The organism is Terriglobia bacterium, from assembly GCA_020072815.1.
In the GTDB taxonomy this organism is placed as follows: Bacteria; Acidobacteriota; Terriglobia; order Terriglobales; family Acidobacteriaceae; genus Angelobacter.
The window spans coordinates 1-50,748 of sequence record JAIQGE010000025.1 but is presented as its reverse complement, the minus strand read 5'-3'; the positions used below and the strand labels follow the sequence as shown (position 1 = coordinate 50,748).

45 protein-coding genes are annotated in these 50,748 nt (G+C 56.8%); 17 read left to right on the top strand and 28 right to left on the bottom strand.

Features of this window, described 5'->3' with window-relative positions:
* The first annotated feature begins 1,401 nt into the window (after positions 1–1,401).
* Both LAO20_22535 and LAO20_22530 read left to right on the top strand, forming a co-directional pair.
* Positions 1,402–2,457 carry an RHS repeat-associated core domain-containing protein gene (locus tag LAO20_22535; GenBank protein ID MBZ5534213.1) on the top strand — a complete coding sequence of 352 codons (1,056 nt, stop codon included), beginning with the start codon at positions 1,402–1,404 and terminating at the stop codon, positions 2,455–2,457.
* 1,031 nt (positions 2,458–3,488) lie between these two features.
* Complete coding sequence (locus LAO20_22530) at positions 3,489–3,914, top strand: hypothetical protein (protein ID MBZ5534212.1); 426 nt, start codon at positions 3,489–3,491, stop codon at positions 3,912–3,914.
* A 635-nt stretch (positions 3,915–4,549) separates the two neighbouring features.
* Here the strand turns inward: LAO20_22530 and LAO20_22525 are convergent.
* Positions 4,550–4,957 (bottom strand): hypothetical protein, encoded by a 408-nt coding sequence (locus tag LAO20_22525; GenBank protein MBZ5534211.1) that lies wholly within the window; start codon positions 4,955–4,957, stop codon positions 4,550–4,552.
* A 343-nt stretch (positions 4,958–5,300) separates the two neighbouring features.
* Between LAO20_22525 and LAO20_22520 the strand changes: the two genes are divergently transcribed.
* The 3 genes from LAO20_22520 (at position 5,301) to LAO20_22510 (ending at position 6,636) form a co-directional block, all read left to right on the top strand.
* Positions 5,301–6,056 carry a hypothetical protein gene (locus tag LAO20_22520; GenBank protein ID MBZ5534210.1) on the top strand — a complete coding sequence of 252 codons (756 nt, stop codon included), beginning with the start codon at positions 5,301–5,303 and terminating at the stop codon, positions 6,054–6,056.
* Positions 6,053–6,349, top strand: a complete 297-nt coding sequence (locus LAO20_22515; protein MBZ5534209.1) for a hypothetical protein — start codon at positions 6,053–6,055, stop codon at positions 6,347–6,349. The genes LAO20_22520 and LAO20_22515 overlap by 4 nt, the downstream gene beginning before the upstream one ends.
* A 98-nt stretch (positions 6,350–6,447) precedes the next feature.
* A complete protein-coding gene (locus LAO20_22510) occupies positions 6,448–6,636 on the top strand; it encodes a hypothetical protein (GenBank protein MBZ5534208.1) in 189 nt (62 codons plus the stop codon).
* A gap of 132 nt (positions 6,637–6,768) precedes the next feature.
* Here the strand turns inward: LAO20_22510 and LAO20_22505 are convergent, their stop codons facing one another.
* The 6 genes from LAO20_22505 to LAO20_22480 all read right to left on the bottom strand — a co-directional run bounded on the left by LAO20_22505 (position 6,769) and on the right by LAO20_22480 (position 13,509).
* Positions 6,769–7,365 (bottom strand): hypothetical protein, encoded by a 597-nt coding sequence (locus tag LAO20_22505; GenBank protein ID MBZ5534207.1) that lies wholly within the window; start codon positions 7,363–7,365, stop codon positions 6,769–6,771.
* Between the two features lie 481 nt (positions 7,366–7,846).
* Complete coding sequence (locus tag LAO20_22500; GenBank protein MBZ5534206.1) at positions 7,847–8,944, bottom strand: transposase; 1,098 nt, start codon at positions 8,942–8,944, stop codon at positions 7,847–7,849.
* Positions 8,931–9,821, bottom strand: a complete 891-nt coding sequence (locus tag LAO20_22495) for a hypothetical protein (protein MBZ5534205.1) — start codon at positions 9,819–9,821, stop codon at positions 8,931–8,933. The genes LAO20_22500 and LAO20_22495 overlap by 14 nt, the downstream gene beginning before the upstream one ends.
* 571 nt (positions 9,822–10,392) lie before the next feature.
* Positions 10,393–11,661: a hypothetical protein gene (locus tag LAO20_22490; GenBank protein ID MBZ5534204.1), complete on the bottom strand. Its 1,269-nt coding sequence runs from the start codon at positions 11,659–11,661 to the stop codon at positions 10,393–10,395.
* A gap of 179 nt (positions 11,662–11,840) precedes the next feature.
* Positions 11,841–12,083: a hypothetical protein gene (locus tag LAO20_22485; protein ID MBZ5534203.1), complete on the bottom strand. Its 243-nt coding sequence runs from the start codon at positions 12,081–12,083 to the stop codon at positions 11,841–11,843.
* A gap of 88 nt (positions 12,084–12,171) precedes the next feature.
* Positions 12,172–13,509, bottom strand: coding sequence for a S8 family serine peptidase (locus LAO20_22480; GenBank protein MBZ5534202.1), 1,338 nt, complete (start codon positions 13,507–13,509; stop codon positions 12,172–12,174).
* A gap of 760 nt (positions 13,510–14,269) precedes the next feature.
* Between LAO20_22480 and LAO20_22475 the strand changes: the two genes are divergently transcribed.
* Positions 14,270–15,169, top strand: coding sequence for a right-handed parallel beta-helix repeat-containing protein (locus LAO20_22475; protein ID MBZ5534201.1), 900 nt, complete (start codon positions 14,270–14,272; stop codon positions 15,167–15,169).
* A gap of 100 nt (positions 15,170–15,269) precedes the next feature.
* Here LAO20_22475 and LAO20_22470 read toward each other — a convergent pair whose 3' ends face one another.
* The 5 genes from LAO20_22470 to LAO20_22450 all read right to left on the bottom strand — a co-directional run bounded on the left by LAO20_22470 (position 15,270) and on the right by LAO20_22450 (position 20,230).
* Complete coding sequence (locus tag LAO20_22470) at positions 15,270–15,956, bottom strand: class I SAM-dependent methyltransferase (protein ID MBZ5534200.1); 687 nt, start codon at positions 15,954–15,956, stop codon at positions 15,270–15,272.
* Positions 15,957–16,012: 56 nt separating this feature from the next.
* Complete coding sequence (locus tag LAO20_22465) at positions 16,013–16,948, bottom strand: glycosyltransferase family 2 protein (GenBank protein MBZ5534199.1); 936 nt, start codon at positions 16,946–16,948, stop codon at positions 16,013–16,015.
* On the bottom strand, positions 16,929–17,621 hold the full coding sequence (locus LAO20_22460; GenBank protein ID MBZ5534198.1) for a class I SAM-dependent methyltransferase: 693 nt from the start codon (positions 17,619–17,621) through the stop codon (positions 16,929–16,931). Before LAO20_22460 ends, LAO20_22465 begins: the two co-directional genes overlap by 20 nt.
* Before the next feature lie 69 nt (positions 17,622–17,690).
* On the bottom strand, positions 17,691–19,064 hold the full coding sequence (locus tag LAO20_22455; protein MBZ5534197.1) for an amidase: 1,374 nt from the start codon (positions 19,062–19,064) through the stop codon (positions 17,691–17,693).
* A 191-nt stretch (positions 19,065–19,255) separates the two neighbouring features.
* A complete protein-coding gene (locus tag LAO20_22450) occupies positions 19,256–20,230 on the bottom strand; it encodes a histone deacetylase (GenBank protein MBZ5534196.1) in 975 nt (324 codons plus the stop codon).
* 202 nt (positions 20,231–20,432) lie between these two features.
* Here LAO20_22450 and LAO20_22445 point away from each other — a divergent pair, with 202 nt between their 5' ends.
* Positions 20,433–21,698: an HlyD family efflux transporter periplasmic adaptor subunit gene (locus tag LAO20_22445; GenBank protein MBZ5534195.1), complete on the top strand. Its 1,266-nt coding sequence runs from the start codon at positions 20,433–20,435 to the stop codon at positions 21,696–21,698.
* Positions 21,699–21,739: 41 nt separating this feature from the next.
* Positions 21,740–22,450 (top strand): ABC transporter ATP-binding protein, encoded by a 711-nt coding sequence (locus tag LAO20_22440; GenBank protein ID MBZ5534194.1) that lies wholly within the window; start codon positions 21,740–21,742, stop codon positions 22,448–22,450.
* An 89-nt stretch (positions 22,451–22,539) separates the two neighbouring features.
* Here LAO20_22440 and LAO20_22435 read toward each other — a convergent pair whose 3' ends face one another.
* From LAO20_22435 to LAO20_22415, 5 genes are all read right to left on the bottom strand, one after another.
* Entirely contained in the window at positions 22,540–22,965 is a 426-nt protein-coding gene (locus tag LAO20_22435; protein MBZ5534193.1) for a hypothetical protein, read from the bottom strand.
* A gap of 161 nt (positions 22,966–23,126) precedes the next feature.
* The gene (locus LAO20_22430; protein ID MBZ5534192.1) at positions 23,127–23,435 is read right to left on the bottom strand and encodes a hypothetical protein; all 309 of its coding nucleotides are present in this window, start codon (positions 23,433–23,435) and stop codon (positions 23,127–23,129) included.
* A 222-nt stretch (positions 23,436–23,657) separates the two neighbouring features.
* Positions 23,658–24,086, bottom strand: coding sequence for a hypothetical protein (locus LAO20_22425; protein MBZ5534191.1), 429 nt, complete (start codon positions 24,084–24,086; stop codon positions 23,658–23,660).
* 221 nt (positions 24,087–24,307) lie between these two features.
* Complete coding sequence (locus tag LAO20_22420) at positions 24,308–25,312, bottom strand: DUF4365 domain-containing protein (protein ID MBZ5534190.1); 1,005 nt, start codon at positions 25,310–25,312, stop codon at positions 24,308–24,310.
* Between the two features lie 115 nt (positions 25,313–25,427).
* Positions 25,428–26,816, bottom strand: a complete 1,389-nt coding sequence (locus tag LAO20_22415) for a GNAT family N-acetyltransferase (GenBank protein MBZ5534189.1) — start codon at positions 26,814–26,816, stop codon at positions 25,428–25,430.
* 988 nt (positions 26,817–27,804) lie between these two features.
* Here LAO20_22415 and LAO20_22410 point away from each other — a divergent pair.
* Positions 27,805–29,448, top strand: coding sequence for a tetratricopeptide repeat protein (locus tag LAO20_22410; protein ID MBZ5534188.1), 1,644 nt, complete (start codon positions 27,805–27,807; stop codon positions 29,446–29,448).
* Between the two features lie 84 nt (positions 29,449–29,532).
* On the opposite strand, the gene LAO20_22405 is transcribed toward LAO20_22410, so the two are convergent.
* Genes LAO20_22405 through LAO20_22395 form a run of 3 tightly spaced genes read right to left on the bottom strand, consistent with a single transcriptional unit; the run spans position 29,533 to position 31,748 of the window.
* The gene (locus LAO20_22405; protein MBZ5534187.1) at positions 29,533–30,141 is read right to left on the bottom strand and encodes a LemA family protein; all 609 of its coding nucleotides are present in this window, start codon (positions 30,139–30,141) and stop codon (positions 29,533–29,535) included.
* A 43-nt stretch (positions 30,142–30,184) separates the two neighbouring features.
* Entirely contained in the window at positions 30,185–30,895 is a 711-nt protein-coding gene (locus tag LAO20_22400; GenBank protein MBZ5534186.1) for a hypothetical protein, read from the bottom strand.
* A 22-nt stretch (positions 30,896–30,917) separates the two neighbouring features.
* Positions 30,918–31,748 carry a TPM domain-containing protein gene (locus LAO20_22395; protein MBZ5534185.1) on the bottom strand — a complete coding sequence of 277 codons (831 nt, stop codon included), beginning with the start codon at positions 31,746–31,748 and terminating at the stop codon, positions 30,918–30,920.
* A 148-nt stretch (positions 31,749–31,896) separates the two neighbouring features.
* On the opposite strand from LAO20_22395, the gene LAO20_22390 reads away from it, so the two are divergent.
* Together LAO20_22390 and LAO20_22385 are read left to right on the top strand one after the other, a co-directional pair.
* Positions 31,897–32,490: a hypothetical protein gene (locus tag LAO20_22390; GenBank protein MBZ5534184.1), complete on the top strand. Its 594-nt coding sequence runs from the start codon at positions 31,897–31,899 to the stop codon at positions 32,488–32,490.
* A complete protein-coding gene (locus tag LAO20_22385) occupies positions 32,487–33,140 on the top strand; it encodes a hypothetical protein (GenBank protein ID MBZ5534183.1) in 654 nt (217 codons plus the stop codon). Before LAO20_22390 ends, LAO20_22385 begins: the two co-directional genes overlap by 4 nt.
* Before the next feature lie 12 nt (positions 33,141–33,152).
* Here the strand turns inward: LAO20_22385 and rlmB are convergent, their stop codons facing one another.
* The 4 genes from rlmB to LAO20_22365 form a co-directional block, all read right to left on the bottom strand.
* A complete protein-coding gene (rlmB, locus tag LAO20_22380) occupies positions 33,153–33,881 on the bottom strand; it encodes a 23S rRNA (guanosine(2251)-2'-O)-methyltransferase RlmB (protein ID MBZ5534182.1) in 729 nt (242 codons plus the stop codon).
* 265 nt (positions 33,882–34,146) lie between these two features.
* The gene (locus LAO20_22375; GenBank protein MBZ5534181.1) at positions 34,147–35,562 is read right to left on the bottom strand and encodes an insulinase family protein; all 1,416 of its coding nucleotides are present in this window, start codon (positions 35,560–35,562) and stop codon (positions 34,147–34,149) included.
* A 36-nt stretch (positions 35,563–35,598) separates the two neighbouring features.
* The gene (locus LAO20_22370) at positions 35,599–37,017 is read right to left on the bottom strand and encodes an insulinase family protein (GenBank protein MBZ5534180.1); all 1,419 of its coding nucleotides are present in this window, start codon (positions 37,015–37,017) and stop codon (positions 35,599–35,601) included.
* Positions 37,018–37,053: 36 nt separating this feature from the next.
* A complete protein-coding gene (locus tag LAO20_22365) occupies positions 37,054–37,914 on the bottom strand; it encodes a phosphatase PAP2 family protein (protein ID MBZ5534179.1) in 861 nt (286 codons plus the stop codon).
* 147 nt (positions 37,915–38,061) lie between these two features.
* Here LAO20_22365 and thiD point away from each other — a divergent pair, with 147 nt between their 5' ends.
* Positions 38,062–38,883 carry a bifunctional hydroxymethylpyrimidine kinase/phosphomethylpyrimidine kinase gene (thiD, locus tag LAO20_22360; protein ID MBZ5534178.1) on the top strand — a complete coding sequence of 274 codons (822 nt, stop codon included), beginning with the start codon at positions 38,062–38,064 and terminating at the stop codon, positions 38,881–38,883.
* A 315-nt stretch (positions 38,884–39,198) separates the two neighbouring features.
* On the opposite strand, the gene LAO20_22355 is transcribed toward thiD, so the two are convergent.
* Together LAO20_22355 and LAO20_22350 are read right to left on the bottom strand one after the other, a co-directional pair.
* Positions 39,199–39,633, bottom strand: coding sequence for a zinc ribbon domain-containing protein (locus LAO20_22355; protein MBZ5534177.1), 435 nt, complete (start codon positions 39,631–39,633; stop codon positions 39,199–39,201).
* A 159-nt stretch (positions 39,634–39,792) separates the two neighbouring features.
* Positions 39,793–40,023, bottom strand: a complete 231-nt coding sequence (locus LAO20_22350; GenBank protein ID MBZ5534176.1) for a hypothetical protein — start codon at positions 40,021–40,023, stop codon at positions 39,793–39,795.
* 194 nt (positions 40,024–40,217) lie between these two features.
* Between LAO20_22350 and LAO20_22345 the strand changes: the two genes are divergently transcribed.
* The 3 genes from LAO20_22345 to aroA all read left to right on the top strand — a co-directional run bounded on the left by LAO20_22345 (position 40,218) and on the right by aroA (position 43,312).
* Complete coding sequence (locus tag LAO20_22345) at positions 40,218–41,351, top strand: hypothetical protein (protein MBZ5534175.1); 1,134 nt, start codon at positions 40,218–40,220, stop codon at positions 41,349–41,351.
* 194 nt (positions 41,352–41,545) lie between these two features.
* The gene (locus LAO20_22340; protein MBZ5534174.1) at positions 41,546–41,860 is read left to right on the top strand and encodes a PspC domain-containing protein; all 315 of its coding nucleotides are present in this window, start codon (positions 41,546–41,548) and stop codon (positions 41,858–41,860) included.
* Positions 41,861–42,007: 147 nt separating this feature from the next.
* Positions 42,008–43,312 (top strand): 3-phosphoshikimate 1-carboxyvinyltransferase, encoded by a 1,305-nt coding sequence (gene aroA / locus LAO20_22335; protein ID MBZ5534173.1) that lies wholly within the window; start codon positions 42,008–42,010, stop codon positions 43,310–43,312.
* A gap of 155 nt (positions 43,313–43,467) precedes the next feature.
* Here aroA and LAO20_22330 read toward each other — a convergent pair whose 3' ends face one another.
* Positions 43,468–44,769 (bottom strand): insulinase family protein, encoded by a 1,302-nt coding sequence (locus LAO20_22330; protein ID MBZ5534172.1) that lies wholly within the window; start codon positions 44,767–44,769, stop codon positions 43,468–43,470.
* A gap of 846 nt (positions 44,770–45,615) precedes the next feature.
* On the opposite strand from LAO20_22330, the gene rlmN reads away from it, so the two are divergent.
* Positions 45,616–46,707 (top strand): 23S rRNA (adenine(2503)-C(2))-methyltransferase RlmN, encoded by a 1,092-nt coding sequence (gene rlmN, locus LAO20_22325; protein ID MBZ5534171.1) that lies wholly within the window; start codon positions 45,616–45,618, stop codon positions 46,705–46,707.
* Here rlmN and LAO20_22320 read toward each other — a convergent pair.
* Positions 46,668–47,486, bottom strand: coding sequence for a hypothetical protein (locus tag LAO20_22320; GenBank protein ID MBZ5534170.1), 819 nt, complete (start codon positions 47,484–47,486; stop codon positions 46,668–46,670). The two genes, rlmN and LAO20_22320, sit on opposite strands and share 40 nt — an antisense overlap.
* On the opposite strand from LAO20_22320, the gene LAO20_22315 reads away from it, so the two are divergent.
* A complete protein-coding gene (locus LAO20_22315) occupies positions 47,431–50,271 on the top strand; it encodes a hypothetical protein (GenBank protein ID MBZ5534169.1) in 2,841 nt (946 codons plus the stop codon). The two genes, LAO20_22320 and LAO20_22315, sit on opposite strands and share 56 nt — an antisense overlap.
* Positions 50,272–50,748: the final 477 nt, after the last annotated feature.

Here is a 50,748-nt window from a genome sequence, read left to right as displayed (position 1 = left end):
CGCAGATCACGCTCACCGCCAAGACGGCGGGCGAAGCCGGCGACTACACCGCGACGTACTCTACCGCTTGGGACACGGCCGATTTCAGCGCAGCGTCGTTCACCGGGCTGGTGTCCAACCTGCGCCTGCTGGGCGGCGCAGACCTGAACCAGTTCGCGCACACTTATCTCACGCTCTACTTCTATGACGCGCTGGGCAACCTGCTGTGCGTGGAGCAGCACGGTAACGTGGGGCCGGGAACGTCCGGGGCCACGGGATGCAGCGCCGCGCCGAGTAACGATGCGACCAGTCCGTGGCGCGTGCGGCGGTTTACGTACGATTCGCACAGCCGGCTCCTGACGGCCAAAAATCCGGAGTCGGGGACGATCAGCTACACGTATGACAACGACGGCGAGCTGCTGATGAAGACTTCTCCTGCGCCGAACCAGACCAGCTCGGCGACAACCACGATCAGCTATTGCTATGACGAACTGCATCGCCCCACCAAGCGCGACTACCAGTCGCACACCTACACGCCGCCGGCTTGCCCCATCACCGCGCCGGTGGTCAGCTACACCTATGACACGGGCACGAACGCCAACGGCAAACTCACCTCGCTCACCGACCAGGCGGGAACAGCTTCCTACTTTTACGATCCGATGGGCCGCATGACGGGTGAGACGCGTGTGATCTCGGGCGTGTCCAAGTCGCTCAGTTACGGCTACGACCTTGGCGGCTCGCTGAAGTCGCTGACGTATCCCAGCGGCGCAACCGTTACGTACACGCCGGACTCTGCTGGAAGGCCGCTGTCTGGGGTGGATGCAGCCAACAGTATCAATTACGCGACCGGCGCCACGTACAACGCGCCTGGCTCGCTGACCAGTCTGGTCAACGGCAACACCGGAACGTTCGCCGGGATGACCAACACCTTCACGTACAACAAGCGCCTGCAGCCGGTGAACATGTCGGCCGCGTCGCCAGGGCAGACGGTGTTTTCCATCGGCTACGACTTCCACTTTGGCGCAGGCAATAACGGCAACGTCTACGGCATCACCAATTACAAAGACAACGCCCGCAATCAAAGCTTTACGTACGACGCGTTGAATCGGCTGACCTCCGCCCAAAATGCGGGCACTGATTGCAACGCGAAAGTCCTGCACAACCAGACCGAGTACTGGGGAAACTCTTACGCCTATGACGCCTGGGGCAACCTGCTGCAGAAGATCTTGACCAAGTGCGGCGCGGAGAACATGGTGCTGACGGCAGACGGTCACAACTGGATTCACGCTACTAGTGCACCGGACTACCTGTATGACGGCGCCGGCAACATGACGCACGACGCCACGGCCGGTCTGGATTACACCTTTGACCGTGAAGAAGTCGAACGGCACGGGGGCGTCGGCGGGGACACTGTACTGGTACATGGCGCCGGGGATCGTGGCGGAGTCAGACCAGGCGGGGACCCTGAAGAGCGAGTACGTGTTCTTTGCAGGCGAGCGCGTGGCCCGCCGCGACTTGGTCGCGCCGACGGGAGTGTTCTACTACTTCTCTGACCACCTGAAGACCGCGTCGGTGGTTACCGATGCGGCGGGTGTGATCAAGGCCGAATCGGACTATTACCCCTGGGGCGGTGAGTTGCAGTTCGTCGCCAGCGACTCGAATCATTACAAGTTCACCGGAAAAGAACGAGATTCGGAATCCGGGCTCGACTATTTCGGAGCGAGGTATTACTCGAACGGGTTGGGACGCTGGATCAGTGCCGATTGGTCTGCTACGCCGGTTCCGGTGCCGTATGCGGATTTTGGGGACCCGCAGTCGTTTAATCTGTACGGCTATGTAAGGAATATTCCGACGGTGAAGGTCGATCTTGACGGCCATGGTGACCCGCCAGTGAGGACGCTGCCGGAGCCGACGCCAGCTGACTGGGCGCTAATCGACGCGGCTGAACCAGTTTCTCCTTTGGTGCCAGTAGTCGTATTTGGGGCCCCGGTAGTCGCCGCAACATGGTTTGCCGCAACTCATCCGGCTCAAGCGCCAGAAGATGGCTCCTTCGGTCCATACGGCGATATGTATGTATACTCGGCGTCAAGCTCTCAAGGACCAGGGCAAACGCAGACCCAAGGGCAAACACAAACTGAGGAGTCAAAACCACAGGCAGAGCCCGCAACCGCTGCCGCAGGTGGTGCCAAGAAGGGAGGCGGGAGCACCGTACAGGAAAACAAAGCAAAAGGAGACGCCTACCGAGATGAAGTCGCGGATGCGCTAAAGGCTGCTGGAAAAGATGTTAAGACCGAGGTTACTAAGAAAACTCCCTTTGGAACCCGACGGATGGACATCGAAGTAAAGCATAGTGGAAAGGCGAGCGGGGTTGAGACGAAAACAGGAAACTCTCGCTATCGGCCTAGCCAGCGTGCAAAGGACAACTATCTAAAGAAACACGGGTATCCGGTAAATGTCGTTCGGAAGCCTAAGGATTAGAGGCGAGTGATGAATGCGGAATTGGACAAATTGATCGGAACGTGGCGGTCAGACCCGACGGACCGTGCAGGGAGGCTTGCGTACGGCAGTGTGACGCTAAAATTTGGTGAGGATAAATCTCTAATCTACATTACACATACGGTTGATCGAGATGAGGTCGCCCGTTTGACATTTCGCATAGAGCCAGGATTCATCGTTACGGATCAGCCCTCAGCACCGAGATCTGAACGAACTGCATATGAATTTACAGCAGACGGGAAGCTAATATTGGCTTTCGGTGGGGAGAAGTCACGTTACATCAGAAATGCATAAGGGGTGAGCCTCGATAAGACCGAAAGCCCTACTGTCAAGGAAAAACTATTCTTGGCGATGCGAAAGCATCGCAATGTTGGTCAAACAAGTCTGCCGACGAAGACCCTCCACCCCGACAGGCGAGCCGCGCACGCCGAGTTGCGGATTGTTGGACGATGTCCTTTTTCTCGGTCCAGACTTAGGCGAACAAATGATAAAATAAAGCGAAATTACGCTCTAGCACTTAGCCGTTAGCCTTTGGCCAGACTCCCGGATATGGGAATTGACAACAAGCTCATTGGCTTTGGTCGAGGTGCACTCGAAGACCGGTCGCCCAGGCGCTCGGAAACGCTCTTGGAAAAGCTCAACTATCGGAATCGCCGGGGATAGGCTGGGGATGCTTTGAAGTAAACCCTTTAGAATCCTAGTTGAAGGCAGATGGACAGGGGGGCTCAACTTTAGAATCCTAGTTGAAGGCATGGAGCAGGGGGGTGCCGAGCTCGCACTTCGTCGCCAACCAATCGCACGCGAATCGGAAAGAGCCAGAGTCAGAAGTCGCTCAAACCCACGCCAAATTGGGATGAGTCGCGTAACCCTTTTAGATATTGGGATGAACTGGGAGGGGGAGGGCCATCCGCACGTTTTCGCGAAACTGCTGAGCGTCGCCGGGACAACCGTTCACGCTGGCGGAAGATGAAGCGGGCAAGGCGCGGCGGACGTGCGCGGACGCGCTGGGACGTTTGTACGAAGTGGAAGAGCCCGGCGACGCATCGGCTCCGGCGGCCACCGATACCAGCACCATGTCCACCTCGGCCACGGCGATCGTGAGCATCGGCGGCAGCGAGCAGGTGGTGATCATTCCAGCGCCGCCGTGTCCGCCGCGCCAGATTTGCGACCAGACTCCTGAGACCGTCTATGACTCAGGCACGGTTTCGGTGACGGTCAGCGGGCACACCACGTCGGCACCGTACCAGCAAGGCGACACCGCCAGTTCGGTCGCGCTGCATCTGGCCAACGCCATCAACGCCGACGGGGCCGCGGTGGTGACGGCCTCGGCCAGCGGGACGCAGATCACGCTCACCGCCAAGACGGCGGGCGAAGCCGGCGACTACACCGCGACGTATTCCACCACGTGGGACACGGCGGACTTCAGCGTTCGCTTTTGATGATGGCAGCATTGTCTATTTCGAGGTTGAGAGCGGGCAGACCACGCCCTTCGCGGATTCGTTTTCGCAATGGCTGTCGATCATCCTTGAAGACCCTGTGGATACATTGCAGTTGATGCTTTATAACACCTGGCGCGGCAAAGGCAAGCAATTGGAGCCGTCAGAGCACCTTTGTCCCGTATATCCGTTCATTGTTAAGGCAAACCCGGCCTTAAGAGAACTTCATCGCGTGAGAGCATGCAGGACATGATTTACAAAGGCAACTTTGCCTATCAAATCAAAGACATGCCCGATGGCGCTCAGATCAAGATGAGGGTTACAGAGTAGGGCGGGGACGGGTGGGCGGGTGGCCTCGATAAGAGCGAAGGGCCTGTCACGGAAAAACTACGCCTGGCGATGCGTAAGCATCGCGATGTAGGCTAAACAAATCTGTCGACGAAGACACTGGAAAGCACGTGTACTTGTACGCCAATTAGCAGCAGGCACGCGGCTAGGACCAGCCTGAGAGTCTCGCGAGACGGTTCATGGGAGTCTCCCCTTTGTGGTTTAGTTGCCGGGGATCTTGCGCGCGACGCACTTTCCGGACAGCATGCCGCGCGGCGCGGTCAATCGCGCTTAGTTACCTTCTCTTCCGATTACAACTTGATCTTCTTCATTTTGAGAACCTTCACGCAAGCGGCGATTACCTTGCCGGTATCGTGGTCGTATTTCATCTCCGAGAGCTTTCGGATCAATTGGTAAGTCCGCTTGCGCAAGCGCATGCTCACACGGACAACATCACGTAACGGCTCCGGCGCGGGGTCCGGCTCGGGCGGATTCTCCATGCGGATCAGCATCTCCGTCGCCACTTGCAAGGCCCGGCCCTGCGATCCATAGGTGGGTGCTGCCTTCTTAATTGCCTTGGCCGTGTCCACAGTGACCGTGTACTTGGTGATGACGATATCCGCTGAGTCCCCGCCTTTGTGGAGGCCCTTCTTTCGTTTCCAGTTGCTCATAAGCGCCAGGGGATGGCTGGTCAGTTGCGGATGTTGCCACAGCATCATAGACAAGTCAATCGCCGTGCCTCATTGCACGAAGAATGGTGCGAAACTCTGTCCTCGTGGGATTCTCTCTGCCGACCGACTGAAACCAGCTATCCTCTTTTTTGTGAATGAATTACACGTTCGCGGACCTATTCCGCGAAAGGAGAAAACTGAAGATGCAAAAGACCATAGTGAGGATCATTGTAGCGTTACTTCTTCTTGTGGCTTGCGGCTCGGCTCCGGTGCTGGCTGGAGGACCTGGCATTCCACCTTACTGTTACCCCAAAGCGTGCTCCGTTGCTCTAACGAGGTAGCTTCTGCTTTGTAAACTGTCGGGGGCTGGGTTACTCTGGCCCCCTCACATATGGGCGTCGCCAACCTGATTCTGCTCGCAGCATCTTTGATCCTCCAAGGATTTCTCTTCTTCCTGATATTCCGACGGCGTGTGTTCTGGCAGTTCCCGTTTTTCTTTGCATATACCGGATATTCTGTGGTCGCCACAGCGACGCTATTGGCGGTCAGCTCTCATTATTCGGCGTACTTCATCGTTTTTTGGATCAATGAGGCAGGTCTTGCGCTCTTTGCCGTTCTCGCTCTACGCGAGGTCTTCCGCCGGGTGTTTTTAGGCTTTTATGCGCAGTTCCGCTGGTTCCGACTGTTGTTTCCCACGGTAATAGGCCTCATATTTGTGCTTGTGTTCTGGCTTTTAGGCTACCACCGGCAAGCGAAAATCCATCCACCCATCCGGATGATTCTTCTCCTCGGGATTAGTGTTAATTTCATCCAGGCTGGGCTGTTCTGCCTTTTCACCTCGATTGCGCGAAGCTTTCACTTGCGCTGGCGGTTTGCGCCTCTTGGCATCATCCTCGGGTTTGCGATCTCAGGCGTGGGAAGCGCCATTGCATACTGGACGCGTTCTGAATTCGTAACCAAATTTGCTATCGTGTCGAATTATGCCTCTCCTGTGGCATACCTGTTGGCGATCGCCGTCTGGCTGGATACCTTCTTGCGGCCCGAGCCGGAACCGAAATGGATTTCGACTGCCACCATGCGACAAGTAGCCGAGGAGATTCGACAGGACACGATGATGCTCAACAAGATTGTGGAAAAGCTCAAATGATTTTCGGAGTTATCGCCACCCTCGTCGCGCTTTTCATTCTTTCCGTTCTTCGCCTGTTTCTGACTCGTTTTTCTCATCGCAGCTTCAATCAAGTGGTCCCTTACCTTCGTCCTGACGGTGCGGCTATACTTGCGGAACTGATGGACGCCGCACTGGAAAGATCCCTTTCACTCAATCTGACTCAAAGACAATTTCGCAATGAGCAGTTAAACCGCATCCGTCTGGCCGACGAGTATATTGGCCACAGAAACCCAATGCGACCGTCTGGCAGGGCTGGGGCGACACTGAACTAAGCAAAGCACGCAAGACACTCAACGAGGAAGTCGGGGCGGTCGCAGATGCTCTGGTGGTCGCATGTGCTGAATTTCGTATCTGCGCATCGGCGATCCAAATGCAATTGCATATGTGGCAGTTCAAACTCGTTTTGCTGCCCTTCGTCCGAGTCCCTCGCATCTCTCCCTTGAGAAAAATCGACGACTTCGACCTGCTCGCCTCTTACGACAAAATCAAGGAAGCTGCACTCAAGTTGGCCGAGCTTTGTGGTGGCGACTACTATGATCGGTTACTCGAAGCGCTTTAGGGTTTGCTTTGTCGATTTTCGGAATGAATTGCTGAAATCTGTTAGAGCTCGCCTCAGTGCTACTTATTCAGGGCTTTCCCACAATCGGGGCTCCCTTTCCTTGTTTCCGCCACGTTCTCTTGTACGCGCGCCTCATTTGCCATGCCGTCGTGGAGGCACGGCCTTCAAGATGAAGCGCTGTTTCTCTTCCCGCGTCAGCATGCGTCGCACCTGAGTTAACACTTCTGCAGTGCACTCAAGTTCAGCTTCGATGGAATCGAAACTCGGCGCTGTGGTCAGGACCTTCCGTAGCTTTGCCACGATGAAACGCGCGTCATGGGAGGCAATTTCCTGGCGAATCAGGCAGGCCAATGATTCCTGATAGTTCAGCATGTAGGCATGAAAGGTCCTGCCGTCCTGAAGGCTGCGGACTGCCCGATGGATGCCGTCAAGCAAAACCAAGCCTCCGAATCTCTGCACGATGATGCCGGGCTTGTCCGGATCAACGTGGGCGAGATGGATTGGGGCATAGTCATTCAAAGACACGATTCTACGGATGGTCCATTCGTCAATGGGAACTGAGGGCCTGCCATCCGAGGCGATGGTCTTGGCCTTATCAACGTTGAAGAAATGCCTATCCTCTCCGTCGCTGATTATGTAGACCTCAGTGGTGTTTGCGTGCTGGCGGGCGTTGCAGATCGGGCACTCCGTGGCGCCGGTGCCTGGGTATCTCTTCCGCATGTCGATCACGATATTCAGTTCCTCAAGTTTTCCTTTGACACCGTGGCCGAATGGTGATTGTATATGCCATCATAGACAATGGCAAAGTCTAAGACGACGTAGATTGCCCGGGCGGTCGAAGGGGGAAGGAGTGCCGGGGCCATCAGGATTGTGCATCGATCCATGGGCCGGAACCGCCAGGTGATGCCGAGCATTGGTTCGGATGCGGATGGAGTTCGGCTACGCGACAAGGCAAGCCACCCGAGAATTTTCAATGTATAGGAGAAACAAAAATCCATTTCTGAGCCAAGAAGGGGATGGGAGATCGGCGCGGCTCGAACCTTATGAAAAAAGGCGTCCAGGAACCGCGACGTGGAGAAAGTAGCCAAGAAACTGCGAAAAAAATCTGGGAGTAGTTGCGCCAGGGGACCCAATGGTCCGTTGATCCAAAACGAGGTTGGGTGGTTTCCGACCACATGGAGGGTGGAACCCAAGAAGTCAGCAGGAATGCCTATGAGATCGGGGCGCGCTGGCCAATCCAATGCATGGTTTGGCCCTGAGTGTCTACGAGAGGATCTATTCCGAAATCCTTTCGGAGCGAGTTTCTCCATCTTAATCGCTTTGGGCGGCAACGCTTTTCTTGGCCTATGCGCAGAAACAGCGCAGCAGATGTCCTGCTCTTTGAACCAGGAGCCAGCAAACCAAAATACCGAATCGCGTGCCGATAGCGGTCCGGTACGTGGTCGGCAAGAGCCGCAACAAAATCCTCAATCAAATACCGGGTCTCAACGTGCCGTTTCTCTCTGAGATCTTTCGTCCAAAACACTACTTCTCGATTCGTGATCTCAAGGAAACGATGCTGTGCGATCGGTGGTCGTCGTGCATACCGGCCAGCGTAGCGCAAAAATTGCGACTTGGATCTGAAGTGAGCGATGTCGATGCTCCACCAGCGTTCGTACTGTTTAATGAAGAATGCCTTGAGTGCCGCGGTTTCAGTACCGACTGTGAGGACCTTTGTTCTCAGCGCTTCGCGGAGGTACGTTATGACGGCATATCGCCACATGTGCATGAGAGCGCGGTCATTGAAGTGCATGCCGGGGATCCATCGGCTCTCCGATTCTCTGAGACCCCCTGCGGAGACAAGAATATGAAGATGTGCGTTGAAGGTAAGATGGCGCCCGAACGTATGAGGCACGACCATAATCATCACGCGAGCACCATACCTAGCCTTCACCCATTGCTGAATTACCGCGGCTCCGAGGGCCGGCAGGTCGTGCAGAAGATGCCGATTTTGCTGGAAGAGTGGCCACAGAACATTGGGCATGGTCAGACAGATGCCCACATACGGAATATCGGGTAGGGCGGCCCACTGTTCCCTTTGCCACAGAACGGTGGCCCGATGCCCGCAGCTTGGGCACGATCTCGACTTGCATGAGTGATAAACGTATTTCTGTTCACTCTCGGAAGCGTAGATTTCTGCGCCCAGGGTCGCGGTTCGGCAACGAATTACCTTCAGGAAGTTCTCGCGAACTGCTGGCCGAGTTTCGGGGTGATTCCAGATGTCCCGGGTGCTTTCGAGTATGAGTTTCAGAGGCTCACTGTAGCGCAAGGACTCCTCCCTGGGAAGCCAGGATGCGGAGCAATTCTTCGGTGATAAAAATAGTCTTTCCATGAGCACGAAGCAGTTTCACGCTAACCGATGCGAGTTCCTCGGCTTCAAGACCAGGCAAAGCTCTTAGCAGATCAATCAGATTGAATGATTTTGGTGAGCTTTTTGCGCGATGTTTCGATATGAGGGCCCTAATCTCTTTGTTTACACCTCTCTCGTTCCTGTAACACCACAATGCCTCGCGCTGGTCAGCTGGCGCGGCTTGGCTCCATGTCCATGCCCGGTGAATACTGATCTCCCCGCTGCGTAGCGCGTCTAGGAGTTCCGAGATCGCCGAACTTCTGAGCCGCTTGGCCTTGCTCAGGTTACCAACCGATACACCTGCGGCTAGCGCGATTTCGGACCGCACATCCAGTCTTTCAGCTTCTGTCAATTTTGACGAACCCTTGTTTTGGCCGCCGGCCTGCTGATTTGAACGTGCCTTTTCTTTCAGCCAAGGTTCCAGGTCCAACGCGAGAAGAATCCTGCTGAATGCGTTTAGCCCATCCGCCCGGCGATGTTTGTGCAGTAACCAGAGCAGAGCTTCGGCTTCGGAAAGCTCGAACTGGACACACGGGAGCGCGCCATCTCCTTGTTGACGAGCGAGTTCCCAGCGGGCATACCCGTCAAGAATCAGATGGTCCTGCGTGATGAAGAGGGGCTCTCGTAAGGCACGCTCTCCTTGCTCTGCGACTTTGGACAGTTTGGTTGCCGAAACAGAGAGATGGTGCCGAACGTAAGCCGGATGGGGACGGAGTTCATTCGGGCGGCACGTTTTGAGCCTCTGTTGATGGTTGCTCGAGGTGTGGCTGGGTTCATGGTCATCAGATTGAGTCATCGTCTTAGATAGGCCTTAATTGGATTTGGGAGAATGTGGCGAACACAGGCAATCGGGTCTTCAATCATTCCGCAGCAAAGCGAAACCCCGCAGGCGTATACCTGCGGGGTCTCGCTGGAACTGATCGGAGAAGATCTAGCGCCTTATCGGATGCCCTCTGGGAAATCTTGGATCGACCAGAGGCTGTATTTGCTTGGGGGTGTCTGTGTGCTCCTAATTATGGGCTAGGCCGCGCGAAATGACCCGGCTCGCCTCAGTAGGTCCATTTCTTGCAGCCAGCTCACAGTCTGGTTCCAATTGGCAACCGTTTGGGCTACCACCTCTCTTCTACTACCACCTGATTTTTCCTGCACTTGAGCGTGCTAGTGCATGAATACCGGCTCCAATATCGTCATGTTCGACAGCAAGGGGATCAAGCAGGAATGATAAATGTCGAAGTCATTCAACGTCAGCCGCGCGCCGCGGGCGACGTTTCTACGGCGGCATAGAGAAGGGTTTACCGGCCGATTGGCGCGAAGGGAGTCATTTTGAAGTTGTACAAGCGTGACCGCCGATCAGCAGGCGCAAGATACTAAACTTCTTGATAGTCCGCCGCAGCCACTTCGACGAAGCCACCACGGCCCACCATCTCCGTTGATACGCCTCCGGAACTGATGTGGTCGGGAAGCTTCTTCACGCCCACAGACCAGTCCGTTTCGAAAATGTTGGTGAAATACGTCGCCACGCCTTTGTGGCCGAACAACAGGCCTGCCTCCCGGTTGTCGTTGATCGCTGCATTTGACCAGTTTTGCGAGCTTACCAGCACCGTGACGCCGTCCACCAGGATCAGTTTGTTGTGGCAGTGGACCAGGCGTGTTGTGTCCACGTAACGGATGTTTGTGCCAATTTTCAATTTGTACAAGGCGGCAATGTTTGCGAGGTTTTTTTTCTCCTGTTGCAATGCCTTGTCGTCGAACAACTTGCCCAGCAGGATACGAACGTCAAGCTTGGCGTTCGCTTTGCGCGCTTCGGCAATGGCCTGCATAAGCTCCGCAACCGGCGTATCGAGGCTATGGATATATTGTTGCTGGATCAAGACGGATTTCTTGGCTTGCCGCAGAATACCCGGCAGTACCTGAATATAGTTGTCGGGGCTCAGAATTGGCTGAACGGTGAGTGGGGCCGCGAGCTTGAATGTCTTACTCGGAAACAATTTGGATGGCCTTCGAGTGGGAGCCGCTTCAACCAGAATTGGTGCGGGAGGGGCAGCCTCGGCTTCCACACCAGCCTCAGCTTTAAGCTCCAGGCTCATGTCACGATTCAAAATCTGGGTCAGGAAGTCAGCCAGCTTCCTGGAACGCACAGCCACACCCATGTCGCGGTTGCCAGTGCGGAAGTGGCCGTCGTCACGCCCATCGGAGACGTTCAGTGGAATGCTGTTGTTGCTGAAGTTGCCGCTTTGAACCATGCACAGTGAGCCGTCAATGATGATCACTTTTTCGTGGGATGACCGGAAGACATGAATCTTTTTGCTCGCGCACGAGGGAGCAGGCACGCATTGGGCGCCCAGGTCAGCAAGGTTCGTAAAGATGGCATCTTCGTCGCTCACGTGATCGGTGTCCAGCATGAGCGTGACCTTGACGCCACGCGCTATCGCATCCTTCAGCAGAGTTGCGACGTAGGTTGCGGTGAAATCATAAATGCCGATCAGGATCGTCTTCTTTGCCGAGTCAATAAGCTTTTTGGTGACAGCAAAAGTCGAATCTGGCGAAGCATAGGCGATGATTTCATCCTGGATAGAGAACTTTGGAATAGAGACCTTATGGTAGGGAGGCGCAAGGCGGCAATTCCGAGGCACCATTTCGAGTGTGACGTCGAGATTGCGCTCTCTTGTTCCCTCCTCTAGGACCTTGATCGCCGCCAAATGAGCGTCATGTTTTTGGACGACAAAAGGCATACAATTCCTTTCTGATCTTGCGTAAAACCGGAAAGACATCTTCCGGAATTCACACTACGCAACTATTGAACATAAGGAAGCAGTTATGAAACCGGTGCATCGGGAGGGCCGATATTCACTGGTTGGTCCTCGGAGATGTCTGCGACACCCCGCACGGCCCGCAGCTTGTTTACTGCCTTGGGGTGTGCGGCACCGGTGATGGAGCCAATGGCCTCCAACACCTGCTTCACGTCAAACCCTTCGGTTCTAAGATCCTTCGCCACTTCATGAATGGGGCGGTCTCCTGAGACCGTCACTACCAACGCTTTTTTTTTCTCGGCAACCATAGCTCACTCTCTCTGGTACCAGTGTACTCTTCTGCGAATAGATTGCGCGGGTGGCCCATGGCCTGAAGCCCGGCGCAATTTTTTCGAGCTAAGGCGCTTGCACCAGGCCGGCGCCAACGTCGCTCGCCGGCAACGGCAAGTGTCTGGCCGCTGCCTGCAATTTGGCGCGAAGCGCAGCACCGCGAAGCCCAGGGCTGGTTTGTGCCCAAAGTGCAGCGCACCCGGAGACATGAGGCGTCGCCATGCTGGTTCCCGAAATGGTCTTGTGCAATGCGGGTCTTGGCCACGACGAGAACACGTTGACGCCCGGCGCTGCGATGTCCACTTTGCCGCCATTCGAGAATGGCGCCACGCGAAGAGAGGAATCCAGCGCGGCTACGGACATTATCGTAGGGGAGTTGGCAGGCGCCCCTGCCGGTTTGATGATACCGGGCCGGACGCTGTCATTTCCCGAGGCTGCGATAATAAGGCAGCTCTTAGCCAGCGCCGCCGCACCCGCTGCCGTGTAGGACGCTTGCGGTGGGATAGGCGCACCCAGTGACATCGAGATCGCCACGCACTTGTTGACAACGGCCCAATTCATGCCGGCCAGAACCTGCGCTTGGGTCCCGCCCCCGGAGTTGCTGAGCACCTTCCCGACGAAAATTTGCGCCTGGTGTGCAATCCCGTAGCGCGGAATGGGCCCCGCGGGCGCCTTGGGCCCGCATGCCGTCCCGGTAGTGTGTGTGCCATGCCCGTGCAAGTCCTGCACCTGCTGCCCCACAAAGGAATTGGTGACAAAGGACCGGCCTGCGAACTCCGGGTGTCCCAGATCGAAGCCGGTATCAAGCACCGCCACCTTAATTGCATTTCCTCCGAACGAGCTGGGAGGCACCTTGCACGCAACCAGACCCCAGGTGGCACCGACGACTTCGGGCTGAAATACTTCCTCGGCGACTGGCGCTACACCCAGGTCGGCCTGGATGGTTTCCGCCGCGCGCAGAAAGCCCCTCAGATAGTCTGCCGGGTTAATACCAATGGCGAACATGAAGTATTCCGGATCAAGCGAATGCACAGCACCGTCCTCAGCTGCGAAGGCTTCAGCCGTAAGTGCGTGTTCCTGGACGGCTGCGCCGCCTACCAGGGCCACGCCGATCTCAGGAAAGACCATGGCATCGGCGTCTCCGGCTTCTTCAAACCGTACCGCGTGGGCCTTGAAGTCAGCCGCGCTGGCTACCCGCAATCCCTTGCGGGCCTTGAGGGATTTTACCCCGGCGTCGAAAGCGCCTTCCTTAAAAGTAATCAGATGGCGGCCGGTCGTCAGCCCGTCCCCACCACCCTCGAGGGCTGCGAGCATGAGCTCGTCTGCTGTTGATGCGACTTGCGAAACGCTTTCCGCTGCAATGGCGCGGTGTTTTCTTTCTGATGGTTCCTTGGTTATTGCCATTTTGTGCTCCTTTCTCTGCTTGGCTGACGCGACAACATCTGTCCGGGGTTGACTGCTCTTCGCCCATCGCTTTGTGCGAGCCTGCAAGCGCAAGAAAGACCCTTGCAGCCTCCATAGGCTGAGCGCAATTCGGTGTCTGATACTACTACAACGGAAACTCCCGGCGGGATCCTTGAGCAAAGTTCGAAATGATTCTCGGAATTGTTTACTAGCTAAGTAACGTCTTATTTTTCCGACTGATTATTGATGGCAGCTGAACTTTGGTGATCCTAGAATCATCAATGTTGCCACTGTCCGGACCCATCAACATTCCGACAATACGTCCGCCAACGCGCAAGGTCGGCCGAGGATGATTGTCCCGACCTTCTGCCTGTTTTCATGATTCAGGAGGGTGAGCTGGCCCCACCCCTGTCTTGATGCCGCAACGCGCGAACTGCGTCGCCTGGCCAGCGAAAGGAATTATCAAAACAGAGCGGCCCGGAACCCAACAGAAGATCGGCCGACGGCAGGTAAGTGGCTGATTTCATTGAACTGGCAGATGCTGGCAACGGAAGTAAGTTTTTCTAAGAAAATGGTGAGAAAAAGTGATACGGTCTGCTGGTATCCGCCACTACCCCTCTCGAACGAGAAAGGCGACCCTTTAAGGAATGGCCCGGCAGCAGATTGGTTGACCGTTGCATAAGCCTTTTGGGCTCGAGTTTACCGGCGTTAACAACTGACGAAAAGGCACGAAGAAAAAGAAAGGAGCTAGAAAATCAAAATGAAAATCAATGTTGTGAAGTGGTTGATTTTTGCCGCACTGGGTACCACCATGATGTACGGGCAAGCCAGCCGCACTTGGGTATCAGGGGTCGGCGATGATGCTAACCCCTGCAGCCGAACCGCCCCCTGCAAGACATTTGCCGGCGCGATCTCCAAGACCGCGGCCGGTGGCGAAATTGACGCGCTCGATCCCGCCGGGTACGGCGCGGTAACTATCACCAAAGCCATCACCATTGACGGCGGCGGCGGCCAGGTGGCCTCCGTGCTGGTCAGCGGCACCAACGGAATCGTGGTGCAGGCCAACGCATCCACGGACGTTGTGATCCTGCGAAACCTGCGGATCAATGGAATTGGAACGGGCCTCAACGGCATCCAGTTCCTCTCCGGCAAGGCGCTGGGCATTGAAAACTGCGCGATTTTCGGCTTCACGGGGAACGGGATCAACGTTGCAACCGCAGGCGGGCGAGTGTGGGTCACCCATACGGACGTAACCAGCAACACCGGGCACGGACTCTCGGTCGTGTCCACGGCTCTTACCACGGTGAGCATAGATGGCTCGCATTTCGAGCTGAACAATTTCGGAGTTCTGGCGGGAAGCAACAGCAAGATCGTCGTGACCAACAGCTCGGCATCTCTGAATACGTTCGGCCTTGTTGCGCAACCAGCCGCCGGCACGGCGGAGCTCGATGTTCACAACTCGACCGCATCCAATAACACTGATACCGGGATCTTTTCTGGCGGTGGCGCGGGTACGGCGACGATTCGTATGGCAGCAACATCGATCTATGGAAACGTTGCCCATGGGATATTCGTTTCCACCAACGGATCGATTCTCTCCTTCTCCAACAACTTCAACGGCACCAACGGGTCGCCCAGCGGGACAATTCCTCCGCAGTAGCCTGCGGGTGATTGTCAATCTCGATGTGCATAGGTCGGGCCCGCGGAGGGCCTGACCTATTTTTTCGTGGATAGATGAAGCGGCGAGACGGCGCTTCCTGCTAACGCCTGCGCAGAAAGCCCTGGGGTGCAAATGAGAATCCGAACTTGCGTTCCCGCTCAAAATCGTGTTCGTAGTCGTCAGGGAAGCTGCGGAAGTATTCCTGAATAGCTTCGAAGGGTCCCGGGCCAAAAGATCTCAGGACGGGATGGCCATTGACATTGGAGTCTTCCACGATCAAGTAGTCCCCCGAAACAAGAAGATTGCGAAGATTAATCATTTCGCTCAGCACGTGCTTCTTGGAGTGGTCGCTGTCAAGAATGGCGAATGCCGGGCCGGGATGGTCATGCCTCACTTGCGCGATGGCCCGCCGTACTTCCTCCCGGTCAGATGACATAGTCAACAGACGTATGTTGGGGTCGGACTTAGTCCTCTCTGAGACCTGGTCTTGAGCAATATCCACGGAAATGATCACGAAGGGCTTCCCGATCTGCTGCATCACAGCTGAAAAGAAAAGCGCTGATCCTCCGTGCCAGGTGCCAAATTCAATGACCACCGAGGGCCGTAATGAAACCAATATCTCCTGGTAATTCCACATGTCCATCGGGGACTTGTAGGTCTGGACGCCCAACCAGGAGGTCTGGGTCCACACCAGATTGTTGTAATACCAGAGATGGTAGTAGCGCTTGGCGGCGGCATAGAAGGGGTTGAACCGATTGAACGCTTTAGAAATTTTGGACAACGGCATCGCGCCGCAAATTATACGCGATTCACCTCAGCATGTTCCCACGGGGATAAACGCCGTCAGTTCGGCGCAAGGCCACCGGATCGTCCTCGAAGAGCGTCCCAGACGCCCCGCGCAATGTAGGCCAGCTTCTGCTTGCGGTCCTGCTCGAACAGCAGCAGCTTCATCACTTCCTTGAACCAGGACCAGGCATCGTGGCAAATCCATGCGGGATCGGAAAACAGATAGCGCGGGTACATCCGCAGCCGGTTTCGTGCAGCATAATAACGCCTGACCGGGCTGTGACTGTAGACCATCGTGGTCTTTCCCAGAAAGGTGTGTTGCGAAGGCTCTCCTAGCCGGTGGCCGAGAATTGCATTGGTGGCTTCAACGATCCGGAAGCCGCGCTTTCGCAGGCGCAGGCAATATTCGAAATCCACATAGTCAATAAAGAACGTTTCATCAAGCAATCCGACTTTGCGTAATGCCTCAGTGCTCAAAAAGCTGCCTGACTGCATGGCGACGGTTATTTCCCGGAACGCAGGACTGGCCTCGCCAGGCACATCGATTGCCGAAGCGTCCCCTGGAATCAAGACGTGGTGGGGGCCGATGAGGCCAACCCGGGCGCGATAGGGGCATGCGAGGAAAGCCTTGAGCATGGCGTCGCGGAACCCCGGCAGGACGTGGGTGTCATGGTCAAACGTGGCGATCCAGGTGTAATCGGCGCTTTCCAGGGCTTGGCGAATGCCACTGTTCAGAGCGGCCGCCAGCCCCATGTTTTCTCTGTTCCAAATGCAGTCAAAGTCACAGGCGGAAGCAAGTTCCCGAATGTCCCAACGGGCATGCGGCTCTGAACCGTTATCTACCACGATGAGCTTGTCCACGTGGGGAAGCAAGGCGCGGATGTTCTGCTCCAGCGACGAGTCAGGATTGTAGGTGACCATCACAGCGCATATTTTCAGAACTGTCGCGCGGTCAGGCAATGACGCTGAAGGATCAAGCGTGCCGGGATTCATGGGTTTCACTGGTTGGCTCAACCAGGAACAACATTTGAAATGCCAAGAGGTTAGGAAACGCATTGCCCATCCGCTGCCAGATAGGACGAAAATGCTTGGTGAACCTGTCACCAAGGATCGGGTCGAAGTGGAGAAGATTGTACCCAGCAGCCTGGATCATCTTGCGAGCGGTGTCATAGGTAAAAAAACGAAGGTGCGTATAGTCCAGAAGACCCATGCTCTGGTACTCCCACCTTCCTAACAGCAGTTTAATGCGCATAGTCCAGTAGGCAATGTTGGGGAGGCAGATCAGCACGCGGCCACCCGGTGCCAGGAGCTGCTGCGCCTGACGAAGAACGGCCTGCGGGTCAACCAGATGTTCCAGCACGTCGCCGAAGGTGATCAGGTCAAATTGTTCGCCAACACTCTTGGTCCAGCTGCTGTCATTGAGATCAACCGACAGGACGCGGGCGCACGACCGGCGGGCTTCTTCCGCAGCCTCCGGATCAATCTCCAGGCCCACCACGCGGGAGCCGCCGGCGGTGATGAGGCGGGACAGGAAGCCATTGGAGCATCCGCATTCCAGCACGCGCGGATACTTCTTGGCTTCGTCCACAAAAAGCTTGTTGCGGATAAAGTTTTCCGGAGCGGGCGTAACGTCATAACGCTTGCTCTTGAGGGTGGCTAGCTGCATCGCGTTTTCATCAAAGTTGATGGGCACAATTGTAACATCCTGATTTGGTTCCATTAGGTGGCGATGCTTCTATTCGGCCAAGGCCGGACGGGACTTGTGCCACTCGGTCAGCTTTTCATACGCGCGCGCCAGCGCCAGGACCACGCCTTCGCTTCCGGGCGCTCCGGCAATTTGCAAGCCAATCGGCAATCCGGATTTGGAGAACCCGCAGCAAACCGAGATCGCCGGGAGTCCGTAGACGTTGAAGGGGCGCGTGTTGCGAAGCATCAGCAGCTCTTTGCTGCGCAAGTCGGCCGGAGCGGCCTGCAGCTCCGCGAGCGACGGCGCGAGCACGGGCGCAGTCGGCGTGATGATGAGGTCAGCATGCTCAAAAACGTTGAGGATCTCGCGCCGCTCGCGAAGCAGGTCGCGGTACTTCTCAACGTAATCGGCGGCGGTAACGTCGGCGCCACTGCGAATGCGCTTCAGGGTTTCCGGGTCGTATTCTTTCTCGTGCGCCGGCAGGTACCGCTGGTGATAGACAAAAGGCTCACAGCGGACCACGGTACGGTCCATGTCCGTGGACAGGCTGATCTCCTGCATACCGGCAGTCATCCTGCTGAGCAGAGCCAGTGCGGCGTCGGCGGCGTGCTGGACTTCCGGGTCAAGGTCCTGCCAAAACTCACTTGGTGCGGCCAGCCGCAAGGCGGAGCAATCTTCTTCAATGGCGGAAGGGTAGTACACCGGCGCAAACTTCTGGCAATAGAAGTCACGCGGATCGTAATGGGCGATGGCCTGCAGCATCAGCGCGACGTCGGAAACCGTGCGCGCCATGGGGCCAACGTGGTCCAGCGACCAGGAGAGCGGAATCACTCCCCGCGTGCTCACCAGACCATAAGACGGCTTGATTCCCACAATGCCGCAAAACGCGCTGGGCAGGCGGATGGACCCTGCTGTGTCCGTGCCGATAGCGCCGTAACAAAGGCTGGCGGCCACTGCCGCAGCGGCGCCCGACGAAGACCCTCCGGTGATGTGGGCGGTGTTCCAGGGGTTGCGGGCCACGCCAAAATGGCCGATGATCCCGCTGCCTCCGTAAGCGAACTCATGCAGGTTCAGCTTGCCCAGCAGGACTGCACCCGCAGCGCGCAGACGCCGTACAACCTCAGCGTCTTCAGAGGGAACGTGATGCTCCAGCACCGCGCTGCCGGCGGTGGTGCGCACGCCCGCGGTCTCCGCCAGATCTTTTATCGCCACGGGAATTCCGTGCAGCGGACCTTTCCATTCTCCGCGCGCGATCTCGGCTTCCGCCTTTGCGGCTTCGGCCAGAGCGGACTCGGCCGTGACCGTGATGAAGGCTTTCAGCAGCGGGTCCAGGCGCTCAATCCGCGCCAGGCAAGCCTGCGTCAGTTCGACCGGCGATACGGTTTTCTTTTGTACGGCCTGGCTGGCCTCAGTCAGGTCCATCAGGGCAAGTTGCTGGGAGGAATGTTTTGTACCCGCAGACATAGTGAATCAGAGAATACCATTGCCAACTCAACAGAAGAACGGATTTGCGGCAGGCCGCATGCCCGGAAGTTCACTGGGCTGCTGGATTGGTTTCACGCGGGTTGGGCCACCAGGTTTTAGAGAAGAACGCTGGGCGCGAATCGGGCTCTTCATTGCTTCTGTGCCGCCGCAGGCGCCGCGACTTCGCGTTGCTGGCAAAACACCTGCCACGCTGTGCGATAGGTGTTAGCGTGCGCCTCCACGCTGAGTTCGATGGGCCGTGAGTATCCGCCGCCCGAGGTGATGACCAGGGGAATGCCGGCATCGCTCACCGTGGCCATGACTTTGCGGTCGCGCAGCAGAAGTCCTTCGTGGGTCAACGACAGACGGCCAAGAACATCGGAAGCCAGGCCATCCACGCCGGACTGGTAGAAGATGATTTCCGGCCGAAAATCCAAAACTTCAGGCAAAACTTCATCAAGATGCTGTAAATAGCTGTTGTCATTAGTTTTGTCAGGAAGGGAAATGTCCAGGCAGCTTTGTTGTTTGCGGAAAGGGAAGTTGCTCTGGCAATGCACGGAGAGAGTGAAGACTTCGGGCGAATCGCGGAAGATCTCGGCGGTCCCGTCGCCCTGGTGGACGTCAAGATCAATCACCGCCGCGCGCTGAATGCGCCCGCCGTGCTGCAGGACGCGAATCGCCACGGCGATATCGTTGAACACGCAAAAGCCCGCGCCTTCTCCGCGAAAAGCATGGTGCGTTCCTCCGCCCAGGGTTCCGCCCCAGCCCCGGCGGAGCGCGTCTTGGGCCGCCGCCAGCGTTCCGCCCACGGAGGCCAATGAGCGCTTCACCAGCACGTCTGACCACGGCAGGCCGATTCGTCGCATGGCCGCCGGAGCCAGGGACCCCTCGAGGACGCTGCGGACGTAGGCGGGATCGTGCGCCAGTTCGATTTGCTCCATGGTCGCCGGCGGCGCAGGCTCGAATTGAAAAAGCCCGTCCTTCTCAAGGAGTTTACGCACCATGCCGTACTTAAGAACTGGGAACTTGTGGCTCTCTGGCAACGTAATAGGGTAGTGATCGGTATAGAAAAGCCGGGGTACGGAAAGAGGCACGGCGGAAGCTGCGGAGGATGATTCTGTCATAACCAATGCGGCGAGGCTGAGTCTATACTAGCGGCCGGCTCCGGGTTGAGTTTATCCATGTGTCCGATTCCGGACAGTTGCTTTCAGGAATGGACAGCCGGCGGCGAAAAGCGCAGTATAGGACTACGAGTTTGCTTTGTTAAATCAATAGGTTGTAGCTGTCAGCTCTTTGGCAGCAACGGTGCATGTACTTAAGAACGCAATGGATATTATTCGCGACGAATCGGTAAGACGTAAGAAGCGCCAAAAGAACCTGATCATCGGCGTGATCACGGTCCTGGCGATTGGCGGCATCACGCTGGGGGTTGGCCGGCTCAGCCCGGCGGCGCCAACCGTGGAAATGGGCCAGGTCTGGCCGGACACGGTGAAACGCGGCTCCATGATCCGGAATTGCCACGGCATCGGCTCACTGGTTCCCATTCCGGAAGATGTTCGCCTGATCCCGGCGGAAACCGACGTCCGCGTGGAACGTATTCTGTTGTTGCCGGGAACGCCGGTGACTCCGGATTCGGTCATCATGGAACTCTCCAATCCGCAGGTGGTGCAGGAGGCCCTGAACTCTGATCTGGAAGTGAAGTCGGCGGAGGCTGAATTTCACAACATCAAAGCCAAGGTAAACAGCGAACTGCTCAACCTGAAGGCCGCTTCGGCCACGGTGGAAGCGGACTACGAGAACGCCAAGCGCGATGCCGATGCGAACCGCGAACTGGTGAAGATCGGCGTGCTGTCAGAGTCCGCGCTCAAGGCATCTTTGGCCAAGGAGAAAGAACTGGCCACGCGCCGCGACATAGAGCATGAGCGCATTTCGGAAAGCACCAAAGCGGTGGAAACCCAGATGGCCGTACAGCAAGCCACCATTGACCAGAAACGGGCCATGTCGGGTCTCAAACACCGGCAGTTGGCTTCGCTCAAGGTCCGCGCTGGCATCACCGGAGTCTTGCAGGACGAGCCGGTTACCGTGGGCCAGCGCCTGGCGCAGGGAACTATTCTGGCGAAAGTAGTGCAGCCGGAACACCTGAAGGCCGAGCTGAAGATTCCTGAGACCCAAGCCAGAGACATTGTTACCGGACTGCTGGCGGACATTGATACGCACAACGGAATCGTCAAGGGCTACGTGAGCCGGATTGATCCGGCGTCGCAGAATGGCACGGTCACGGTGGACGTGACCCTGTCCGAGCCGCCGCCCAAAGGATCTCGCCCGGACCTGAGCGTGGATGGGACCATTACCCTGGAGAAACTGGAGAACGTGCTGTACGTGGGCCGCCCGGCTTCCGGGCAGGAAAAACAGACGGTCAGCATGTTCAAGATGGACCCGGACGAGAAAGAAGCGGTCCGCGTCCAGGTGGAACTGGGGCGCGCCTCTGTTACGTACATAGAAATTGTGAAAGGTTTGAAGGAAGGCGACAAGGTCATCCTTTCAGACATGCAGCGCTACGACAACGACCAAAGAATCAAACTGAGCAAATAACAACTTCCCCGCCAACCGGGCATTGAAGGAGATTGGAAACCGTGGCAACTGGACAACCACTGATCAGGCTGGAAACTGTTACCAAGATTTTCTACACCGATGAGGTGGAAACCCATGCGCTTTCCGGCATTCACCTGGACATCAACAAAGGCGAGTTTGTCTCCATCGCCGGCCCGTCGGGATGCGGCAAGTCAACACTGCTCTCCATCATCGGCCTGCTGGATTCGCCCACGGACGGCTCTTATACGCTGAACAATCGCGCCGTCCAGGGGCTGGATTTCTCCGACCGGGCGCGCATTCGCAACCAGGAAATTGGCTTCATCTTCCAAAGTTTCAACCTGATTGGCGATCTTACCGTGTACGAGAACGTTGAGCTGCCGCTCACCTACCGCTCCATGTCCTCTCCCGACCGCAAGAAGCGAGTGCAGGAAGCGCTGGAAAAGGTGGGCATGGCGCACCGCATGCGGCACTATCCCTCACAGCTCTCCGGCGGTCAGCAGCAACGCGTCGCGGTGGCCCGGGCCCTGGCCGGATCACCCTCCATCCTGCTGGCGGACGAACCTACCGGAAACCTGGACTCGCGCAACGGCGAAGCAGTGATGGACCTGTTGCAGTCATTGCATCGCGAAGGCGCAACCATCTGCATGGTCACCCACGATGCGCGCTTTGCCAAGCACGCGGAACGGACGATCCATTTGTTTGACGGCAAAGTGGTGGAAGAGACCGAAGCGGCCAAGCAGGAACTGGCGTAAGGTTACAGACGAAGTTCTTCGACTCAGGGGCGCCGCGATGGCGCCCCGAATCTTTTTCCGGACGATGTTGTTGGTTCGCCTATCCTTGCCTACATCTTGGTCATGGTGAAGTTTCCTGTGCCGACGGTACAAGTAGTGACCACGCCGCCGGTCAGGGTCCATGTGCCGGAGATGGTTTTGCCGTTCACGTTTCCCTGCAGCACAAGAAGATTCTGGGTGGGTCCGGGGAACAGCGTGCCGATGGACATGGTGAAGGCGCCGGTGATGTTCCCGTTGACCACCCCGGCTGAGGTAAATGTTGCTGATCCGCCAGATCCGGGCGTAGGAAAGCAGGTAGTCGCCGGGTTGAATTCCAAGTTGGTCACCATCAGGTCGGCGGAGCCGGTCTGGGTATTCAGCGTGGTGTGGAAGTTCAAGGTTTGCGCTCCGGAGAGGGAGGCCGCCCAGTTGCCATCAATGGTGTCAGAATTTCCTCCGCCACAGGAAACAAGCAGCAGTCCTACGGCAAAGAGCATGGCTATTCCCGGCCGCTTCATCGGAGCGCGCCGTAAGCTATTCATGAAGTTGAACATTGCGACAAGTCCCCCGGAGAAAGTATGGTTCGCGGGCCGGCGTCACCGGCCTCAAAACAGGGAACGCTTTGACGCGAACTTCTTGCACTTCTTTGCTGCTCCGCCTAGTTGCAGGTCAGGCGGGCAAATCCCGTCACCGCAACTCCGTGGCCATTGGTCGCGGTCGCGATCACCGTGGCCGGCGCCGGAGTTGCCCCGATGCAGGTTGCGGTGCCGTGGGTCTGGTCCTGAGCATTGCTGATGCTGACATTGGTGGTGTCGGAAACAGCAAACGTGGCGAAAAAGAAAGACACCGGGGGAATTGGACAGCCTGAGGGCAATACCGGAGTCGCACTGAATTGCTGCTGGTTCCCCGGGGCCGCGGCGGTATGGCTGGCCGTGGCATCCAAAGGGGAAAGGCTGAGCGCGGTCATGTTGCAGTCATGGTTCGAGGCGCCGCAACCAGCGGCGGCCAAGGACAGGACTAGAGTAACAAATAGAATTGCTGTAGTAAGTTTCATAATAAGAGGAAGCATAGTCCCGTGGCAGGGGAGAGGCAAGGTTCAATAGCCTGCGATAGCTCTAAGTTGCGCACGCGGGAACCTATAACAATCCCGGACCGTCCTTGTTCGCGTCTGATGCTTGTCGCGTGGCCTTCAGTTGCAGGTCAGCGATGCCGAGCCGGTTACGGTTGCGCCGCCGGCGAGCCTGGGGTCATTGGCGCTGGCGGTGACTTTGACCGCTCCAGCGGTCGCGCCCAGGCAGATTGCGGTCCCGCGGGTGGAGTCTAGCGCGTTGCTGATGCTCACGTTGACCGGATCGGAAACCGACCACGTGGCAAAATCAAAAGGTAGGGGCGGCGGGGGGCATCCCATGGGCATGTTCGGCCCGGCGCTAAATTGCTGCTGGTTCCCCGGCGCGGAAGAGATATGGCTGGCGGCGGCATTTTGCGGGATGACGCTGAGCGCCCTCACGGTGCAATCGAGCGTACCGCTGGCGGCGCCCGCGGTTCCTTTACCGCCACACCCGGTGACCGCCAAGGAGAGCAGCAAAGCAAGGAAGATGATTGCCGCGGGAGATTTCATAACGGGAACAGCATAATGTTGTGCAGCGCGCGAAGCAAGGCCCAAGCCTACCCGGGGGGACAACTGATGGCTGACTGCTCAAAGCAGAACCGGAGGAATAGTCTCGTTGCTGCGGTAGATTCCGCGAGGTAAGGGGGCGCAAGAATCGAAAAAATCTCTGGAAGAGATTCGTTGAATAACATGTTTCAAAACAATATGAGATTTTTAGAGTTCGCAGTCGGCTACTGTGTCATTGTTCCAAAAAATGATGGGAGGAACCACTCTCTACAGACTTCTTCATGTATTCTCCCGAGATTCGCGAGCTGCTGCCAAAGAGTGCGGATCTCTATCAACCTCATCATCTCTGCTTGACTGTAGAGGCTGACTCCGTCACTTCCTAAGGGAGACCAGATTCGTTCGCGGGATTCCAATTTGTTAGAAGGCTCGGAATATCTAAATAATTGAGGGTCGCCGTCTTTGACCAAACACTCCAAGTGGCGATGGGCCATAGCAATTGGTGCCCACCATTCACATGACTTCCACACATCTGAACGCAAAAGAATACGCGCAAATCGCCGCGTCGTCGCGAGTAGTTCGTCTTCGCCAATGAATTTTAGCTCATGTTCTTGATAGGCAAATTTTTGAAATGCGGCATACAATTTTGGCCGCTTCGCATAATACTGCAGAGGAATCAGATAGTCCCTCTTAATCTCATTGCTAATGGGAACGAGAATTGTCTTGGTTTGTTTTGTCGCATAACTGGGGTCGTTTGGGAGAATGATCTTGTCGACATAGTCCGTGAGGCACACAAAAAAAGCTCGCCGCGACGAGACTTCCACCACAACTAAGACAATAGGCAGCGCTGCGCCCATGCGCTGACTGGTGAGCAACTCGTTAGCATCAATGCGACAGGACAAGACAGGTACGACGCGTGCTTGGCCGCTTAGCCTACCTCCGCCTGGATCAGAGCCGCGTTCTACGTTGATTCGCGGAGGGATGTGCATCTCTCGTGGGCTGAGTCGCTGCGCGCCTTTCACCTGGACAAATAAGTGCTCTCCCAAGGTGTCATAAGCCTTTTTGCGCGAGTTACTCTTGACTTCCTCAAATAACTTAATCGCCAGATCAATGCCATAGTCGGGCTTGTATTCTCGCATTACCCACCACGGCGGAAGGATGGACTCCAGTATTTGCACTGCCTGTTTTCCTATCACATGTTCTTGGGTCGCCCGCTTCGTTCGGTTTGACATCAGCTCTCCTACAACTGTCCGCGTCGGACAAGCATTCGGCCACTCCAATGCAGCATCGTTAACATGTGAGTTCAACACTGATGCTTGATCGGGCTAGACCGAATGCCTTAACGAATCACGACCTCTTACAAAGGATCAAAATCTCTTTCGAGCGTTCGCTTTCTCGCGCCAAGGGCTCCATCCACGCGCCCGATCTAACATAACGAGTCCAGATAACCTCCATACCGGCGTGGCGGCAGAGTGCCTCGATTTCGTCCCTGGTGTAACGTCTGTCCCTAACCAACAACTCTTGCGGCAGGGTTGTACCCGCTTCGAACTGCTCTTTGCGGTAGACGATTTTGGTCTCTTTGTCGATCATGTAGTGCTCCGGATCGAATATGTCCCCGGTTGTTTCCATGGTTCTGCTGGGTTTGAGTTCCAGTAATTTGTCGGGATCAGTGCTGATTGAGAACCAATGTCGTGCTTGGCGTACCGTAAACTCCATATTCATTACTGACAATAATACGTAACCGCCTCGTTTGACATGTCGCGCCAGATTTTGAATGATTTTGAGATTATCTTCTCGTTCTGTGTAGGTACCCACGACGTCATACAAGCAGATGCCCGCGTCAAATTCTCTTTCCAGGTTAATTGTGCGACAATCGGCAACCGCAAATGAGGCTTGGGTTAGGCCTCGTGCAAGGGCTTCTTGGCGAGCGGCGGCAATGAATGCTTCAACATAGTCAACGCCAAGCGCGTTGATCCCACGGGAGGCCAATTGCAGAACGTGCCGCCCACGGCCACATCCGAAATCCACAATCGAATCAGCCCCAGGGCTAAGGCAGTTATCTATGATGAAATCGACTTCAGCTGGTGAGTGTTTCGCCCAGGAATGGTCGCCCCCATTCAGCAGCATTCGCGAATATGCGCACTTTGTTACTTCATCTGACGCCAGTAACATTTGCTCGAGTTCCATCGCAGTCAGTCCAATTTGCTCCTGATCATGGAATGTAAAAGCAAACCATTCCCAGCCTTCTGGCAACGGGCCCAGCGTCCAAGGTTTCCCTTTGCTGATGACACCAGCTAGCATTTCATCCAACGTGGAGTGGTCGAGCAAGAAAGCAGTGTTTATTCGCGACTCATCTTTCATGATTCGGAGTTCTGTCGACTCCTTAACATAGGGAACCTCGCTAATACCGAGCCTTAGTAACGTATCTTGATTCTGTTTTATCCGTTTTGGCGAGCCCCTTCTGCGGGTCGCTTTCTCAAGAGCACGGATTGCATAGGGGTTTGCGCTGATTAAGCCCCAAGCCTTGTGATCGCTGAAGCCCCAGATTGTGAACAAAAGAGTCTTGCCTACGTTATTCCTCCGGTGATCTTGATGGACGACCAGTTGTGTTACCCATGAGACCATCCCGTAGTGGGGCACTTTCGTCTGGAGTGCGATCGCGTAGCCGACTAATTCGCCGTTGAGCCTAGCCAACGCAATGCGAGAATCCGCCGACTTTAGCAGTTCCTGAACCATGGCCGACGTGCATTTCACTGCTTGGCCTTCCCGACCACTCCCCTTGCCCCATCGTCCGTAATGTCTAGAATAGAACTCCGCTAACTCCTCGGCCTGTTCGGAGCGCGTGAGTCCGCCGAGGATCCACTCGAATGTATACACTGAGGTCGTCCTTTTACTCTGAATCGCTTTGGGGGAACTCGTTTCCACAAGAGCAGTTCCCGGATTCTAACCAGAGGCTCTGCGGATATTCTACAATCGCTCGTTTGATCGCGCTTCGCTTGGCTGCGCGCGGGCCTACGGCAGTGAGGAAGCAGTTTCTTTTCGTGCTTACCCGGCACTTATTCCTCAGCGCGCGTTGCGCGCCTCGGAAACGTGTCCTCGTTCGCCTCCGGCGAAGGCAAGCTTGAAAGCCTGCCCTGTTAAAGCTATCGGTCGTCCCTGGCGGGACTGTATCGCGGGTGACTCCGACATTCCGCTTCACCCGGGCAGGGAGACGTGGCGGTGCCACGTCTCTACGGTCAAGTTCTCTTTACCAACGTCGGTTGGCGGTGCAGTGATTGCTGCTAGCGCAGGCGAGGGCGTCCGCGGTCCGCAAGAATCGCAAAATCACAAGATGTGGGGTTGATCTAGGTTGGTCATCCATACATCTTGTGATTCAGTCTTTTTGGGGAAGGTAAATCGCTTCTTTGCGCTTGACTTTCGCTGTCCATCATGCTAACATAACTCGTTTAATTACAGTGGGTTATGCGTATATGGAGGGGCAGACCATCGCCGGGGATGGAGGGCGGGCCATGCCGGGGCTGAACCTGGGTATCGCCGGGATTTGAAGGGGGTATCGCCGGGGATGAGTGGAGCTAAGTCCTTATTTTTCGGGGATGAAGGGGGAGGGGGCGGGGGATCGCCGAAATCGCCGGCATCGCAACGTGATCGCCGTCATCGGAAAACGCCAACGGCAGAGTATGATGGACAGCCAAACTAGAGCAAAGAGGAGAGTACAGCCCGAACCATGACCGGCAATCTTGCAGAGCGGCTTGATTCCTGGAAGGAGATTGCCTCCTACCTGCGGCGCGACGTGCGCACCGTGCAGCGCTGGGAGAAAAAGGAAGGTCTGCCGGTGCATCGCCACCAGCATGACAAGCTGGGGTCAGTGTATGCCTATCCGGCGGAGCTGACGCAATGGTTCACGACGCGTCAGCAAGCCGCGCCGGCGGAGCAGCCGCAAAAGCCCGGCGACAAGATCAAGCTGGCGGTGCTGCCGTTTGGCAACCTGAGCGGCAGCGCGGAAGACAACTATTTCAGTGAAGGTCTGACGGAAGAGATGATCACACAGATCACGCGGTTGCAGCCGGCGGAGCTGGCGGTGATTGCCCGAGGCACGGCGCTGCATTATGACAACAGCAAGTCGTCACTGGAGCAGATGAAGAAAGACCTGGGCGTGGATTACGTGCTGGAAGGCAAAGTACGCCGCGGCGGCGACCGCGTGCGCATCACTGCGCAACTCAGCGAAATCCAGGACCAGACGCAGCTCTGGGCTGAAACCTACGAACGCGACATGAGTGACGTCCTGAGCGTGCAGGCGGAGATTGCCCAGGCCATCGCCGGGGAAATTCACCTGGCGCTGAATCTCACCGAGAGCGAGCGGCTCACCGGACTTCGCAAAGGCCAGCATCGCATCCAGCCGGCCGCGTATGACGCCTATCTGAAAGCGCGCTTCCACCTGCATGAGATGACTCCGGCGGGCATCAGCAAGAGCATTCAGGATTTCAAGCACGCCGTGGAGCTTGATCCAAGCTACGCTCCGGCGCACGCCGGACTGGCCAGCGCGTACGCGCTGCTGGCGATTGCGCCATTTGACATTCTGCCTCCGCATGAAGCCATGCCCAAGGCGGAGACGGCGGCGCGGCAGTCGCTGCAACTGGACAGCGAACTGGCGGAAGCCCACACCGCGCTGGCGTTAGTCGAACACCACTATCACTGGAACTGGGCGGGCGCGGAGACGCACTACAAGCGCGCGCTGGAGTTGAATCCCGACTATCCTGACGCCCACTTGTGGTATTCATGGCTGCTGCTGGCGCTAGGCCGGCGCGAAGATGCGCTGCGCGAAATTGAAGAGACCATGCGCATTGTGCAGGAGACGGACCCGCACCGGCTGGTGGCCGTCCACGCAACGCGCGCGCTGGCATATTACTTTGGCCGCGAGTTTCAGCAGTCGGTGGACGAATGCGCCAAAGGCCTGCAGCTTGATCCCAAGCACTTCATGCTGCACTACATCAAAGGCCGCTCGCACATGCGTCTGGGCCAGGAGAAGGAATGCATTGAACAGTTGAAGGCCGCAGCGCCGCCGGGCGAAGTTCCCCTGGTTGACGCCGCGCTGGGCCTGGCGTATGCCGTGGTCGGCCAGTTGGACGAAGCCAAGAAGATGGCGGAGAGCTTCAGGTCGGTGATGGCCAAACGCTACATTCCGCCCACGTACTTCGGCATGTTGTACGCCGGGTTGGGCGACCGCGAACGCGCGCTGGTGTGGCTGGACAAGGCGTTCCGCGAACGCGCCGACGGCCTGACGTGGCTCAACGTGGATCCCATGCTCGACGACATGCGTTCTGACGAACGTTTCCAGGAGCTGGTGCAGAGGATCGGGCTGACGAAGTGAAGTTTCCAGCGGCACGCGCTGATAGTCGTGCCGGTGCTCTTTGACAATTAGCTGGGCCGCAGCCGTAGCCGCGGCCCAAAATGCTTAGCGAGCGGGCACGGGAGTGGCCGTTGCGCCGGGCTTCACGCCGGAGAAATCAACTTTCGGCACGCTCTTGGCGCCTTCACTGGCGGCAAAATAGGCGTCATTGCGCTTGAAGCCGGCCATCCCCGCCCAAAGGCTGTTGGGAAACAGGCCGATGTAGGTGTTGTAGTCCTGCAGGGAATCGTTGTAGCGTTTGCGTTCGACGGCGATGCGATTCTCCGTTCCGGCAAGTTCATCCTGCAAGCGCAAGAAGTTTTCATTGGAGCGCAACTGCGGGTAGTTCTCCACGATCACCAACAGACGGCCGATTGCGCCATCAAGTTGCTGGTTGGCGGCGATCTTGTCGGTCGGCGTGTTAGCAGAGAGCAAACGTGAACGTGCTTTAGCGATATCGCCAAAGACCGTCTGCTCCTGCGCGGCAAAGCCTTTCACCGTCTCCACCAGGTTGGGGATCAGGTCGGCGCGGCGCTGCAGCACAATATCCACCTGCGACCAAGCGGCCTTTACCGCTTCATTTTTGGTCACGAGTTGGTTCTTGGTGCTGATGTAGCTGCCAAAGCAGGCCAGCAGCAACACGGCAATGATGACGATTACGATGAGCGCTTTCATTTTCTTCTCCTCCGTCCACGTAGGCGATTCTAACGTACAAGGGTTACAGGGCGTCCACGGCCTGAACTACCTTGTCAATTGCTTCCAGATACTTGGCAAATCCAGTGTCCGCGGCAATCTCACTTTCGTTTGCCTTGCGGGCGCGCACCTGCAACAGTTGCAGAAAAATGGCAGGATCAAACTTGACCCGGTCGGCCAGTTTCTTGATGTTGTCAGCTTTGGACGCCAGCGGCTGCTCTCCCATCGCGATGAGCGTGTGGCGGAACAGCGCGCCGAAGTTGGAGACTGAATCCAGCATGAGCCGGCGCACGCGGTCGTCATTGGCGGCAGCCGGAATATACATTTGCCGCAAGGTCAGCAGCTTGGTGCGCAGGTTGTTCTCCAATTGGATGCGATGCAGGTCCATGGGCACCACCAGGTTGCTGAAGATGTCTTCGCCATAGAGAATGCGGTGCCGCTGGCAGATGTCGAGCAATTCGATGGCAAACACGTCCGCGGAGCGTTCCAGTTCCGTGCGGGAAAAGACCAGCGGCGCTGGGAACATGTTCTCGGTCCACCATCGGATGGCCGGCGCCAACGCAGCCAGAGTTTGCGCGGAGAGTTGGCCCACCACGCAAAGGAGATTGATGTCTGAGAAGTCGGGATGGAAGTCATCGGAGACGGCTGAGCCGAAGAGCGCGACGCACTCCAGGTTCGGGCCGGCCGCCTGCTTGAGACGTTCCACAAATTCTGCGATTTGCTTTTCTGCTTCCATAGAGTGTTTCTCCGCTCTGCGGCTACCAGTCGCCGCTTGCGCCGCCGCCTCCGGAGCTGCCTCCGCCAAATCCGCCAAACCCGCCACCACCGCCGAAGCCACCTCCGCCGCCCCAACTGCCGCCGTCGCGCCCGCGCCCGCCGCCGCCACTAAACATCAGTACGATGTTCAGGATGACGCTCACCACGTTGAGCAGTCCGCCAAACCCGAACATGTTGGCGACAATGGCCAGGGCGATTACGCCCACGATCGTCAACAGGATGACTGTGCCGGGAGAAAAGTGGTGGGCTGGCCGCGGAGGCGTGCCGACCGCGGGTGCAGGTGTGCTCGGCGGCACTGGAGGTTTGATGGTGACGCCCGCATCGGCGGCAATTACATCGGCCACGCGCTGGGTAAGCAACAACATGGCCTCGCTATATTGCTTTTGCTGAAGCAGGGGAACAGCTTCACGGCCAAAGCCGCCGACTTTTCCGTCGGGAAGAATGGGCTCCAGCCCGTAGCCCACTTCAATGCGGTAACGGTGGTCATTGACTGCAAGCAGGATCAGCACGCCACGGTTGCTGGCCTTTGATCCGATGCCCCATTCCTTGTAGAGGCTGACAGCGTAACTTTCAATATCAGCTCCGTCGAGCGACTTGATGGTGACCACTGCAATCTGCGCTTTGGCCTTCTGGTCAATCTGCTGGCAGAGAGTGGTGATGGCGTCGGAGGTGTAGTCGTCCAGTTCGTCGGCGAAGTCGTTGACGTATCCCGTGGGCTTGAGCTGCTTGATAGGCTCAGCGCGCAGCCCGCAACTCAGGCAGGCCACTGCCAGAACCCAAATCGCTGCCTGCCAGATCTTGTTGGGAACCATTCTTTGTCAATTATAAGCAGAAGGCTGCGATTACCGGTTTGTAATAAGAAGCAGCAGCTGGCAACTGGCAATTAGCCAAGGCAAAGATGCGTCGCGAGGCGCGTGGCTTTGCAGAGAAGTGGCCGTCACTGTGATACACTCCGCCGCTATGTGGACCAGAATCGTTGCGCTGCTTCTGCTGCTGAGTGTGCCGCTGGTGGCCAGCGACGAATTCACCTTGTACGAGCTTTTGACGCCGGAGAGCCATCAGTTCGCCATCAGCTATGACGTTACTCAGGACCGCGAGGGCGCGGAGTTCTTTCTCAATCCAATCCGGCCAGGCTCGGTGGCGACGAAGGAACGCGTGATCGAACGCAGCACCGGCAAAGAACTGAAGTTAGAGCCGATCACCGGCAAGGACGCGAAAGCAGCGGGCCTGGTCTCCTCCCAAACGCCGGACAACGCTGAGTTCATCAAGGTCCGTCTGCCGGGCCCGGTGCCCAAGGGCGGCGAGACCCGCATTCGCATCTTCAAGACCTATACTGACGCGGCTTCCTATTACCTGAAAGACGGCCAACTGGTGTTCGAGCGGCCGCTGGGCATCAAGCGCAACGTGGTTGTGCTACCCAAAGGATGGGAAGTGGTGGAGAGCGCTTCTCCGGCGATGGTTTCCACCGACGCTGACGGCCGCGTCCGGCTCAGCTTTCTCAATGATCGCGATGACCAGCTTCCTGTAAGAATCGTCGCGCGGAGACTGCCATGAAAAAGTTGGCGATCGTCGTGTTCGCGCTGGCTGCGCTGTCCGTCCAGGCCCAGGACGAATCATTTCATCGCGCCGAACAGGACCGCGTGATCACTTACTGGCTTCTCGATCCGGACACGCACCAGTTCCGCTTCTCGCATGACTTCACCGTGACCCGGGTCGGGCAGAAGTACGTCCATAGCTTTGTGCGCAAGGGAAGCGTGGTCTCGCCGGACGCCAAGATGATTGACGTGGACAGCGGCAAGCCGCTCAAGACTTACGCCGTCACCGGCAAAGACGTAAACGCCCTTGATTACTATCCAGACAAACTTGATCCCGAATCGGTAGCGGTGCAGGGCGATTTGGAGCATCCCATCGCGGAAGGCCAATCCGCGCGAGTTCGCGCTCAGGAAGCCTACACCGATCCCGTGAGCTACACGGTGAAGGACGGCGAGCTGGTCTGGGCGCGAACGTTGGGCCGTCCTGTGAACTACGTGATACTGCCGCCGGGCTGGATGCTGACGTCGGTGAACACTCCGGCGGTGATCTCACTGGACGAAGAAGGCCACGTCAAGTTGCGTTTCACCAACACCCGCAATGGTGATCTGGCCATCGTGATCAAAGCGCGCAAGCGTCCGGCAACACCGGAAAAGAAAGAGCCGGCGAAGTAGACTGTGGCGCGTTCACTTCCGCCGCTGCCGCGCGACTTCATACATCACCACGGCTGCCGCCACCGAGACGTTGAGCGACGGCACTTTTCCCAGCATCGGGATGGAAACCAAAAAGTCGCACTTCTTGCGCACCTGCTCGTGCAGGCCGTGGCCTTCGGCGCCCAGGACCAGCGCGCAGTCCATTTTGTAGTCAAGTTGGTCGTAGAGTTTGTCTCCGCGCTCGTCCAGGCCAACGGTCCAGATGTTGCGCTCTTTCAGTTCTTCCACGGCGCGTCCAATGTTGGTGACCTTGGCGATGGGCAGATACTCGGTGGCGCCAGAAGACGCCTTGACGACGGTAGCCGTTACGCCGACTGCGCGGCGCTCCGGTAACACGACGCCGTCGGCGCCGGCGCCTTCCGCCGTGCGGATGATCGCTCCCAGATTGTGCGGGTCTTCAATGCCGTCCAGCACCAGCAGAAATGCATACTGGCCGCGCTTGTGGGCCAGCAGGTCTTCAATGTCGTTGTAGCGCTTTTCCGCCGTGACGGCCACTACGCCCTGGTGACTGGCTACTTTGGCCAGCCGCGTGAGCTGGTCGCGCGGCAAGGTGCGGACCGGAACGCCCGCGCTGCGGCATAGCTGCGTGATCTTCTGGATGCGTGCGTCGTCGCGGCCAGGCGCCACCGCCACGTATTCAAAGCCTCGTCCGCGCGCTGACAGCGCTTCTTCCACCGCGTGAATGCCGAAAATGATTTGCATGAGAGCAGCCGTTAGCACTTAGCCGTTAGCCATTAGCTTATAAATCCTGTTGAGACGGAAGAGCAAGTTGCGCGATTGCGGACGGTCGTCAGCGAAACCCAGAACCTTTGAAACACGGAGGAAAGGAGGAAGCGGAGGAGCTGAGGATGGGGTTGATCCACTCCATCACGACGCTGACCAGAACACCGCGAAGCTAAGTCCACGCAGAAAAAAGTGCGGGATCCTGAAGGACCCCGCAATCGCGAAAGATGCTAACCCTCGCCGCTCACTGGCCGCTGGGTTGATAAGGCGCAAGTTGTTCGGTGATTTTGCTCTTGTCGCCTACCACCACAATGGTCATTTTGTCCGGCGTCAAATATTTCTGGGTCATCTGTTGCACTTGCTGGGTGGTGACGGCAAAGACCTTCTGGACGTACGTTTCCAGATATTTATCGCCCAGGTTGTGCAGGTCAATGAATACCAATTGGCCGATGATGCCCAGGCGGCTGGAGTTTTGCAGAACAAAGATTCCGCCCATATAGTCCTGAATGCCTTTCAACTCGTCGGGGGACGGAGGTTCCTTCTGCAGGCGGTCAATCTCAAAGAAGATTTCCTTCAAAGATGGACCGGTGACCGCGGTGGTGACGTCGGCAAACTCCGCCCAGTAAGCGTCACGATAACGCGTGGATACAGTGCTGAAGGGAGAGTACGTGTATCCCTTCTGCTCGCGGATGTTGGAGGTAATGCGCGAGCCGAACGAGCCGCCTAGAATCGCGTTGGTGACTTGCAGCGCGATATAGTCAGGGTTGCTGGGGTCAATCGTCGGTAAGCCAACGTACACCGTGGATTGAGCGGCGTTGGGGCGATCTACGACTTCCAGCGTTCGCTTGGCAACCGGCTTGGGAATGTTGATCATCGGGTCCGGCCCTTTGGCCCAGGCAGAGAATGAATCGGTGATGGCCTTCTTCATGGCCGCGGCATCAAACTTGCCGGCGACGTAGACGTGCGTGCGGGCGGCGCCAAAGTTGTCCTTGTAGAACTTCTGGGCGTCCGCCACGGTGAGTTTGCCGATTATCTCCTCGGTGGGAAATGAGCGGCCGTAAGGATGGTCGGGATAGAGGGCCTTCATGAAGTGCTCACTGGCCAGGGGCTGCGACTGCGACTTGGTGATCGCCAGCCGGCGCAACGCGTCCTGCTTAAGACGAGGGAACTCAGATTCGGGAAGAAGCGGGTGCTGGATCACGTCCGCCAGCAAACCGACCATTTTCGGGCCGAATTCCGAGAGCACGTCGGCGAAGACCTGCGTTTGGTCATAGCCGGTGCCGATGTTAATGGAGCCGCCCATAGATGCGGACTCCTGAGCCACCTGCTCCGCGCTGCGCGACTTGGTGCCGCCTTCTTTGATGAGGCGTCCGGTGAAGTCAGAGAGCCAGACTTGGTCAGCGGCCTCATTCAAGCTGCCGGCGCGGACGGTGGCCAGGATGGCCACTTTGGGCAACGTTCCGTAAGGCACCATGGTGACTTGCAGCCCGTTGGGCAAGGTGAAAGTTTGCTTCTGCGGAACAGTAAAGGCTTTCGGCGGTCCTCCCGCAGGAGGAGTCTGCTTTTGCGGCGGGGCCGCAGCTTTTTCCTGGGCCAGCCCAGCCAGACTCAAGACCAGGGCCAAGCCTGACAGTGCGATCAGTTTCAATATCTTCTTCATATTTCTCTCCATGTGGCTTGGAATTGGCTCCTGGAATTAGTTTGCCGGCCTTGGTACGTCCGGAGCAGCGGCCTTGGGTTCAACCACCAGCACGGTGCGGTTGCCGGGCCGCAGATATTCCTGCGCGGTCTTTTGCAGCAGGGCCGGAGTCACTTTGCGAAATTCAGATTCAATGGAATTTACGCGGGCTGGATTATCGTCAAACAGCGCGAAGCTGCATAGCAGGTCCGCCAGACCAAATCCGTTGCTCGATCCCAAAGTGTTGTAGAGCCCGGAGCGCAGCTTGACCAGTGCCCGGTCCAGCGCGGCGGCGTCCACCGGCTTGGAGCGCAGCGGCTCAACCACGGAATCCACGGCGGACATGATGGTCTCCGGCTTTACGTTGTTGTCATAGAACAGCGCGGCTGTCCACAGCATGGGGCCGTTGTAGTTGTACATGCTGCCCAGCAGGTTGATGCCGCCGTTCACGTTGGCGGTAAGCTTCTGCTTCTTGACCAGTTCCTGGTAGAGCAGGCTGTCATCGCCTTGCAGCAGCATTTCATTCAGGATGCCCATGGCGTAATACTCCGGCGTGTTGCGGTCCGGCATGTGGTAAGCGAACGCGATGGCCGGCCGTTTGGCCTGGGTGTCCGGTTTACTGGCGTGTTTCTCGGTTTCCTGCCGAGGCTCCGCGATGTCCGGAAGCTTGGGCTGCGGCGGTGAAGGGATGCCGGCGAAGTATTTCTTGATCCACTCCTTGGCTTGTGCCGGCTCAAAGTCGCCGACCACCGCCAGCGCGGCGTTGCTGGGCACGTAATAGGTCTTGAAGAACGCGTCCACGTCTTCCAGTTTTGCGGCTTCAATGTCTTTCAAGTCGCCATAGAAGTTGTGCGCGTTGTACCAGTTGGTATTGGCGTACTGCGGCATGTCCACCCAGGGGAAGCCGCCGTAAGGACGGTTCAGCACGTTTACCTTGACTTCATTGCCGACCACGCCTTGCTGGTTCTTGAGGTTCTCTTCCGTGATGTTCAGGCCGCGCATGCGGTCCGCCTCCGCCCAAAGCGCGGTCTCCAGTTTGTTGGAAGGCAGCACTTCAAAATAGTTGGTGAAGTCGAAGCGCGTGGAGCCGTTCAGGATGCCGCCATTCTTCTGCACCAGCTTGATGAACTCCATTTTGCCCAGGTTCTGCGATCCCTGGAACATCATGTGCTCGAACAAGTGGGCGAAGCCGGTGCGGTCGCGGGGCTCAACCCTGAAGCCAATGCGGTAGTAAACGGCCACGACAATGGTAGGCGCCGTGTGGTCCGGCGAGAGAACTACGCGCATGCCGTTGGGCAATTTGTAATAATCCACAGGGACGGTGAAGCCCCCGCTGGCATCGTGTGCTGCGGGCGCCGCTTTGGGCCCGGTCTGGGCATTCGAGACCGTTACAACAAACATCAGCAAAACGAAAAATAACAGGCGGGAAGACCTCATGAGTCCCTCCAGGGAGTGGGGATGGTACAGATCAACCTAAATGTCTGAGAAAAGGTTTGCAAGCCGACGGCTCATTAGACGCGCCAGCCCCAGCGCCGTTAGCGCCACCAGAATTCCCGCGACCACGTCGCTGAGGTAGTGGTAGCCGTCATATATGGAACTGACGCTAATGAGGACCAGAAAGGGAAGCAGGGCCAGTCCAGCTTTGCGCGCGTGACGCCAGGCAAATACCACACAGAGGACCGCCAGGGCCACGTGGCTGCTGGGGAAAGCGTTGCCATGTACGCCCGCATGACGTTGCACCAGACCAACCAGCCAGGTAAATGCGCCGCCCTTGATAGCCGCGCTTGCCGAGTTTGCCGCATGCAGAGGCGACTGCGTGGGGAACAAAAGGTAGACCAGAAACGCCATTCCATACATCACAACAGATGTCAGCATCAGCTCGCGAAACAGGGTTTTGTCCTTGCGGGCATAAAGCAAGCCACCGGCCACGGGGAACATCGGGTAATAAGAAAAATAGCCGGCGTCCAGGACTTCCGAGAGCCAGGGCGAACGAAAGCGTCCGATCCACTCATTTGGAGAGACGCCGAACACGCTCTCTTCCATGCGGACTAAGACGTCGTTGTGCCAGTGGGGCGAGATGGAGAGCGCGAAACGAGCCACTTCTTCGAAGGAAAAGATGAACATCGCCAGCGGATACCAGTCATGCAGAAAGCGGACCACCGCGGAGCGCTCGCGCCAAGCTGCCAGCCCGACGATGGCGGTGGCGATCAGCCCGTGTGCCAGCAAGATCAGAGCGGCCGCCCCCGGAGGGCGCCGGAGCACGGCGAGCAACGCCATCGCCAGCAGATAAACCAGGTACATCCAGTCCACGCTATTCAAGCGAGGCAGGTTCAAGGTCCCCCGCCGTCGAGTTGAGATTGTGGAGGACAAAATGGTCTCTAATTTTGTTTGCTGAATACGCGGTTTGTACAATACACCTTGAAGCGCAGTCGTCGTTGCGAATCGCGTGCAACGAAATCCCCAAGAAACCGAAGAGTCCAAATGATGGTCCGCAAAGCCAAGCCGAGCGAATCCAAGCAGCCTGTGTCCAAAGCCCGGCCCATTGTCCTTTCGATTGCCGGGTTTGATCCTTCATCCGGCGCCGGAATCACCGCGGACATCAAGACCATGGCCGCGCACAAGTGCTACGGCGTAAGCTGCATTACCGCGTTGACCGTGCAGTCCACGCGCGGCGTTGTCCGCGTGGAACCCGTGGAAGGCCGGGTGATCACGGAAACCTTGGATGAACTGGCCACGGACCTGAACATTGCGGCGGTGAAAATCGGCATGCTGGGATCGGCGGAAGCAGCCAGGGCGGTGGCGGGATTCCTGAAGCGCCACCGGATGCGCCACGTGGTGCTTGACCCCATCCTCAAGTCGTCCTCCGGCATGGATTTGATCTCCAAAGAAGGACTGCTGGTTTTGCAAAACCGTTTGCTGGCGATGGCCACGGTGATTACTCCCAACATCGCCGAGGCCTCGCTACTCACGCGCCTCACCGTGAGTAACGCGGACGAGATGGCGGCTGCGGCGCTGCGGCTGCATCAATTGGGCGCGCGCCACGTCATCATCACCGGAGGCCATCTCGATCCTCCCGTGGACCTGGTCAGCCCGGAGCCAGGCACACACCCGACTTTCATCTCAGGCGCGAAGATCGCCGGTTCGTCCACGCACGGCACAGGCTGCGCCTTTGCGACTTCACTGGCCTGTAATCTTGCCCTGGGCAAGCCGCTCGTGGACGCCGCCCGAGCGGCCAAACGCTACGTGGAGTCCGCGCTGCGACACCCGCCGGCCGTGGGCAAAGGCGTGGGACCGATTATCTAGATTGCCAAAAATGCCAGGATTGCCAAAAATCGCAGGAATTGGAAGCCAAAACACAACTGAAACCCAAAATCTTTGAAACGCAGAGGAACGGAGGAAGCGGAGGCTTTGCATTCAGTCCAGCCCCGACATTCTTTTTTATTCCCTCTGTTTCCTCCTTTCCTCCGTGTTTCAAGGTGTTGGGTTTTCTGGCTTTTCAAATCCCGGCGATTTTTGGCAATCTTGGCAATCTTGGCAATGGGGAATTGCGGTGGATCTTCAGAATATCAATAAAAAAGCGGCCCCATGCGCGGCCGCCTTTTTCTTTCGAGGGAGAAGCTATTTCTTCTGCAACAGAATTCCTGCAACGAACAACGCAACAGCCGCCAGGAGCCACTCAATGCGCCACAGCTGTACGGCCTGCCAATCGAGCAAGGTGGTGGCGGTAAAGAAGATGCCGGTAAACAATGCGGCGATGACGCAGGCAGATCCTAGGATGAGAGCCACCAGCGAGGCCGTGGTTTGTCCCAGGGCGTCGCGCAACCAGATCAGGTCATACCAGGGATGGGCCGGGGGCTCGGCGGATTCTGCTGGAGTCCAGTTTCGCGCTGCGCCGCAGGCGTGGCAGAACCGGGCGTCGGCGACCAGCTCCGCGCTGCAATTTGCGCAAGCGTCGGCGGCAACGTCCGGCGCGTGCTCTGTTTCCGGCCGCGGGGGAATGACCGGCTTCCAGAACTCCTGCCGTTCTTCGATGTTGGACGCCGTGTGTGACATTAAACGGAAACCTGCTTGCTCAGATTAAGCAAGAGGCATTCCACTTGCCAAAGAACGGCCAGTGCAAATATTTGATAATAAATGACTTACCATGCACACTGCGGACGCGGGAGAGAACTAGGGAAAGAATTACGTTGTAAAAGCTTCTGGCAGCGTCACTTAGTACCGAATTGGCATGCGGATGACCTTGGGATTCTCCTTGGCCTTGCTCCAGAATCCGAGCAATACCAGGTCAGCGTCAGAGAAGCTAATGTCCTCTGGGCGGGGGTTGCCGTCGTTGAAAATATGCTCGTCAAGCAGGCCGTGCAATTCAGAGACAGTGATGCGCAGGAAGCTGGCGGCCTCCGCTTCGGTATAAAACTCTTTCATCGGATTGAGCGGTCTGGTCATGGTTCTCCGTATCCCCGTTTTGAGGAATGCGGGGGAGCTAAGCCAATCTTTTACCTCTTCAGCCCCGATCGAGAAATCAGGTAAACTTCCCGATAGCCTCCCACATGAGACCTTACCGTTCCCCCCTTCTGAGAGCCCTTGGTAACCTAGGGTTGCTGCTGTTTGTGGTTACTGTCTTAAGAGTAACCCCTGCCTTGGGACTGGTTCAGGCCCCAAAGCCCGACTATGACGCTTTGACCAGAAGCGGCTTTGAACATTTCTACAGCCTGGAGTACGACCAGGCGATCCGCGATTTCAAACAGGCCCTGGAAGCCCGTTCTGACGATGCCAAAGCCATGAACCACCTTCTGGAAGCCGTTCTTTTCCAGCAGTTGCACAAATACAACGCCCTGGACACCCGGCTTTACGCCAAGCAGGGTTTTGTAACTAGTAAACAGGTTCCGGTGGACGCCGCCACCAAAAAGCAACTCATGGACCTGGCAGACCGGTGCATGGAGGCCTCAGAGAAGCGCCTTAGATCGAACCCTAAGGACGTAGAGGCCCTCTACAACCGGGGCGTCACCGAAGGGATGCGCGCCACCTACCTGGTCATCGTGGAGCACTCCTGGTTTTCCGCCCTGCGCTATGCCTTGTCCGCGCGCCATGACCACGAGGAAGTCCTCCGGATGAGACCCAGTTATAGCGACGCCAAGACCGTGGTGGGAGCGCACAACTTCGTGGTCGGCAGCCTTTCTTTGCCGGTTCGAGCCATGGCGGGAGTCGCCGGCATCCGTGGCGACAGGAAAAAAGGCCTGGAGATGCTGGCCGAAGCTGCCAATGCCGGGGGCGAAACCAGCAGTGACGCGCGCGTCGCACTGTCTCTGTTCCTCCGCAGGGAAGACCGCTTGCAGGACTCGCTGGAGGTGGTGCGGTCGCTCACCCGCGATCATCCGCGCAACTTTCTTTTTGCCTTGGAAGAGGACAATCTGCTGCGCGATCTGGGCCGCAATCCGGAAGCATTATCCAAGCTTCGCAAGCTCATAAACGATTGTAAACAAGGTGGATATCCGAATGCCCACCTGGAACTGGCGGACTACTCGCTGGGCGAAACGCTGCGCGCCCTGGGCCAGCTGCCGGAAGCTCTGGAGGCGTATCGGAGGGCGGCTTCTGCCGGAGGCGACACTGGCTATCGCCAGAAGGCCCTGCTGGGATGGGGCGAGGTGGCGGATTTGCAGGCCAAGCGCCAGGAAGCCCAAACCCAGTATCGTGCGGCCATCGCATTGGATTCGTCCAGCGAAGAAGCTGGCGCAGCGCGTAAATATCTGGATAAACCGTACAAAGGACGGTGAAACTTTGGGGGCTACGTCTCCGTATCTCTTATCGAGAGTAGGCAATTAGCAATTGGCAAATGGCAGTTAGCCAAGACCAGGTGGCCGGGTTGTGTCGGCTAATTGCTAGTTGCCAATTGCTAACTGCTCGTCGCGAGAAGCGCGGCGGAAAGTGTGCTAATGGTTATGTTCCGAGCTCTTGCAAAGGAGATGAAATGTATTGCAACTACTGCGGCAAAGTGATTCAAGATGACGCGGTGCTGTGCGCCTACTGCGGCAAGCGTGCCGGAGGCGTGGTGGCCCGCAAGCGGCTGGTGCGTCCGCGCGAAGGGCGGAAGATCGCCGGCGTCTGCAAAGGTTTCGCCGAATACTTTGACCTGGATGTGTCTTTGATCCGCATCGTGTGGTTGATCTGCATCCTGTGCGGCATTGGCGGCCTTGCCTACGGCGTAGCTTGGATCGTGATGCCGGAAGAGCCGCTGATGCTCACCGCGCCGCAAACCCAGATGCAGAAGACGGCAAATCAGTAAGGGCGGTGTCGCTCGGCGAACAAAGAATCTCCGTCTGCAATATGCCTGTTGTGCGAAGGCATGCGCCGATTGTGCCCCTAGTTTGCTCCGAAGTGTGATCATCGCTTGATCGCCATTTGCCATTTGCCGATTGCTCCCGCAAACTAAATGCACGGAGCAACGCGATTGATCATTCGTCCCGCTAAAAACATTCTCGGCTCCATCCGCATGCCGGGTGACAAGTCCATTTCCCATCGTTATGCCATGCTGGCGTCCATCGCCCAGGGAACCACGCGGTTGGAAAACTTTTCCACCGGCGCAGATTGCGCCAGCACGCTGGGTTGCGTGCGCCAGTTGGGATGCACGGTCCGCGTGGACCAGGCCAAAGTTGAAATCGAAGGCCGCGAGCGCCTGCAGAAGCCGGCGGAAAGTCTGGACTGCGGCAACTCCGGCTCCACCATGCGCATGATGGCGGGAATCCTCGCGGGACACGATTTTGACTGCCGTCTCCATGGCGACGAATCTCTCTCGCGGCGTCCCATGGCGCGCGTGATGGTTCCCCTGCGCCAGATGGGAGCGCAAATCACTGCTGCACCTGGCGACCGACCGCCGCTGGACATTCTTGGTAGCAAAACGCACGGCGGCAAGCTGCACGCTATTGAATACCAAACGCCGGTAGCCAGCGCGCAGGTGAAGTCGGCGGTGTTGTTTGCCGGACTCTTGGCCGAAGGCGAAACCGCGGTGGACGAGCCCTACCGCACGCGTGACCATTCTGAACAGGCCCTGCGCGCTTTTGGCGTGGAACTGGCGCGCAGCCGCAACCGCGTGAGCTTGCGCGGCGGCCAGAAACTGCACGCCATTGAAGCAGCGGTCCCCGGCGATATATCTTCCGCCGCCTTCTTCTTCTGCGCGGCGGCGCTGTTTCCCGGGTCCAATCTGGTCATCGAACACCTGCTGCTGAATCCCACGCGGGCTTCGCTGCTGGACGCGCTGAAGCTTCTGGGTGCGCGCATCTCGGTGATCAACCTGGAAGAGCATCACGGCGAACTCGTTGGCACGGTCAAGATTGAGTACGGCGCCCTGAAGGGAATCACCATTGAAGGCGCCATGTCCGTGGCGCTGATTGACGAACTGCCGGTGCTGGCGGCCATCGCGCCCTTCACGCGCGACGGCATTGAGATCCGCGACGCCAAAGAACTGCGGGTGAAAGAGTCTGACCGCATCGCCTTGGTGGCGCGTAATCTTCGCGCCATGGGCGGCGAATGCGAAGAGCGCGACGACGGCCTGCGCGTCCCCGGCAGCCAGAAGCTGCACGGCGCCGAGATTGATTCGGGCGGCGACCATCGCATTGCCATGGCGTTTGCGGTGGCTGCGCTGCGCGCCGAAGGGGATAGTCAAATTCGCGGAGCCGAGTCGGCACGGATTTCGTTTCCGGAATTTTTTACGATGTTGGAAGGCGTGGTGGAAAGATAGCAATTAGCAATTAGCAAATGGCAATTAAGCCAGCGTCAACTGGCGGGTTGCGCTTCTGCTTAAGACGCTAACGACGTTGCCTGGTGAGTTTCCTGTAAGCGCCGCCGCGCGAGATCTCTGCTAGCTGCCAATTGCTATTTGCCAATTGCTCGTTCTCACCACTCCAAACTCTCTCGCGACAACTTCAACCCGTCCAGATTGCCCAGCACGGTAATGGCCAGCTTGTCGGCTTCGAACAATTCGTTCGCCATCTCCCGGATTTCTTCCGCGGTGACGATCTCAATCTGCGCGATGGTTTCATCCAAGCTGAAGAACCGGTCAAAGTACATTTCCTGGCGCGCCAGGTTGGACATGCGGGCGGTGCTCGATTCCAAACTCAGCATCAGCCCGCCTTTGAGCTGGTCTTTGGCGCGGCGCAGCTCTTCTGCGGACAGCGGCTCTGACTTCAGTTCGCGAAACTCCGCCAGCACGGAATCCACCACCTGCCGGGTTGATTCCAGTGACGTGCCGGCGTAGATGGCCATGCAGCCGGTGTCGCGATAAGGATTCAGGTCGCTATAAATCGAATACACCAGGCCTTGTTCTTCCCGAACTTTCTGAAACAGCCGCGAGCTCATGCCTCCGCCCAGCAGCGTGTTCAGAACATAAGAAACGTAGCGCTTCTCATGCGAGATGGGATGCGACGGCACGCCCATGCAAAGCTGCACCTGCTCCAGGGATTTCTTGTTGCGGGTGACGATCCGCGGCGTAATGGCCGGCGCCGGCAGGTGGAAGCCGTTGGGCACGGTGTTCAACCCGGCAAAGCGCTGCTTGATCAGGTCCATGAAGCGTGCGTGGTTCAAATTGCCGGCGGCCGAGATGATCATGTTGTTGGGCACAAAGCGGTGGCGGTAGAAATCAAACAGCCGGTCCTGCTCAAACGAGCGGACGGTCTCTTTGGTCCCCAGAATCGGCTTGCCCAGCGGATGGTCTTTCCAGAAATTCTGCGTAAAGATTTCGTGGACAAGGTAATCCGGGTTGTCCTCGTCCATCTTGATTTCTTCCAGGATCACGCCTTTTTCCCGCGTGATGTCCTTGGCGTCAAACACCGGGTTCAGCACCAGGTCGCTCAGGATATCAATGGCCACCGGAACGTGTTCGTCCAGGACTTTGATGTTGAAGCAGATGGTTTCCTTGCCGGTGAAGGCGTCCATGTTGCCGCCGATGGAGTCGACCTGGCGGGCAATGTCCCGCGCGGTGCGGTTCTTGGTGCCCTTGAACACCATGTGCTCGATGAAGTGCGAGATGCCGTTCATCTCGGAAACTTCGTCGCGCGATCCGGTCTTCATCCAGATGCCAATGGCGATGGAGCGAATGTGCGGCATCTCTTCACTAAGCACAATCAAACCATTGGGCAGGACTTCCCGGTGGATGTCCCGTGCTTCACTCTGTGTGCGTTTTAGGGCGGTAGCTTCCATCATTTGGCCACCAAGAATGGTCCCGCGATCCGGCATCTGTTAATCCTCATCATTTCTTCCTCTTGCAATTCGGGATCGCTGATACATCGTTCGCAGACTGGAGTATGAGTTGAGCTGGCGCCCCATTCAGATGTCCGAAACCAGGAATCTCCACCGTGGTGCCGTTGGTGTACGTCTTCCTGGCTTTGTCGGGTGACCAACTTTCGAACATTCCTGTGTAAGTCACAGCGATACATCTGTCGGGGAACTGCTTCCTGAGCCTTTCCCACTCTTTGTCTACTCTCTTGCCAGATTCCCAGTCAAAGCGGAAATTGACGGAGTGGAAGATAAAACCTGATTCAGTGGGCATGGTCCAAGCCACAACGCTGGGCCAGACTTTGCCAGAACTGGTAAAGATTCCGGGGCACTCTTGTCCAAAGAAGCTCGTGCCCTCGTCCGTTGCAAGCACCCGATCACGAATTCGCACCATCTTCCCGTCATACTCTGACGCGTGCGCAAGGGCCTGGCAAACCGTCAGGGTTGGAACGTCAGCTCTATTAGAATCCTCGTCTTTATTTCGCAGTGCTTGGGCACTGAGACACACGTAACTAACGCAAAGGGCAAGGACGACAAGCCGACTCATCATGGTTTCTTTTTGAAGCATTTGTCCTCGACTCTTGCTTGCCTTGCTCGGCCGGTGCCGCTTGGGTGAGCTCAAGTTGGTATCTATATGATTCTCACACGCCAGCCACGGTCGCAGGGGCATTTATATGGGTATTATTTTCTTATAGTTAGGCGTGGATGCCGGCCTAACCTCGCATCACTCCTGGAACCCCTAGTAAAATTGACCATAAGGCAGTCTCCGGTATGGCAGACGAACCACAAATCGGCCTCTTGGGTCTTGATTTTCAAGAGCTTAGCCAGCTTGTGCTGGCGCACGGCCAGCCTGAATATCGCGCCCGCCAGCTTTTTGACGCCATCTATCCCCAACGCCTGGGTTCGCTCGATTCGGTCACCACTTTGCCCAAGCAGTTCCGGTCAACTCTGCTGAAAGCTGGCCTGGACATCGGCCAGCTTCGCATCGAAAAGAGCTTCCAGTCATCCGACGGCACCATCCGCTACCTGATCTCGACCTCTGACGGCGAGACCGTGGAAACCGTCTGGATGCCCGAGGGCGACGGCGGCGAATCCGGCGACGGCACCGAAGCCGGCGAGAGCGACTGGAACCGCGCCACAATCTGCGTCTCCAGCCAGGTGGGCTGCGCCGTGAACTGCCAGTTCTGCCTGACTGCGCAACTGGGCGTTAAACGCAATCTCACGGCCGGTGAGATCGTGGGACAGGTCATCGCCGTGCTCAATGATCGCCAAGTGGACATGGAACGCCAGCGCGTGAACATCGTTTTCATGGGCATGGGCGAACCTTTCTTGAACTATGCGAACTTCATCAAAGCCGCTCGCCTGCTGGTGGAAGGCGTAGGCATTCCCGAATCACGCATGACTGTCTCGACGTCGGGCATTGTGCCGCGCATACGAGATTTCGGCGCCGAAGCCGTGCGTCCCAAGCTGGCCATCTCACTTAACGCGTCCAACGACGAAGTGCGTGAGCGCATCATGCCCATCAACCGCAAATGGAACCTGCAGGCGCTGATGCAGGCCGCCCGCGACTTTCCTCTGCGCAACCGGGAACGCATCACCTTCGAATACGTCCTGCTGGGCGGCGTGAACGACGATCCGGAACATGCCAGGGAAGTGGTGGAACTGGTTCGCGGCATCCGCTGCAAGGTGAACCTTATTGCGCTCAATCCCGGGCCGGGCATTGCTTTCACTACTCCCGCTGACGACCGCGTAAAGGCTTTCCAGCAAGTGCTCAATGCAGCGGGGATCCCGGCGTTCGTCCGCCGGCCGCGGGGACGGGACATTTACGCTGCGTGCGGGCAGTTGAAGAGGACCGTGGGGTAAGAAATTGCCAAGATTGCCAGGATTACCGAAATCGCAAGAAACGACGCATCTCGTGATGCCATGCCGCTGCGCGATTTTATAATGACCAAGTCATGCGCCCCGATCAGGAACGTATTGCCGGATGGCTCAGCGAAAGAGCGCCGCAACTCGCTGAAGTGTACAGAGGAGCGATACGCCTGCTTGATGATCCAGCATTTCCTGGAAGGCACAATTTCATTTGTCATGCCGCGAGAGATATTGGCAATCGCGTCCCTGACATTATTACGGACACCAAAATAGAGCGCGTGGAAATGCCTGGAGACCTTACGACGCTTGTAGAACTGTGGGCGAAGAACGGGCTGGACCGGGCTGAATTGGCCCCGGCTCTGGCCGGTCAAGAGGATGGGAGTTTGCACCGAGCAACTGCGGAGATAACAATCCCCTACCAGATATTCAGGCAAGTTCAGACCATTGTAGGGCTTCAGAGACAGGTCTCCGAAAACAGCCGCACTCGGGCGAGGAGGATGGTAGAAGCGGTTGCACCAGAAAACAAAGATCGGCAAGAGGTTCTTTTCCCATTGATAAATCAGTGGATGCAATTGGTAAAGTGGTTTGTCGCGTACACTCATGCCGGTACTGGTTTGAAAACGGTTGATGAGGATGAGTTGCAAAGCAAATTTAGAACGCTGGAGGCTCATCTCGATGCATTCATCGGCGAGTTCTTCGGGTCGATAGGAACCTTGGATGGCATCCTGGAAGAAACCAACTCCTGAAATCGTTGACAAAGCGGTTGCCAGCATGGTCCGTTTTGAGCAGCAGCGGTATTTTTTTGAGAGGCTCGACAATCCAGCTTGGATCGAGCCTCTGCGAAAAAGGGGTTGGTTTTCAACGCCTCCAGTACCTAAGCGTGACGCCGAGCGGGGCACGATTGAATTTCAGCAGTGGCAACCGCTGAAGTATTTATCAAGAATGGCGGCGCATGAGCCTGCATTGGTCGCTGAGATCATGGCGACCTTACCTGATTCAGATAATCCCTATATCTTCCAATCATTCCTCAATGCTGCGCTGGCTATGCCGCCAGACATCTCAGACAGTCTGACGCCCCAGATCGTAAAAATGATCCGATCCCCATACATCATGCAGGGGCATTTGGTGGGAGACCTTGCAGTCCATCTCGCAGGCGGCGGCAAACATGAATCGTCCCTGACTGTCCTTCGAGCTGCGCTTGAGGTAATACCCGATCCCAGACCAGTTTCGGAAGAACTAAAAGCGCTTGATCCTGAATACCAGCATGAAGCGCGCACGCGGCTTGCTTCGTATGAATGCCAGTGGATTCTCCAGCGAAATGGCTCAGAGCTTTTAGAACTGCTCGGCGCTTCCCTTGTAGAACTGCTCAGTGTTCTTTTGGAAAGAGCACTCAGCTTTGAGCACAAATTCACAAAAGGGACTGAAGTAGTTGAGGACTATTCCTACATTTGGAGGCCTAGTCTCAGTGGGGGAGAAACAGCAGACTACCCCAAACGATTTCTCGTTCCAGCGGTTGTTCATTATGCCGACATGTTTGCATCTCAAGGATCAGAACAGTTGAAGAGTGTGCAGAAAATCTTAGCTGCCAGGCGATTCAAGGTGTTCAAACGGATCGAACTGGAGCTTCTCAGGCGACACTTGGAACTCGCTGGAATTCCTGCCGTCGCCCAATATCTGGTTGATAAGGATGCATTTGAGGATGTTGGCCTGCGGTTTGAATATGACGCGCTATCGGCAAGAGCCTTGGGGCTTCTCGATGCGCCACAACGTGAACAAATACTGCGATGGATAGAAGAGGGATTGAACCGTGAGCGGCTTATGGAGCGCGGGTTCTCTCAGACAGAAGCTGATGATGCAGTTGACTACTGGCGTCTTGAGCGCTTGGGACCGATAAAGGAATTGTTGGACGCCGATTGGCGTAAACGATACGACTCGCTTCACGAAAAGTTTGGCGACCCGCCAGACCGCAGGCGTACCCGTGGCGGGGCTTATCAGCTTAGCTCAAGGAGTCCCAAACCGTCAGAAGAGTTGGAAACGTTGCCGGTGCCAAATCTGATCGAGTATCTCAAGACATGGCGTCCTGGCTCCGATCAGACACTACCGTTTTCTCCGTCAGAAGAGGGATTGGGGGCAGTCTTGACTGGGATTGTTGCGAAGAACCCTGCGGAGTTTAGCAAACAAATTGAGGATTTGAAGGAAACCGATCCCACATACGTTCGCGCTGCGATACAAGGCTTTGAAAGCGCGATAAGGAACAAGAACAACTTCGATTGGGAACCTCTGCTCGATCTGTGCTTGTGGGTGATTTCACAGCCAATTGAGATTCCTGGTCGTAGCGGCAATCATTGGACAAAGGACCCGGATTGGGGCTGGGCACGTCAGGCAATTGTCAGCCTTATCGAGCACGGCTTTAAGGAAAAAACCATACCGTTCTCTCTGCGTGAGCAAGTCTGGAACGTGATTTCTGCTTTGGTACAAACGAAAGAAGGGTCTAAAGACTTGGCATATAGTGACCCCGATTCGCAGAGTAAAGACATCTGGAGTCATTCAGTCAATCGCGCAGAAGCCCGTGCAATGCGAGTAGCACTTCAGTACATTGAGTGGTGCCGCGACAATCTGAAGCAGCCAAAGTTTTCGCTGGCAGAAGTACCCGAAGCCGAAAAGCTGCTGGCATCCGGTCTTGATCCCGAAGCTCAACCATCTTTGGACATACGACTGATTTACGGCGAATTCCTGCCGTTCCTCATCAGTATTGATCGGCAATGGGTCGAAACAAACAAAGCGAGAATATTTCCTCCTGATTCTGAAAAACGATCTTTGCGCGACGTTGCGTGGATAGCCTACCTCGTCGCGAACCGCGCTTATGACATTGCTTTCGATGTGCTTCGTGATCTGTACGTGTCTGCGGTTCAGGATGACCTCGGTGTGCCGAGAATTGTCGGAACGGGACATATGGTGGAGAACCCGGACGAGGGTCTAATGCACCACCTGATGCAGCTATATTGGCGAGGTCGTATTGACCTGGAGGAAAACGGTATTCTGGACGCTTTTCTGAAGAGAGCCGGCGACGAATTGTTGGGACGAATGGTTACGTACCTGGGGCAGTCCCTAAAAGAGACGAAAGAGCTTCCAGGTGACGAAGGAGAAAGACTCAAACGATTGTGGGATAGAAGTATTTCGTTGCCGGATGATTCCCAGCATAAGCGCGAACTCGCGGCATACGGATGGTGGTTTAACAGCAATCATTTTGATGACCAGTGGGCGCTTGAGCATCTTTATAAGAGCCTTCAGTTGTCACATGGTGCGTTTGAGCCAAAACTCGGAACGTTGGAGCGACTTGCGAAATTAGCAGAGAAATTCCCAAAGCTGGTTATTCAGAGCACACAGTTTATCGTGAACTCAGATTTTGCGAATGTTGTGCTGTGGGTCAGCGATCTCAAGCAAATCCTGGAGACGGTTTTGAAGTCAGGAGACGATGAAGCGATGAAGATTGCCCGTGCTGTTGTTCAGAGTTTGGGAACACGGGGTTATCTCGAATATCGTGCTTTACTCGCATGACGCTTCGCCCGGTTGCTCGCCCGGCGGCTGTGCCACATGTGCTTCTATCTTCGGAAATGTGCTAGGCGCCGAGATGAACCATTTTGTCCCAAAGGACACTTGACAGACGGGAGCGCCGATGTCCTTCTTCGTGATGGCGAAGGCGAACAAAAAAAGTTAATATACGGGAGCTAACATCTAGCGATTGGCATCCAGCCAAAAAAGATCTTTGAAAACAGGAAAAACAGGTACTTGGTACTTAGTACTTAGTATTTGGTACTTGGCAAAGGCTGTGGCCCTCAGCTGATTCTTGGGTGACATTGGGTGAGCTTGGGTGAGATTGGGTGAAACCGGGGGGAGCGACTGTCTGGTTTGTCAAGGGCCAAGGGAAAGCGGATGGTGGAAAAGACGGCGGCAAGGCCGCCTTGGAAAACGCTTACGCGTTTCCCACTTTCCCCACCATCCCGACTGCGGCTGGCGATATTTAACTCAGAGCGA

Coding starts and splice junctions, on each gene's coding strand:
- LAO20_22490 (MBZ5534204.1), bottom strand. CDS start 11,661: ATGGTGCCTCGGAATTGCCGCCTTGCGCCTCCCTACCATAAGGTCTCT.
- LAO20_22375 (MBZ5534181.1), bottom strand. CDS start 35,562: ATGAAGAAGATATTGAAACTGATCGCACTGTCAGGCTTGGCCCTGGTC.
- LAO20_22435 (MBZ5534193.1), bottom strand. CDS start 22,965: ATGCTCTTTGCCGTAGGACTGCTGCTTGTTTCCTGTGGCGGAGGAAAT.
- LAO20_22405 (MBZ5534187.1), bottom strand. CDS start 30,141: ATGAAAGCGCTCATCGTAATCGTCATCATTGCCGTGTTGCTGCTGGCC.
- aroA (MBZ5534173.1), top strand. CDS start 42,008: ATGCACGGAGCAACGCGATTGATCATTCGTCCCGCTAAAAACATTCTC.
- LAO20_22340 (MBZ5534174.1), top strand. CDS start 41,546: ATGTATTGCAACTACTGCGGCAAAGTGATTCAAGATGACGCGGTGCTG.
- LAO20_22395 (MBZ5534185.1), bottom strand. CDS start 31,748: ATGGTTCCCAACAAGATCTGGCAGGCAGCGATTTGGGTTCTGGCAGTG.
- rlmN (MBZ5534171.1), top strand. CDS start 45,616: ATGGCAGACGAACCACAAATCGGCCTCTTGGGTCTTGATTTTCAAGAG.
- LAO20_22420 (MBZ5534190.1), bottom strand. CDS start 25,312: ATGTCAAACCGAACGAAGCGGGCGACCCAAGAACATGTGATAGGAAAA.
- LAO20_22475 (MBZ5534201.1), top strand. CDS start 14,270: ATGAAAATCAATGTTGTGAAGTGGTTGATTTTTGCCGCACTGGGTACC.
- LAO20_22485 (MBZ5534203.1), bottom strand. CDS start 12,083: ATGGTTGCCGAGAAAAAAAAAGCGTTGGTAGTGACGGTCTCAGGAGAC.
- thiD (MBZ5534178.1), top strand. CDS start 38,062: ATGATGGTCCGCAAAGCCAAGCCGAGCGAATCCAAGCAGCCTGTGTCC.
- LAO20_22370 (MBZ5534180.1), bottom strand. CDS start 37,017: ATGAGGTCTTCCCGCCTGTTATTTTTCGTTTTGCTGATGTTTGTTGTA.
- LAO20_22415 (MBZ5534189.1), bottom strand. CDS start 26,816: ATGGTTCAGGAACTGCTAAAGTCGGCGGATTCTCGCATTGCGTTGGCT.
- LAO20_22495 (MBZ5534205.1), bottom strand. CDS start 9,821: ATGACTCAATCTGATGACCATGAACCCAGCCACACCTCGAGCAACCAT.
- LAO20_22465 (MBZ5534199.1), bottom strand. CDS start 16,948: ATGAATCCCGGCACGCTTGATCCTTCAGCGTCATTGCCTGACCGCGCG.
- LAO20_22350 (MBZ5534176.1), bottom strand. CDS start 40,023: ATGACCAGACCGCTCAATCCGATGAAAGAGTTTTATACCGAAGCGGAG.
- LAO20_22385 (MBZ5534183.1), top strand. CDS start 32,487: ATGAAAAAGTTGGCGATCGTCGTGTTCGCGCTGGCTGCGCTGTCCGTC.
- LAO20_22470 (MBZ5534200.1), bottom strand. CDS start 15,956: ATGCCGTTGTCCAAAATTTCTAAAGCGTTCAATCGGTTCAACCCCTTC.
- LAO20_22480 (MBZ5534202.1), bottom strand. CDS start 13,509: ATGGCAATAACCAAGGAACCATCAGAAAGAAAACACCGCGCCATTGCA.
- LAO20_22355 (MBZ5534177.1), bottom strand. CDS start 39,633: ATGTCACACACGGCGTCCAACATCGAAGAACGGCAGGAGTTCTGGAAG.
- LAO20_22390 (MBZ5534184.1), top strand. CDS start 31,897: ATGTGGACCAGAATCGTTGCGCTGCTTCTGCTGCTGAGTGTGCCGCTG.
- rlmB (MBZ5534182.1), bottom strand. CDS start 33,881: ATGCAAATCATTTTCGGCATTCACGCGGTGGAAGAAGCGCTGTCAGCG.
- LAO20_22460 (MBZ5534198.1), bottom strand. CDS start 17,621: ATGCAGCTAGCCACCCTCAAGAGCAAGCGTTATGACGTTACGCCCGCT.
- LAO20_22445 (MBZ5534195.1), top strand. CDS start 20,433: ATGGATATTATTCGCGACGAATCGGTAAGACGTAAGAAGCGCCAAAAG.
- LAO20_22320 (MBZ5534170.1), bottom strand. CDS start 47,486: ATGCTGGCAACCGCTTTGTCAACGATTTCAGGAGTTGGTTTCTTCCAG.
- LAO20_22520 (MBZ5534210.1), top strand. CDS start 5,301: ATGGGCGTCGCCAACCTGATTCTGCTCGCAGCATCTTTGATCCTCCAA.
- LAO20_22525 (MBZ5534211.1), bottom strand. CDS start 4,957: ATGATGCTGTGGCAACATCCGCAACTGACCAGCCATCCCCTGGCGCTT.
- LAO20_22510 (MBZ5534208.1), top strand. CDS start 6,448: ATGCAATTGCATATGTGGCAGTTCAAACTCGTTTTGCTGCCCTTCGTC.
- LAO20_22330 (MBZ5534172.1), bottom strand. CDS start 44,769: ATGGAAGCTACCGCCCTAAAACGCACACAGAGTGAAGCACGGGACATC.
- LAO20_22410 (MBZ5534188.1), top strand. CDS start 27,805: ATGACCGGCAATCTTGCAGAGCGGCTTGATTCCTGGAAGGAGATTGCC.
- LAO20_22425 (MBZ5534191.1), bottom strand. CDS start 24,086: ATGAAATCTCCCGCGGCAATCATCTTCCTTGCTTTGCTGCTCTCCTTG.
- LAO20_22400 (MBZ5534186.1), bottom strand. CDS start 30,895: ATGGAAGCAGAAAAGCAAATCGCAGAATTTGTGGAACGTCTCAAGCAG.
- LAO20_22455 (MBZ5534197.1), bottom strand. CDS start 19,064: ATGGACCTGACTGAGGCCAGCCAGGCCGTACAAAAGAAAACCGTATCG.
- LAO20_22430 (MBZ5534192.1), bottom strand. CDS start 23,435: ATGACCGCGCTCAGCCTTTCCCCTTTGGATGCCACGGCCAGCCATACC.
- LAO20_22535 (MBZ5534213.1), top strand. CDS start 1,402: ATGGCGCCGGGGATCGTGGCGGAGTCAGACCAGGCGGGGACCCTGAAG.
- LAO20_22450 (MBZ5534196.1), bottom strand. CDS start 20,230: ATGACAGAATCATCCTCCGCAGCTTCCGCCGTGCCTCTTTCCGTACCC.
- LAO20_22315 (MBZ5534169.1), top strand. CDS start 47,431: ATGGCATCCTGGAAGAAACCAACTCCTGAAATCGTTGACAAAGCGGTT.
- LAO20_22515 (MBZ5534209.1), top strand. CDS start 6,053: ATGATTTTCGGAGTTATCGCCACCCTCGTCGCGCTTTTCATTCTTTCC.